The organism is Tepidimonas sediminis, from assembly GCF_007556605.1.
GTDB lineage: Bacteria > Pseudomonadota > Gammaproteobacteria > Burkholderiales > Burkholderiaceae_C > Tepidimonas > Tepidimonas sediminis.
The window spans coordinates 1-54408 of the sequence record NZ_VJND01000008.1 but is presented as its reverse complement, the minus strand read 5'-3'; the positions used below and the strand labels follow the sequence as shown (position 1 = coordinate 54408).

Genomic DNA, 54408 nt, shown 5'->3' with positions numbered 1-54408 from the left:
GGGAGGCTGGCCGACGCGACAAGTTGTCGCGACAGATCGGCGCGGAGGCGAGCGGCCGGTCCCCCTTTCCGCGCGGCCGGGAGCGTGTCCCTCCTCGTGTGCAGCGCATCAAACATTGGCGTGTGCTGATGCAGCGATGGAATGGACTTTGCTTGGATCGCGGCGGCCTCCGACCCCGTCCGCCGCCGGGGGGCGGGTGCGCCCACGGGGTGCGGCGCGGCCCTCTGGTGCCGCGGCGGCGATCGCGCTAACGTAACGGGCACGTGACCCGATCCGCGTTCTGCCGAGGAGACCCCGCATGAAACACGAGCCGACCCCCGTCCAGACCGCCCGCCGGCGCTGGTTCGCTGCGGCGGGTGCCGTGGGCGCGGCCGCCGCGGCGGCCAGCGTCCTGCCCGTGGCGCCCGGCGCGCCGACCGTGCGCGCCGACGCGACGCCCACGCCACCGCGCCGCGGCGGTGGTTACCACGTCAGCGCCCACGTGCAGCGCTACTACGAAACGACGCGCGTCTGACCGTCCATCAGGAGACCGGCCATGCTGCTGACCCGCACTTCCGCTTCCCGCCGCGGCGCCCACGCCCATGGCGAGGGCGCCTTCGTCGACCGCCTGCGCCACGGGCTGGCGCGCGCGTTGCCCACCGTGGACCGCCGCACCTTCCTGCGTCGCTCGGGGCTGGGCCTGGGCGTCGGTCTGGCGGCCTCGCAGCTCACACTGGTGCAGCGCGCCAAGGCGGCAGACAAGGCCGCCGCCGGCGTCGGCACCGGCAAGGTCGAGGTCAAGCGCACCGTCTGCACCCACTGCTCGGTGGGCTGTGCGATCGACGCCGTGGTCGAAAACGGCGTGTGGGTGCGGCAGGAGCCGGTGTTCGACTCGCCGATCAACCTCGGGGCGCACTGCGCCAAGGGTGCCTCGGTGCGCGAGCACGGTCACGGCGAGTACCGGCTGCGCTATCCAATGAAGCTGGTCAACGGCAAGTACCAGCGCATCAGCTGGGACCAGGCGCTCGATGAGATCGCCGCGCGCATGAAGCAGCTGCGCGAGGAAAGCGGCCCCGACGCGCTGTACTTCATCGGCTCGTCCAAGCACAGCAACGAGCAGGCCTATCTGCTGCGCAAGTTCGTCAGCTTCTGGGGCACGAACAACTGCGATCACCAGGCGCGCATCTGCCACTCGACCACGGTCGCCGGCGTGGCCAACACCTGGGGCTACGGCGCGATGACCAACTCCTACAACGACATGCAGAACGCCAAGGTGGCGCTCTACATCGGCTCCAACGCCGCCGAGGCGCACCCGGTGTCGATGCTGCACATGCTGCACGCCAAGGAGCTGGGTTGCAAGATGATCGTGGTCGACCCGCGCTTCACGCGCACGGCGGCCAAGGCCGATGAGTACGTGCGCATCCGCTCCGGCAGCGACATTCCGTTCCTGTTCGGGCTGCTGTACCACATCTTCAAGAACGGCTGGGAGGACAAGGCCTACATCCAGGCGCGCGTCTACGGCATGGACAAGGTGCGCGAGGAGGTGATGGCCAAGTGGACGCCGGACAAGGTCGAGGAAGCCTGCGGCGTCAAGGAGGAGCAGATGCTGCGCGTGGCGCGCATGCTGCACGAGAACCGCCCCGGCACCATCGTCTGGTGCATGGGCCAGACGCAGCACACGATCGGCAACGCGATGGTGCGCGCCAGCTGCATCCTGCAGCTGGCGCTGGGCAACGTCGGCGTCAGCGGCGGCGGCACCAACATCTTCCGCGGCCACGACAACGTGCAGGGCGCCACCGACGTCGGGCCCAACCCCGATTCGCTGCCCGGCTACTACGGGCTGGCGGCCGGCTCGTGGAAGCATTTCGCCGCCGTCTGGGGCGTGGACTACGAGTGGATCAAGTCGCGCTACGCCGAGGGCATGATGGAGAAGCCCGGCATCACGGTGTCACGCTGGATCGACGGCGTGCTGGAGAAGAACGAGCTGATCGACCAGGGGCCCAACCTGCGTGGCGTCTTCTTCTGGGGGCATGCGCCCAACTCCCAGACCCGTGGCCTGGAAATGAAGAAGGCCATGGACAAGCTGGACCTGCTGGTGGTCATCGACCCCTATCCGTCGGCCACGGCGGCGATGGCGGCCATGCCGGGTGACCCGAAGGACCTCAACCCCAACCGCGCCGTCTACCTGCTGCCGGCGGCCACGCAGTTCGAGACCAGCGGTTCGTGCACGGCCTCCAACCGCTCGATCCAGTGGCGCGAGAAAGTCATCGAGCCGCTGTGGGAAAGCCGCAGCGACCACATGATCATGTACCAGCTGGCGCAGCGCCTGGGCTTCGCCAACGAGCTGTGCAAGAACTACAAGCTGCAGAAGGTCAAGGGCATGGACGAGCCGGTGCCCGAGGACATCCTGCGCGAGATCAACCGTGGCGTCTGGACCATCGGCTACACCGGCCAGAGCCCGGAGCGCATCAAGGCGCACATGCGCAACATGCACGCCTTCGATGTCAAGACGCTCAAGTGCAAGGGCAAGGTGGTCGACAAGGAGACCGGCTACGACCTGACCGGCGACTACTTCGGCCTGCCATGGCCGTGCTACGGCACGCCCGAGCTCAAGCACCCGGGTACGCCCAACCTGTACGACACCTCCAAGCACGTGATGGAGGGGGGCGGCAACTTCCGCGCCAACTTCGGCGTCGAGCGCGACGGCGTGAGCCTCCTGGCCGAGGACGGCTCGCACTCCAAGGGCGCCGACATCACCACCGGCTACCCGGAGCTGGATCACATCCTGCTCAAGAAGCTGGGCTGGTGGGACGAGCTGACCGAGGAAGAGAAGAAGGCCGCCGAGGGCAAGAACTGGAAGACCGACCTCTCCGGCGGGATGATCCGGGTATTCATGAAGAACCATGGCTGCCACCCGTTCGGCAACGCCAAGGCGCGGGCGGTGGTGTGGAACTTCCCCGATCCGATCCCGCAGCACCGCGAGCCGATCTACGGCAACCGCCCCGACCTGATCGCCAAGTACCCGACGCACGACGACCAGAAGACGCGTTGGCGCCTGCCGATCCTCTACAAGACGCTGCAGCAGAAGAACGTCGAGGACAGGCTGCACGAGAAATTCCCGCTCGTGATGACCTCGGGCCGGCTGGTCGAGTACGAGGGCGGCGGCGAGGAGACGCGCTCCAACCCGTGGCTGGCGGAGCTGCAGCAGGAGATGTTCGTCGAGATCCACCCGGCCGCCGCCGCGCAGCGCGGCATCCGCAACGGCGACCGCGTCTGGGTGACGACGCCCACCGGCGCGCGCATCAACGTGCAGGCGCTGGTGACGCCGCGCGTCGCGGAGGATCACGTGTTCCTGCCGTTCCACTTCTCGGGCCGCTGGCAGGGCCAGGACCTGCTGGCGCACTACCCGCAGGGCGCCGCCCCGGTGGTGCGCGGCGAGGCGGTCAACACCGCCACGACCTACGGCTATGACATCGTGACGATGATGCAGGAAACCAAGACCACGATCTGCAACGTGGAACGCGCCTGAGGAGCAGACCATGGCCCGCATGAAATTCATCTGTGACGCCGAGCGCTGCATCGAGTGCAACGGCTGCGTGACGGCGTGCAAGAACGAGCACGAGGTTCCCTGGGGCGTCAACCGGCGCCGCGTCGTCACGATCAACGACGGGGTGCCGGGCGAGCGCTCGATCTCCGTGGCCTGCATGCATTGCTCGGACGCGCCGTGCATGGCGGTCTGCCCGGTGCAGTGCTTCTACCGCACCGAGGAGGGCGTGGTCCTGCACGACAAGGACATCTGCATCGGCTGCGGCTACTGCAGCTACGCCTGCCCGTTCGGGGCGCCGCAGTTCCCGGGGCAGGGCACCTTCGGCGTGCGCGGCAAGATGGACAAGTGCACCTTCTGCGCCGGCGGCCCCGAGCCCAACGGCAGCCAGGCCGAATTCGAGAAGTACGGCCGCAACCGCCTGGCGGAAGGCAAGCTGCCGGCCTGTGCCGAGATGTGCTCGACCAAGGCGCTGCTGGCCGGCGACGGCGACGTCATCGCCGACATCTTCCGCACTCGCGTGCTGCAGCGCGGCAAGGGTGCGGAAGTGTGGGGCTGGGGCACGGCCTACGGCACGCAATCCAAGGCGGGGGCCTGATCATGCGCACGCGTCCCATCGCCCTCACCGTCGGTGCCGTGCTCGCCGTGGCCGTGCTGGCCGGCTGCGAGCGGCCGCAGACCGCCACCGGCAGCAAGTCCGACCAGCCGCCGTACCGCGGCTCCACCGCGCCGGCGTTCGCCGACGCCGGCTGGCAGGCCGGCGACCGCAACGCGTGGGCGCAGCACCTGCGTGCCCGCGCGCAGTACGGCCAGAACGAATACAGCCGCCCGCCGGGCGGCGCGGCCCAGTGAAGCCGGAGGTGTGGTCATGAGCACGATCCCGACCCAGGCCGCACGCGCGCTGGCGCGCCTGGCGGCGCTGGCCGCGTCGCTGACGGTGGCCGCTGCGGCGCTGGCGCAGCAGGCCCCGGCCGTTCCCGCCGCCCCGGCGGGGGAGCCGCGCACGCTGGTGGATGCGGCCAGCCAGCCTGGCTACGCCACGCAGGGCAACGCCGAGCGCGGCCAGGTGCAGCCTGGCAACAACGCGCCGATGTGGCGTCAGGTGGGGCAGGGCGTCGAAGGCGTGGTCAACTTCCCGTACCGCGAGTACGGCGTTCTGATCCAGCCCACCGTGCAGTACCCTGGCGTGGCCGCCACCAACGCCGGCGAGGCCTGGCGCCAGGTGCGCAACCGCGTCATCCTGCCCTATGGCGGCGCGCTCCTGCTGATCGCGCTGCTGGCGGTGGCGATCTTCTACTTCACCAAAGGGCCGCTGAAGCTGCACGCGCCCGAGACGGGGCGCAAGATCGAGCGCTTCACCCCGTTCGAGCGCGCGGCGCACTGGGTCAACGCGGCCGCCTTCGTGCTGCTGGCGGTCTCGGGTCTGGTCATGGCGCTCGGACAGTACGTGCTGCGGCCCGTCATCGGTGCCACGCTGTTCGGCTGGCTGACCTACGCGCTGAAGAACGTGCACAACTTCGTCGGGCCGCTGTTTGCGGTGTCGCTGGTCATCGTCATCGCCACCTTCGTGCGCGACAACCTGCCCCGGCGCGAGGACTGGGCGTGGCTGGTGCGCTTCGGTGGCCTGTTCGGCGACCGCGAGGTGCCGTCCCACCGCTTCAACGCCGGCGAGAAGATCGTCTTCTGGGCGGGCGTGTTCGTGCTGGGGCTGACGGTGGTGGCGTCGGGGCTGGTGCTGGACAAGCTGGTGCCGGGGCTGGAGTACCTGCGCGCGCAGATGCAGCTGGCGCACATGATCCACGCCAGCGCCGCGCTGCTGATGGTGGCTCTCTTCATCGGCCACATCTACATGGGCACGCTCGGCACCGAGGGTGCCTACCAGGCGATGAAGACCGGCTACGTCGACGAGACCTGGGCGCGCGAGCACCATCAGCTCTGGTACGAGGACATCCAGGCCGGCCGCATCCCGGCCGAGCGCAGCGCGCCGGCTCAGGCGGTGGCGCCCGCGCGCGCCGCGACCTGAAGATCCGCAAGGAGGAACACGACCATGAGGCACGCGATCCGTTCGTGGCGTCTTGCGCTGCTGGCGGCGGCGCTGGCGGCCGGGGGGGCCTGGGCCAAGCTGCCGGCACCCCAGCTGACCGAAGAGCAAAAGGCCGCCGCCGAGCTGGCCAGGGCCAAGGCGGCGCACCAGGCCAAGGTGGACGCCTTCAAGACCTGCAAGGCCGCCGAGCGCGCCGCCGAACACTACTTCAAGCAGCATCCGCAGGCAGCCAGACCGGCCAATGCTCCGGCCTGCACCGATCCGGGACCGTTTGCGGCGCCGGGTGCGCCGGCGGCCGCGCCGGCTCCTGCCGCCGCGTCGGCCAAGAAGTCCTGAGGCGGCGCGCGCCATGTGGCTGACTGAGCCGGCCTCGTTCGGTTCGCCGCTGCCGGCTGCGGTGTGCCCGCCGCGCCTGTCGGCGGCCGCCGCGCCGCTGACGCGGGCGGTGGAGGTGGTCGACGAATTCGGCCAGCGCCGCACGATCCAGATCCCGGCCGAGCGCGACCTCACCGTCTACGTCGACAAGCGCGAACTCGTCACGCTGATGACGCTGGGTGCGCATCCGGAGTGGCTGGTGCTGGGCTACCTGCGCAACCAGCGGCTGATCGAGTCGGCGGAGCAGGTGGAGTCGATCACCGTCGACTGGGACGTCGGTGCCGCCGCAGTGCGCACGCGCGCCGGGTTGCCCGAGCTCGAGGCGCGCACCGCGCAGCGCATCGTCACCACCGGTTGCGGGCAGGGCAGCGTGTTCGCCAGCGTCATGGAGGCGGTCGACGCCATCCGGCTCGACCCGGGCGCGCGCCTGCGCCAGTCGCAGCTGTACGCCATCCTGCGCACGATGCGCGAGCAGGACTCGGTCTACAAGCGCGCCGGCTCGGTGCACGGCTGCGCGCTGTTCCGGGGTGAGGAGCTGCTGATCTTCGTCGAGGACGTCGGCCGCCACAACGCGGTGGACACCATCGCCGGCTGGGCCTGGCTGCAGGGCGGCGCGCTGTTGCGCGGCGACGACAAGGTCTTCTACACCACCGGGCGCCTGACCAGCGAGATGATCCTGAAGGCCGCGCAGATGGGCGTGCCGATCGTCGTGTCGCGCAGCGGCATCACGCAGATGGGGCTGGAGGTGGCCGAGCGCCTGGGCCTGTGCGCCATCGGCCGCGCCACGCACACGCGCTTCCTGTGCTACACGCACCCGCAGCGGCTCGTGTGGGATACTCCGCCGTCATGAGCGTAGATCCCGGTTTGCGACGCGTCCATCTGATCGACCACCCGCTGGTGCAGCACAAGCTGACGCTGATGCGGCGCAAGGACACCAGCACCAAGACCTTCCGGCAGCTGATCCATGAACTCAGTGCGCTGCTGGCCTACGAGGTCACGCGCGACATGCCGACGCACGAGGTCGAGATCGAGACGCCGCTGGAGAAGACCACCGGCCGCATGATCGACGGCAAGAAGACCGTGCTGGCCTCGATCCTGCGCGCGGGCAACGGTTTTCTGGACGGCATGCTGGAGGTGCTGCCCAGCGCCCGTGTCGGCCACATCGGCCTGTACCGCGACCCGGTCACGCTCAAGCCGGTCGAGTACTACTTCAAGATGCCCTCCGGCATGGAGGAGCGCGACGTCATCGTGCTCGACCCGATGCTGGCCACGGGCAACTCGGCGGTGGCAGCGGTGGATCTGCTCAAGCGCCTGAACCCGCGCTCGATCCGCTTCGTCTGCCTGGTGGCGTGCCCGGAGGGCATCGCCAACTTCCACGCCCACCACCCGGACGTGCCGATCTACACCCCGGCGGTGGACCGCGGCCTCAACGACCACGGCTACATCGTGCCGGGCCTGGGTGACGCCGGCGATCGCATCTTCGGAACCAAATGACGGCACGGCGGATCGGGCAGGCGTGGTGACCTCCGTCCGGGACGCCCTGGAACCCTGCGCCGTGCCCGCCGCGCCGGCGGCTCCGGCCCGCACCGTGCCGTCGGCCTGGGCGCTGGGCTGGCGCGCGCTGGTGCGCGATGCGCGTGCCGGTGAGCTGACGGTGCTGCTGCTGGCCATCGCGCTGGCGGTGGCGGCGCTGTCGGCGGTGGGCTTCTTCGCCGACCGCCTGCAGGGCGGGCTGCAGCGTGACGCGCGCCAGCTGCTGGGCGGCGACCTGGTGCTGCGCAGCGACCATCCGCTGCCACCCGAGTATGCGCAGCAGGCGCGCGCGCTGGGGCTGGCGCTGACGCAGCATCTGACCTTCCCGACGATGGCGCGCGCCGATGCGACGCAGGGCGGCGAGGTGCGGCTGGTGTCGCTGAAGGCGGTGGAGCCGGGCTATCCGTTGCGCGGGCAGCTGCGCACGTCCACCGACCCGGCCGACGGGGAGGGCGCGCCGGCCGATGGCGTGCCGGCCGCGGGCGAGGCGTGGGTGGACGTCGCGCTGCTGGAGGTGCTGGGCCTGCGTCTGGGCGAGCGGCTGTGGCTCGGCGAGCGGGCCTTCACGGTGGCGCGGCTGCTGGTGTTCGAGCCTGACCGCGGCGCCGGTTTCCTGACGTTTGCGCCGCGGGTTTTGATCCGTGCCGACGACCTGCCGGCCACCGGCCTGGTGCAGCCGGCCAGCCGCATCCAGTATCGCCTCGTGGTGGCGGGCGATGACGCCGCGGTGCGCCGCTTCCAGGCCTGGGCGCAGCAGCGGCTGGAGACCACCGACGAGCGCGGCGCCGGCCTCGAGAGCCTGGAGTCGGGCCGACCCGAGCTGCAGCAGACGCTCGAGCGCGCCGAGCAGTTTTTGCGTCTGGTGGCGCTGCTGGCGGCGCTGCTGGCGGCGGTGGCGGTGGCGGTGGCCTCGCGCCAGTACGCGCTGCGGCACCTGGACGACTGCGCACTGCTGCGCGTGCTCGGACTGCCGCAGCGCACCATGGCGCGCGCGTACGCGGTGGCGTTCGGGCTGGCGGGGCTGGCGGCGGCGCTGGCCGGGCTGCTGATCGGTTGGGCGGTGCACTTCGTGTTCGCGTGGTGGCTGGGCGGGCTGCTGCAGGTGGCGCTGCCGGCGCCCGGGCCGCTGCCGCTGCTGCTCGGCCTGGGCGTGGGGCTGACGCTCATGCTCACCGTCGGCCTGCCGCCGGTGCTGCAGCTGGCGCGCGTGCCGCCGCTGCGCGTGATCCGGCGCGACGTCGGTGCGCCGCGGCCGGCGGCGTTGGCGGTGGTGGGGGCCGGGGCGGCCGGGCTGGCGGCGCTGCTGCTGCTGGCCAGCCGTGACGTGGCGCTGGGCGGCATCGCGGTGGCGGGCTTCGCATTGGCGCTGCTGCTGTTCGCCGCGGCGGCGTGGGTGGCGCTGGCGCTGCTGCGCTGGCTGCTGCGGCGCGACGCCGGCCCCGCATGGTGGCGGCTGGCCACGCGCCAGCTGGTGGCCCGCCCGGGTCACGTGATGGTGCAGGTGGCCAGTCTGGCCGTGGGCCTGATGGCGCTGGCGCTGCTGGTGCTGCTGCGTACCGACCTGATCGACAGCTGGCGCGCGGCCACGCCGCCGGATGCGCCGAACCGCTTCGTCATCAACATCCAGCCGGATCAGGCCGAGGCGTTTCGCGCGCATCTGGCGCAGGCGGGCGTGCAGCGCTACGACTGGTACCCGATGGTGCGCGGCCGGCTGGTCGAGGTCAACGGCCGGCCCGTGCGGCCCGAGGACTACGCGGCCGCGCGCGCGCAGCGGCTGGTGGAGCGGGAGTTCAACCTGTCCTACAGCGCCGAGCGGCCGCCGCACAACCCGGTGGCGGCCGGCCGTTGGGTGGAGGATGAGGCGGGCGCGGCCAGCGTGGAGACGGGGCTGGCGCAGGAGCTCGGGTTGCGGCTGGGCGACGAGCTGGCGTTCGACATCGCCGGCACCGTGCACCGCGCCCGCATCACCAGCCTGCGCCGCGTGGACTGGGCCTCCATGCACGTGAACTTCTTCGTGCTGTTTCCGGTGGCGGCGCTGCCGTCGGACGTTCCGTACACCCACATCGCCGCCTTCCGGGCGCCGACGCGGCCCGGCTTCGACCGCGCGCTGCTGGCGCGCTTTCCCAACGTCACCAGCGTCGACACCAGCGCCGCGATCGCGCAGGTGCAGCGGGTGCTGGGGCAGGTGATCGCGGCGGTGGAGTTCCTGTTCCTGTTCAGCCTGGCGGCTGGGCTGGTGGTGCTGCTGGCCACCGTGGGAGCCACGCGCGCACAGCGCCAGCGTGACGTGGCGGTGCTGCGGGCGCTGGGGGCGCATGCGGCGCTGCTGCGCCGCATGCAGACCGCGGAGCTGGCCGGGCTGGGGGCGCTGGCGGGCCTGGTGGCCGCCGGCGCGGCGCTGGCGTTGGCCGCGGCGCTGGCGTACGGGGTGTTCCGCTTCGACTGGCGGCCGGCGTGGTGGCTGCCTGCGGCCGGGACGCTGGCTGGCGCGGGGTTGGCGCTGCTGGCCGGCTGGTGGACGTTGCGCGGTGTGCTGCACACGCCGGTGGTGCGCACGCTGCGCGAGGCCCCGCCCTGAGCTCGGCGCGGCTTCGTTCAGGCGCGGCCGTGGCTGGTGGCGCGCAGCAGCACGATCAGGGCGCCGGCGCCACCGTCGGCGGGGCGCGCCTGCACGAAGGCCAGCACCTCGCTCTTCTGCACCAGCCAGCCGTGCACGCGGCCCTTGAGCACCGGCGTCTTGCCGGGTGAGCCCAGGCCCTTGCCGTGCACCACGCGCACGCAGCGCAGGCCCTGCCGGTGCGCGTCGCGGATGAAGCCGCCCAGCCGCTCGCGCGCCTCGTCGGTGCGCAGGCCGTGCAGATCCAGCTCGGCCTGGATGGCCCAGTCGCCGCGGCGCAGCCGGCGCACCACGTCCGGCCCCAGGCCGGGGCGGCGAAAGCTCAAGTGCTCGTCGGTGTGCAGCAGCGTCTCGACGTCGAAGGCGTCGCTGAGCGCCTCGCGCATCACCGCGCGCTCGTCCAGCTGGCGCTGGCGCGGCCAGGGCGGCGGCGGGGGTGGCGCGTGTTCGACCCGCCCGTGCGGGCGCAGCCGTTGCACCGGGCCGACGGCGCGCTCGAACAGCCGCCGCTCGTGCTCGGCGCGCTCCAGCGCGGCGCGGCGCGCCGCCTCCGCCGCCGCGCGCGCGGCAGCCTCCTGTTCGGCGCGGCGCTGCATCTCGCGGCGCAGCTGCTTCAGGTCGGCCAGCGTGTGCACTTTCATCGCGGCGCGCATCGTACGGCATCGCGCTGGCGGGCGCAGGCCGGCGGGCTTACAGCAGGCCGCGCGCCGCCAGCGAGGTGCAGCCGCCGCGCGTGACGACGAAGTGGTCGAGCACGCGCACGTCCAGCAGCGCCAGCGCCGAGCGCAGGCGCTGCGTCAGCGCGGCGTCGGCGGCCGAAGGTTCGGCCACGCCGCTCGGGTGGTTGTGCGCCAGGATGACGCTGGCCGCCCCGTGGTGCAGCGCGCGCAGGGCCACTTCGCGCGGATAGACGCTGGTCTCATTCAGCGTGCCGCGGAACAGCTCCTCCAGCGCGATCAGGCGATGCTGGGTGTCGAGAAAGAGCACCGCGAACACCTCGTGACCGCGGTCGGCGAGCTGCAGTCGCAGCAGCTCGGCCACCGCCTGCGGCGACTCCAGCACCGGGCGCTCGCGCAGCCGCTCGGACAAGGCGCGCCGTGCCAGCTCGAACACCGCCAGCAGCTCGGCGCGCTTGGCCGGCCCCAGGCCCTTGACGGTGGCCAGCTGGGTCGGCGTGGCCTGCAGCAGGCCGGCCAGGCCGCCGAAGCGCTGCAGCAGCGCCTGCGCGAACGCGAGCACCGGCTGACCGCGCAGCCCGGTGCGCAGCAGCAGGGCCAGCAGCTCCTCGTCAGCCAGCGTCTGCGCACCGCGGGTGAGCAGCTTCTCGCGCGGGCGTGCCGGCGGCGGCAGTTCGCGCACCATGGGGTCTCCTCCCTCGTCCTACAATCGAAGCCGATGTCGCACGAGTCTACCGCGGCCGCCCCGGCCGCCGAGTCCTCCTCCCCGGCCGTCGTCGGCCCCGGGGCGTTCGTCACGCTGCACTACCGGCTCGCCGGAGCCGACGGGACCGTGCTGATCGACACCTTCGGTGCCCAGCCGGCCACGCTCTCGCTGGGCGACGGGCAGCTGGCGCCGGCGCTGGAGCAGCGGCTGCTCGGCCTGCCGGAGGGGGCCGAGGCGACCTTCGAGCTCGCCGCCGGCGAGGCGTTCGGCCCGCGCGACGAGGCCCGTGTGCAGTGGGTGGCGCGCCGGCTGCTCGACGAGCTGGGCGCGGCGGGGCAGACGTTCGCGGTCGGCGATGTGCTGCAGTTTCCGACGCCGGACGGGCAGGGCAGTTACGCCGGCACCGTGCGCGCGCTGCGTGACGATGGTGCGGTGTGCGTCGACTTCAACCATCCGCTGGCCGGGCAGGCGGTGCGTCTGACGGTGCGCATCATCGGAGTGCTGTGACGATGGCGCTGCAGGAGGTGGTGCTGGCCGAGCCGCGTGGCTTTTGCGCCGGGGTCGACCGCGCGATCGAGATCGTGGAGCGGGCGCTGGCGCGCTTCGGGGCGCCGGTCTACGTGCGGCACGAGATCGTGCACAACCGCCACGTGGTGGAGGATCTGCGCCAGCGCGGGGCGGTGTTCGTGGAGGAGCTGGACGCGGTGCCGCCGGGCGCGGTGCTGATCTTCAGCGCGCATGGCGTCAGCCGCGCGGTGCAGACCGAGGCGCAGCGCCGCGGGCTGCGCATCTTCGATGCGACGTGTCCGCTCGTGACCAAGGTGCACGTCGAGGTGGCCAAGCTGCGCCGTGAGGGCTACGAGTTCTTCCTGATCGGCCACGCCGGGCACCCCGAGGTCGAGGGCACGATGGGGCAGGTCGACGGCGGCATCCATCTCATCGAGACGCCGCAGGACGCCGAGCGCGTGCAGCCGGCGCAGACCGAGCGGCTGGCGGTGGTGACGCAGACCACGCTCAGCGTCGACGACACCGCCGCGATCGTGGCGGTGCTCAGGCGGCGCTTTCCGAACCTGCGCGAGCCCAAGCAGCAGGACATCTGCTACGCGACGCAGAACCGGCAGGATGCCGTCAAGCTGCTGGCGCGCGAGGTCGACGTGGTGATCGTCGTCGGCAGCCCGAGCAGCTCCAACACCAACCGCCTGCGCGAGCTGGCCGAGCGGCTGGGCGTGTGCACCCACATGGTGGAGGATGCCGACGGCCTGCGGGACGCCTGGTTCGACGGCGCCTGCCGGGTCGGCGTCACCGCCGGCGCGTCGGCGCCCGAGGCGCTGGTGCAGGGGGTGGTGCAGCGGCTCAAGGCGCTGGGCGCCACGGCGGTGCGGCGGCTGGAGGGGCCGGTGGAGACGATGCGCTTTCCGCTGCCGAAGGGGCTGAAGGCCGCGCCGACCGCTCCGGCCGGCTGAACGGCGACCTTGCCCGTGCGCCCGCGCGGGCTCCGACCACGGGGGTGGCGGCAAGGCGCCGGCGCGCCGAGCCGAAGCGGGTCGCGACGGCGGCAGACGTCGGCTCAGGCGCTGGCCGCCTCACGCACCACCACCTCGCCGCGCAGCGAGTGCGGCAGCGCCTGCGTGATGCGCACGTCGATCATCTGGCCGATCAGGCGCTGGCCGTGGGGGCCGCCGTCGAAGTTGACGATGCGGTTGCAGGCGGTGCGGCCCATCAGCTCCTGCGCGTTCTTCTTCGACGGGCCTTCGACCAGGATGCGCTGCACGGTGCCGACGCGGCTGGCGCTGATGCGCTCGGCGCTGGCCTGCAGCGCGGCCTGCAGCGTCTGCAGGCGTTTCAGCTTCACGTCGTGCGGCGTGTCGTCCGGCAGGTTGGCCGCCGGCGTGCCGGGCCGCGGGCTGAAGATGAAGCTGAAGCTCGCGTCAAAGCCCACGTCCTCCACCAGCCGCATCAGCTTGGCGAAGTCCTCCTCCGTCTCGCCGGGGAAGCCGACGATGAAGTCGCTGGAGAGGCTCAGGTCCGGCCGCACCGCGCGCAGCTTGCGCACCGTGCTCTTGTATTCCATCGCGGTGTAGCCGCGCTTCATCGCCATCAGGATGCGGTCGCTGCCGTGCTGCACCGGCAGGTGCAGGTGGCTGACGAGCTGCGGGATGCGGGCGTAGGCCTCGATCAGGCGCGGCGTGAACTCGTTCGGGTGGCTGGTGGTGTAGCGGATGCGCTCGATGCCGGGGATCTCGGCCACGCACTCCAGCAGCAGCGCGAAGTCCTCGCCATCCTCGCCGCGCCAGGCGTTGACGTTCTGGCCCAGCAGCGTCACCTCCTTGACGCCCTGATCGGCCAGGCCCGCCACCTCCACCAGCACATCCTGCAGCGGGCGCGAGACCTCCTCGCCGCGCGTGTACGGCACCACGCAGTAGCTGCAGTACTTGCTGCAGCCCTCCATGATGCTGACGAAGGCCGAGGCACCCTCCACGCGCGCCGGCGGCAGGTGGTCGAACTTCTCGATCTCGGGAAAGCTCACGTCCACCTGCGGGCGCGCCTGCCGCTGGCGCTGGCGCAGCAGCTCCGGCAGCCGGTGCAGCGTCTGCGGGCCGAACACCACATCGACGTAGGGCGCGCGCTGGATGATCGCCTCGCCCTCCTGGCTGGCGACGCAGCCGCCGACGCCGATCAGCACGCCTTTCTTCTTCAGATGCTTGACGCGCCCGAGATCGGAGAAGACCTTTTCCTGCGCCTTCTCGCGCACGGAGCAGGTGTTAAAGAGGATCAGGTCGGCCTGCTCGGGGTCGTCGGTGAGCTCGTAGCCGTCGGCGGCGGCCAGCACGTCGGCCATCTTGGCCGAGTCGTACTCGTTCATCTGGCAGCCGAAGGTGCGGATGAAGACCTTCTTCGTCGTCATGGCGGTGCTCGCAGCGGTTCGTGGTGTGGATCCAGAGGCTGGGCAAAAGCGCCGCATTGTAAGCGGCTGGGGCTGTCGTTATCATCCCTGCAGCCGCAACCCCGAGGAAAGTGTCCGATGACCGCCCTGGCCCGCCCCGAAACCTGGCTGTCGCCCGAGGACTATCTGCAGGGCGAGCTCGTCAGCGACGTGCGCCACGAATACGTGGCCGGAAGGGTGTATGCCATGGTGGGCGCGAGCCGCACCCACAACCGCATCGCGATGGCCACGGCGCACGCCCTGCTGCCGCGGGCGCGCCGCCACGGGTGTCAGGTATTCGTGGCCGACATGAAGGTACGGATCGACTACGGCGGGCAGGAGGTCTACTACTACCCCGACGTGATGGTGGCGTGCGACCCTCGTGACCGTGCCGACTACCACGTCGACCGTCCCTGCCTGATCGTCGAGGTGCTGTCGGAGCATACCGAACGCATCGACCGGCGCGAAAAGCTGCTCGCCTACCAGCGGGTCCCGAGCATGGAACTTTACCTCGTGGTGGCGCAGGACCGCCGCTGGGTCGAGGCGTACCGGCGCAGCCGCGACTGGGTGCTGGAAGGCTACGCCGACGGCGCCATCGAGCTGCCGTGCGTCGACGGCACGCTGTCGCTGGACGAGATCTACGCCGACGTGGAGCTCTGAAACGCGCCGAGCCTGCCGGCAGGCGTCTCGAGGCGCCCGCGCACGGTTCCTGCGTCGGCGCGCCGGCCGGACTGGCCGCTCAGCGCCGATGGCGCCGCAGCACGGCCTTTTCCAGCTCCAGCACCAGCAGCACCGCCAGGCCGATGCCGGCGCTCACCGCCAGCCACGGCAGCGGCAGCGGCGCGCTGCCGAACCACGTGTGCATGAACGGCGCGTAGGTGAAGGCCAGTTGCAGCGCGCAGGCGGTGCCGACGGCGGCCAGCACGCGCGGCGTGCCGCGCACGCCGATCCAGCTGAAGGAGGGTGCCTTCAGGTAGCGCACGCTGAACAGATAGAACACTTCCATCGCCACCAGCGTGTTGACCGCCAGCGTCTGCGCCAGCGCCGGCTCGTGCCCGGCCAGGAGCGCGCCCTTGTAGACGCCAAAGATCCCGGCGGCGAACAGCGCCGACACCAGCCCGATGCGCCACAGCACGAAGCCGGTCAGTATCGGCTCGCGCGGCGGCCGCGGCGGACGGCGCATCACGTCGGCTTCGGTCGGCTCGAACGCCAGCACCATCGCCAGCGCGATCGAGCTGACCATGTTGACCCACAGGATCTGCACCGGCGCGATCGGCAGCGCCAGCCCGAACAGCACCGCGATCAGCAGCGAGATCGACTCGCCGCCGTTGATCGGCAGCAGGAAGGTCACCACCTTGCGCAGGTTGTCGTAGACGGTGCGGCCTTCCTCCACCGCGTGCGCGATGGTGGCGAAGTTGTCGTCGGTCAGCACCATCGCGGCGGCCTGCTTGGCCGCCTCGGTGCCCTTGTGGCCCATGGCCACGCCGACGTCGGCAGCTTTGAGCGCCGGGGCGTCGTTGACGCCGTCGCCGGTCATCGCCACCACGTGCCCCTCGGCCTGCAGGGCGCGCACCAGGCGCAGCTTGTGTTCGGGGGCGGCGCGGGCGAACACGTCCACCTCGCGCACCGCGCGGCGCAGCGCCGTCTCGTCCATCGCCTGGATCTCGTGTCCGGCCAAGGCGCGCGGCTGCGCGCCCAGGCCCAGCTGCGCGGCGATCGCCCGCGCGGTCACGACGTGATCGCCCGTGATCATGATGACGCGGATGCCGGCCTGGCGGCACTGCTCGATGGCCGTCACCGCCTCCGGCCGCGGCGGATCGATGATGCCGACCAGCCCCACGAGCACCAGGCCGCCGTCGATCGCCTCATGCGTCAGCGCACGCGCGGCCGGCCACGTCGCGGTGGCCACCGCCAGCACGCGCCGCCCCTGCGCCGCCTGCGCCTCGGCCTGGGCCTGCCACCAGGCCGCATCCAGCGCCACCGGCTCTCCCTGCGGCCCCATCACGTGCGTGCAGCGCGCCAGCACCGCCTCCGGCGCGCCCTTGACCCAGACGCGCACCGCACCGTCCCCCTCGGCGTGCGCGGTGGCCATCAGGCGGCGCTCGGATTCGAACGGCAGCACCGCCACGCGCGCTCGCTCCTCGCGCAACTGGCGCGGCTGCAGCCCGGCCTTCATCGCCAGCGTCAGCAGCGCGCCCTCGGTGGGGTCGCCGCTCAGGTGCCAGTCACCCTGCTCGGTGGGCACCAGCTCGGCGTCGTTGCACAGCGCCGCCCCCTCCGCCAGCGCCAGCAGCGCCGGTGCCTCGCGCCAGAGTTCGGCCGGCTGCAGCGGCGCCCCGTCGCGCAGCAGGGCTCCCTGCGGGGCGTAGCCGCTGCCTTCCACGTGCACCGTGCCACCGGCCAGCACCACGGCCTGCACGGTCATCTCGTTGCGTGTCAGCGTGCCCGTCTTGTCCGAGCCGATCACCGTGACGCAGCCCAGCGTCTCCACCGCCGGCAGCTGGCGCACGATGGCGCGGCGCCGCGCCATGCGCTGCACGCCGATGGCCAGCGTCACCGACAGGATGGCCGGCAACCCCTCCGGGATCGCCGCCACCGCCAGCCCCACCGCCGCCATGAAGGTGTCGACGGCCGGCAGCCCGCGCACGCCCCAGCCAAAGCCGAACAGCAAGGCCGCTGCCGCCAGCACCGCCAGCGTGATCCAGCGCCCCAGCTGCGCCATCTGCCGCACCAGCGGTGTGGTGGTCTCGCCGACGCTCTGCAGCAGGCGGCCGATGCGGCCCATCTCGGTGCGCATGCCGGTGGCGACGACGACGCCGACGCCCTGGCCACGCGTCACCAGCGTGCCGGCGTAGCCCATGCCGTGGCGGTCACCCAGCTCGGCCGTGGGCGCCACCGCCTCCACGCTCTTGGTCACCGGCACCGATTCACCGGTCAGCGCGGCTTCGTCGATCTGCAGATCGTGCGCGCGCAACCAGCGCACATCGGCCGCCACGCGATCGCCGGCCGCCACCTGCACGACGTCACCCGGCACGAGGTGCGCCGCGTCGGTCTCGACCAGCTGGCCGTCGCGCCAGACCTGTGCATGCGGGTCGAGCAGCGCCCGGATCGCCGCCAGCGCCCGCTCGGCCTTGCCCTCCTGCACCAGGCCGATCGTGACGTTGAGCACGACCACCGCGAGGATGACCGCCGCGTCCACGCCGTGACCAAGGGCGACGGTGATGGCGGCGGCCACCAGCAGCACGATGATCAGCAGGTTGTTGAACTGGCGCACGAGACGGCGCCAAAGCGGCACCGCAGGCGCCTCGGCCAGGCGGTTGGGGCCATGGCGCTGCAGCCGCGCCTGCGCCTCGGCCGTGGTCAGCCCGCGCGGCTGGCTGGCCAGCGCGGCCAGCACCTCCTCGGCCGCCTGCGCGTGCCAGGGTGGGGTGGGAGCGGCATGGGGGCCGGTGGGGGGAGTGACCATGATGCGGAAAGGGGTTTGACGGGTTGGAGCCCGCCGTCGCGGGCGCGGTTCCTGCGCCGGCGGCGCCGTCAGTCCATCGACCGCAGCGGATGCGTGGCCGCCGCCACGCCGCGCAGGAAGCCCACCAGCGCCGCATCGGCCCGCAGCTGCTGCAGCAGCTCGGCGGCGCGCAGGGTGTCGCGCCAGCGCCCGAGCCGTTCCTGCCAGCCGCGCGCGCGCCGCTGCCAGCGCTGTGCGCGCTCGATCGCCCGCGCGGGCAGGGCGCCGCTGGCCGCCTCGGTGGCGTAGCGCAGCCGCTTGGCCAGCAGCCGCGCCGCGTGCAGCGCCTGCATCGCCTCGGCCGGCGCGGCCGCGTGCTGGCTGAGCTGGCGCTTCAGGCGCGCATGCCAGCGCTGCAGTCGCTCGAAGGCCCATGCAGCTTCCACCGCGTCGCCCTGAGGCGGCAGGGTGACGAGCCACGCCCCCAGCGCGTGCAGCGCGCCGGCGATGGCTGGCTCGGCCAACTGCTGCCGCAGGGTGGCGCGCGCGTGCCGCGCGGCCGCCTCCAGCCGGCGGGAGGCGGTGCGGACGGCGCGCTGGCGCTGCGGGTGGACGGCGGCGTCCTCCACGAACGCGGCGCACCAGGCCGGCAGCGTTTCGGTGCGCGCGACGTCCAGATCGCGCAGCGCGCCCAGCGTCTCCAGCAGCGGGTGCAGCGCGGCGGTGTCCGGCGGCGTGGCGGGCAGCCACGGTCGCACCAGCCGCAGCACGCTGCGCCAGCGCCGCCAGCCCACGCGCGCCTGGTGGATCAGCTCGGGGTCGTCGGCGCGCGCCGCGGCGGCCAGGTTGTCGCACAGCTGACCCAGCGCGTCGGCCAGCGCCGCATGCGCCACCTGCAGCGGCGTCGCACCGGCCGGCAGGCGCGGCACGGCGGCGCGCACCGGCGCCAGCAGCGTGCCGTCAGCCAGGCGCTGCGCCTGCTCGGCCTTGCTGGCGCGCGCGGGCAGCAGCGGCAGCGTCTGCGCCAGCTGATCCGCCACGGCCAGCAGGGCCTCGGGTTGTCCACGCAGCAGCTCCAGCTCCAGCTCCAGCAGCGGGGCGCGGCGCCGGCCGGCACGCAGCTCGCCCTCGTCCAGCGCCACCTCCACCACCGCGCCGCCGCGCAGGTGCAGCACCCACGTCGTGCGCAGGCAGCGCGTCTCCGAGACGGCCACGAGTTCGCGCAGGCGCGCCGGCGCCTGCTCCAGCGCCCCCAGCGGCGTGGCCTGCAAGGCCTGCCACTGCAGGCGCGGGCGCGTCAGCGGCGTGGTCCACTCGCCGCGCACGCTCAGCGCGCCGCCGCCCTCGCCGGCGGTCTTCAGCGTCTGCTCCCAGCGCGCACCGCCCGGCAGCGACCGGCCATCGGCGTCCACATCCAGCGTGGCGCGCAGCCGCAGCGCACAGCGCTGCTGCCGCAGCCAGCCGTCCGGGGTGTCGAAGTAGCGGTTGATGAGGCGCAGCCGCTGCATCGTGCGCCGCCGCAGCAAAGGATGTCGCCGCAGCCGCTGCAGCGCCGTGGCGCCGTCCAGTCCGGGCAGCGCGTACTTGAGCTCGATCTCTTGCGGCACAATGACCTCCGCCGAATGCCCGACCGCGATCCTAACCGCGAACCAACATCATGAGCCCAACTTCCCGCGACCTTTCCCACCTGGCGCCGCGCGACCGCGCCGAAGTGCTGGCGCAGGCGCTGCCCTACATCCGCCGCTACCACGGCAAGACGATGGTCATCAAGTACGGCGGCAACGCGATGACCGACCCCGAGCTGCAGGCGGCGTTCGCCGAGGACGTGGTGCTGCTCAAGCTCGTCGGCATCAACCCCGTGGTGGTGCACGGCGGCGGCCCGCAGATCGAGACGCTGCTCAAGCGCCTGGGCAAGGAAGGCCGCTTCGTGCAGGGCATGCGTGTGACCGATGCCGAGACGATGGAGGTGGTCGAGTGGGTGCTCGCGGGCGAGGTGCAGCAGGACATCGTCGGTCTGATCAACCGCGCCGGCGGCAAGGCCGTGGGACTGACCGGACGTGACGGCGCGATGATCCGCGCGCGCAAGCTGCGCATGGTCGATCTCAACGACCCCAGCGTCGAGCACGACGTCGGCCAGGTCGGTGATATCGTCTCGATCGATCCCGGCGTCGTGCGCGCGCTGCAGGAGGATCAGTTCATCCCGGTGGTCAGCCCGATCGGCTTTGGCGAGCACAACGAGAGCTACAACATCAACGCCGACGTCGTGGCGGCCAAGCTCGCCACCGTGCTGCAGGCGGAAAAGCTGCTGATGCTGACCAACATCCGCGGCGTGCTGGACAAGGAGGGGCAGCTGCTGGCGGAGCTCACCCCGCGGCGCATCGACGAGCTGGTGGCCGACGGCACCATCAGCGGCGGCATGATCCCCAAGATCGCCGGCGCGCTGGATGCGGCCAAGAGCGGCGTCAAGGCCGTGCACATCATCGACGGGCGCGTGCCGCACGCGATCCTGCTGGAGGTGCTGGGTGACCAGCCCTTCGGTACGATGATCCGCTCGCACTGACGCGCCAGCCGGTGCGGCCGCGAGGTGTCGGGCCGTCGCCGCGATGGCTCCCTGTCCGGCCCGACGTCGAGGTACGGGTAATCCCTGAGTGCCAGGGATTGACAGCGCCCGCTTCGCCTCTAGAATAGAACGAACGTTCGTTTTTTCTGGAGGCTTGCATGGCCGAAACCGACTCTGCCCCCACGGTGGTCCGCGCCCGCGGCCGCAGCGCCGGCCGCACCCCGCACAAGGGACAGCAGACCAAGGCCGCCATCATCGACGCGGCGCTCGGGCTGGCCTCGCATGTCGGGCTGGAGGGCCTGAGCATCGGCGCCATCGCCGAGCTGATGGGCATGAGCAAGTCCGGCGTCTTCGCGCACTTCGGCTCGCGCGAGGAGCTGCAGATCGCCGTCGTGCGCGAATACCACGCGCGCTTCGAGCGCGACGTGTTCCGTCCGGCGTTGAGCGCGCCGCGCGGGCTGCCGCGGCTGCGCGCGCTGTTCGACCATTGGATGCGCCAGACGTCGCTGGAGATCGACTCGGGCTGCATCTACATCAGCGGTGCGGTGGAGTTCGACGACCGCCCGGGCGCCGTGCGCGACGCGCTGGTGGACACCGTCAACACCTGGCAGGCCGCGGTGCGCAAGGCGGTGCAGCTGGCCATCGACGAGGGCCACCTGCGCGCCGACGCCGACCCGGCGCAGGTGGCCTTCGAGATCCACGGCCTGATCCTGGCGCTGCATTACGAAGCGCGTTTTTTGCGACATCCCGACAGCTTGCAGCGAGCCCGCACCGGTTTCGACAACCTGATCGCGCGCTACCAGGCCCGGCCCTGAAGCGCCGTGCCCGTCTTTCGTCCCGACCCCGTTTCGCCACAAGGAGATCCGCGATGCCCCAGTACCAGCCCCCCCTGCGCGACCTGCAGTTCGTGATGCACGAGGTGCTCAACGTCGTCGACGAGCTCAAGGTCTGCCCGCCGCACGCCGACCTCGACGCCGACACCCTCAACGCCGTGCTGGAAGAGGGCGGCAAGTTCGCCGCCGAGGTGGCGTTTCCGCTCAACCAGGTCGGGGACGCGCAGGGCTGCCAGCTCGACCCGGTCACCCATGCCGTGACGACGCCGGCCGGCTTCAAGGCCGCCTATGAACAGTACGTCGCCGGTGGCTGGCCGGCGCTGAGCTGCGATCCCGCCTACGGCGGCCAGGGTCTGCCGTTCGTCGTCAACTCGGCGTTCTACGAGATGCTCAACAGCGCCAACCAGGCGTGGACGATGTACCCGGGCCTGAGCCACGGCGCCTACGAGTGCCTGCACGCGCACGGTACCGAGGAGCAGAAGCGCCTGTACCTGCCCAAGCTGACCAGCGGCGAGTGGACCGGCACGATGTGCCTGACCGAGCCGCACTGCGGCACGGATCTCGGCCTGCTGCGCACCAAGGCCGAGCCGCAGCCCGACGGCACCTACAAGCTCACCGGGCAGAAGATCTTCATCTCCGCCGGCGAGCACGACCTGGCCGCCAACATCGTGCACCTGGTGCTGGCGCGCCTGCCCGATGCGCCGGCCGGCACCAAGGGCATCAGCCTGTTCGTGGTGCCGAAGTTCAAGGTCAACCCGGACGGCAGCCTGGGCGAGCGCAACGCCATCCATTGCGGCGGCCTGGAGCACAAGATGGGCATCCACGGCAACGCCACCTGCCAGATGATCCTGGATGGCGCCGTGGGCACGCTGGTCGGCCAGCCGAACAAGGGCCTGCAGGCGATGTTCGTGATGATGAACGCGGCGCGCCTGGGTGTGGGCAACCAGTCAGTCGGCCTGACCGAGGTGGCGTTCCAGAACGCGCTGGCCTACGCCAGGGAGCGGTTGCAGATGCGCAGCCTCTCCGGCCCGAAGGCCAAGGACAAGCCGGCCGACCCGATCATCGTCCACCCGGACGTGCGCCGCATGCTGCTGACGGCCAAGGCCTACGCCGAGGGTGGGCGGGCGCTGCTGAGCTACTGCGCGCTGCTGCTGGACAAGGAACTGCACCATCCCGACGAGAAAGAGCGCCAGGACAGCGCCGAGCTGCTGGCGCTGCTGACGCCGATCGCCAAGGCGTTCCTGACCGACAACGGCTTCATCGCCGTCAACGAGTGCCTGCAGGTGTTCGGCGGCCACGGCTACATCCGCGAGTGGGGCATGGAGCAGTTCGTGCGCGACGCCCGCATCAACATGATCTACGAGGGCACCAACACCATCCAGGCGCTGGACCTGCTGGGGCGCAAGGTGCTGGCCAACCAGGGCGCGACGCTGAAGAAGTTCGGCAAGCTGGTGCAGCAGCTGATCGAGGAGGAGGGCGTCAACGAGCGGATGAGCGAGTTCATCAACCCGCTGGCGCAACTGGCCGAGCAGATGACCAAGTTCACCACCGAGATCGGCTTCAAGGCGCTGCAGAACCCGGACGAGGCAGGTGCGGCGGCGGTGCCCTACCTGCGCGTGGCCGGGCATCTGGTGTTCGGCTACTTCTTCGCGCGCATGGCCGCGGTGGCGCTCAAGGCCATCGCCGCCGGCAGCACCGATCCGTTCTACCGCGGCAAGCTGCAGACGGCGCGCTTCTACTTCGCCCGGCTGTTCCCGGAGACCGCCACGCTGATGCGCCAGGCGCGCAGCGGCGTGGCCGCGCTGCTGGACACCGATGAGGCGCTGGGCGTGGACGCCCGCTGAGGCGATCCGCGCCTGTCACGATGAGGAGACGACCGATGTCCATCCGCACCGCCGTGGCCAGCGCGCTGCTGGCCGCCGTCCTGCCCGCCTGGGCCCAGATGACCCCCGTGGGCCGCTGGCACACCATCGACGACGAGACCAAGGAGGTCAAGAGCGAGGTCGTCATCACCGAGCAGGACGGCGTGCTGACGGGCCGCGTGGAGAAGCTGCTGCGCAAGGGCGCCGACCCCAACCGCCGCTGCACCGCCTGCACCGACGACCGCAAGGATCTGCCGATCGTCGGGCTGGAGATCATCCGCGGCGTGCGGCAGGTGCCGGGCAAGGCGGTCTGGGAGGGTGGCACCATCCTCGACCCCGAAAGCGGCAAGACCTACCACGTGCGCCTGACCCCGGTGGAGGGCGGCGCCAAGCTGGAGGTGCGCGGCTCCATCCTGTTCATCGGTCGCACGCAGACCTGGGTGCGCGTGCCCTGAGCGCGCCTCACCCCGTTTCCGAATTCCGCGAGGGAAAACCCACCATGTCCCGATTCCTGATCCGACGCGTGGCCGTGCTCGGCGCCGGCGTCATGGGTGCGCAGATCGCCGCCCATCTCGTCAACGTGCGCGTGCCGGTGGTGCTGTTCGACCTGCCCAAGGACGGCGCCGACAAGAGCGCGATCGCCCGCCAGGCGATTGCCAACCTGAAGAAAATGAAGCCCAGCCCGCTGGGCGTGGCCGACGAGGCCGACCTGATCCGGCCGGCCAACTACGACGAGCACCTGGGGCTGCTCGCGGAGTGCGACCTCGTCATCGAGGCGATCGCCGAGCGCATGGACTGGAAGCACCAGCTCTACGCGCGCATCGCGCCGCACCTGGCCGCGCACGCCATCCTGGCCACCAACACCTCCGGCCTGCCGATCCGGCAGCTCGCCGAGCCGCTGCCGGCGGCGCTGCGGGCGCGCTTCTGCGGCATCCACTTCTTCAACCCGCCGCGCTACATGCCGCTGGTGGAGCTGATCGCCGCGCCCGAGACGCGCGCCGACGTGCTCGACGCGCTGGAGGCGTTCGTCACGACGACGCTGGGCAAGAACGTCGTGCGCGCCAAGGACACGCCCAACTTCGTCGCCAACCGCATCGGGATTGCGGGGATGCTGTCGACGATGATCGAGGCCGAGCGGCATGGCCTGACCTTCGACATCGTCGATGACCTGACCGGCAAGCGGCTCGGGCGCGCCTCCAGCGGCACCTTCCGCACCGCCGACGTGGTGGGGCTGGACACGCTGGCGCACGTCATCCGCACGATGCAGACCCAGCTCAGCCCCGAGACGGATCCGTTCTATCCGACGTTCGAGACGCCCAGGGTGCTGCAGGCGCTGCTCGACAAGGGTCACCTGGGGCAGAAGACCAAGGCGGGCTTCTACAAGAAGGTCGGGCGCGACGTGCTGCGCTTCGATCTGGCCAGCGGCGACTACGTGCCCGCCGGGGCCAAGGCCGACGAAGTCTACGGCCGCATGCTCAAGAAACCCGCGCCCGAGCGGCTGAAGCTGCTGCGCCACGCCGAGGGGCCGCAGGGGCGCTTCCTGTGGGCGATCCTGCGCAACGGCTTCCACTACGCGGCGCTGCACCTGCAGTCGATCGCCGAGACGGCGCGCGACGTCGATCAGGCGATGCGCTGGGGCTTTGGCATGCAGCAGGGCCCGTTCGAGCTGTGGCAGCAGGCCGGCTGGCTGGAGGTGGCGCGCATGGTGCAGGAGGACATCGACGCCGGGCGCGCGCTGTGCTCGGCGCCGCTGCCGGCTTGGGTGTTCGAAGGCCCGGTGGCCGAACGCGGCGGCGTGCACCAGCCGGAGGGCTCGTGGAACCCGGCCACCGGCCGCTTCGAGCCGCCGCGCACGCTGCCGGTGCACGCGCGCCAGCTCTACCGCGAGCGCGTCTTCGGTGAAGGCGGGCCGGACTGGCGCACCGACGGCGCGACGATCTACGAGGACGACGCGATCCGCCTGTGGACGCTGCCGCGCCCCGGGCTGGACGACGTGCTGATCGCCAGCCTCAAGACCAAGATGCACGCCATCAGCCCGGCGGTGGTGGAGGGGCTGGACCGTGCGGTCGAGGAAGCGGAGGCGCGCTTTGCGGGCCTGGTGGTGTGGTCGGGCGACGAGCCGTTTTCGGTCGGCGCCGACCTGCAGGCCACGCTGCCGGCGTTTGCCGCGATGGGCGTGCAGGCGATCGAATCCGTGGAGGCGGAGATGCAGCGCGTCATGCTGCGGCTGCGCTACGCCCAGGTGCCCACCGTGGCCGCGGTGCGCGGCATGGCGCTGGGCGGCGGCTGCGAGCTGGCGGTGCACTGCGCGCGCCGGGTGGCGCACATGGAAAGCTACATGGGCCTGGTGGAGGTCGGCGTGGGCCTGATCCCCGGGGCTGGGGGGCTCACCTACATCGCCCGCCGCGCGGCGGAAAACGCCCGCGCCAGCACCGGCACCGACCTGCTGCCGTTCCTGACCGAGGGCTTCAAGGCCGCGGCGATGGCCACGGTGGGTACCAGCGCGCTGGAAAGCCGCAAGCTCGGCTACCTGCTGGACAGCGACCTCATCGTGCCGCACCGCGACGAGCTGCTGTTCGTGGCGCTGCGCACCGCGCAGGCGATGCACGAGGCCGGCTACCGGGCGCCGCTGAAGCAGCCGTTCGCGGTGGCGGGGCGCAGCGGCAAGGCCACCATCCTCGGCCAGCTCGTCAACCTGCGCGACGGCGGCTTCATCACCGCCTACGACTTCGAGATCGCGCAGCGCATCGCTCACGTGGTCACCGGCGGCGAGGTCGAGGCCGGCACGCGCGTGACCGAGGATTACCTGATGAAACTGGAGCGCGAGGCGTTCTGCGCGCTCATCGTGCAGCCCAAGACGCAGTCGCGCATCCTGGCGCTGCTCAACGACGGCAAGCCCCTGCGCAACTGACCGCGGAGACGATCGGACATGAAGACCCTTCGAGACGCCTACATCGTGGCGGCCACGCGCACGCCGATCGGCAAATCGCACAAAGGCTGCTTTCGCCAGACGCGGCCCGACGACCTGCTGGCGCACGCGCTGCGCGCCGCACTCGTCCAGGTGCCCTCGCTCGACCCCGCCGCCATCGAGGACGTGATCTGCGGCTGCGCCATCCCCGAGGCGCAGCAGGGCTTGAACGTCGCGCGCGTCGGCGCGGTGCTGGCCGGCCTGCCCAAGAGCGTGGGCGGCATCACCGTCAACCGCTTCTGTGCCTCGGGCCTGTCGGCGGTGCAGATGGCGGCCGACCGCATCCGCGTCGGCGAGGCCGACGTGATGATCGCCGCCGGCGTGGAGAGCATGAGCATGGTGCCGATGATGGGCAACACGCCCAGCCTCAACCCGCGCATCTTCGCCAACCTCGGCAACGTCGAGGACTACGGCATCGCCTACGGCATGGGCCTGACCGCGGAGAAGGTGGCGCAGCAGTGGAAGGTGTCGCGCCAGGCGCAGGACGAATTCGCGCTGCAGTCGCACCAGCGCGCCATCCGCGCGCAGCAGGCCGGCGAGTTCCGCGACGAGATCACCCCGGTGGAGGTGGAGGAGCGCAGCTTCGACCCCGAGACCGGCGAGGTGCGCCTCAGCCGCCGCACCGTCGAGCTCGACGAGGGGCCGCGCGCCGACACGAGCCTGGAGGCGCTGGCCAAGCTCAAGCCGGTGTTTGCCACGCCGTGGCGCGCCGACCGAACCGCCACGGGCCTGGGCAGCGTCACCGCCGGCAACAGCTCGCAGACCTCCGACGGCGCCGGCGCGCTGATCCTGGCCAGCGAGGCGGCCATCCAGCGCTTCGGCCTCAAGCCGCTGGCGCGCTTCGTCGCCTACGCCAGCCGCGGGGTGCCGCCGCACATCATGGGCATCGGCCCGATCGAGGCCATCCCGGCGGCGCTCAAGGCCGCGGGCCTCAAGCAGGACGACCTCGACTGGATCGAACTCAACGAGGCGTTTGCCGCGCAGTCGCTGGCGGTGATGAACCAGCTCGGGCTCGATCCGGCCAAGGTCAACCCGATGGGCGGCGCCATCGCGCTGGGCCACCCGCTGGGCGCCACCGGCGCGATCCGCTCCGCCACCGTCGTGCACGCGCTGCGCCGCCACGACCTGCGCTACGGCATGGTGACGATGTGCGTCGGCATGGGGCAGGGCGCGGCCGGCATCTTCGAGCGCGTATGATGGCGCGCCGAGGAGAGCGCCAATGAACGCCAACGCCGAGATCCTGCAGCACACCGAGGACGGGGTGCTGACGCTGACGCTCAACCGCCCGCAGCGCAAGAACGCGCTGACCAGCGCGATGTACGCGACGCTGGCCGACGCGCTGGAGCGCGCGGTGGATGCCGCTGCCGTGCGGGTGGCGGTGATCCAGGGCCAGGAGGGGATGTTTTCCGCCGGCAACGACATCGAGGAGTTCCTGCAGGCCCCGCCGGCGGGCACCGACAGCCCCGTGTTTCGCTTCCTGCGCGCGATCGCCACGTTCCCGAAGCCGCTCGTGGCGGCGGTCTGCGGCCCGGCGGTCGGCATCGGCACCACGCTGCTGTTCCACTGCGACCTGGTCTACGCCGGCGACAACGCGGCGTTTTCGATGCCGTTCGTCAACCTTGGCCTGTGCGCCGAAGGGGCCTCCAGCCTGCTGGCGCCGCAGATGTTCGGCTACCACCGAGCCGCCGAGGCGCTGCTGCTGGGCGAACCGATCTACGCCGAGACGGCGCTGGAGCTGGGGCTGGTCAACCGCGTGCTGCCGCCGCGCGAGGTCAATGCCCACGCGCAGCAGGTGGCGCGCAAGCTCGCGGCCAAGCCGCTCACCTCGCTGGTGGAGACCAAGCGCCTGATGAAGGGGGCGCAGCAGCCGGCGGTGCTGCAGCGCATGGCCGAGGAGGGAGCGGTCTTCGCGCGCATGCTGCGCGAGCCGGCGGCCAGGGAGGCGTTCGCGGCGTTCCTCGAAAAGCGCACCCCCGACTTCAGCCGCTGCTGACCCGGGCGCCCCCGTGACCGTCGCGCCCGGTGCCGCTGCCGCGGGGCGGCGGCACGGACCGCAAGTGCCGGGGACGCCCCCGACTTGGAGCCGATCCCATGACGCGCATCATCCATCCTCCGGGCACGCCGGTGACGTTCGAGCCGGACTTCATCGCCGGCGTGCGCGAGATCTTCGAGGAGCGCATCGTCTTCAACCGCGTGCTGGGCCTGCAGGTCACCGGCATCGCGGCCGATCGCGTCACCGCCCGCATCGCGATGCGGCCGGAGCTGGTCGGCCATTTCGCCTACAACCGCCTGCACGGCGGTGTCATCAGCGCGGCGCTGGACGCGATGGGGGGCCTGGCGGTGATGGCGGCGATCGGCGCACGCCACCTCGACGAGCCGGTGCCGCAGCGCCTGCAGCGCTTCGCCAAGCTCGGCACCATCGACCTGCGCATCGACTACCTGCGCCCGGCCATCGGCGAGGGCTTTCTGCTGGAGGCCGAGGTGCTGCGCCTCGGCTCACGCGTGGCCTCCACCCGCATGGCGTTCCAGGGGCTGGACGGCCGGCTGCTGGCGACGGGGGCGGCGGCTTACATCGTGTCGTGACGCGGCGCAGCGGCAGCGCGTGGCTGACCGTCGGCGAGGCTGGGGCTCGCGGCTGAACGCCCGAGGTTGGGTTGCACCTGCAGCATCGCCAGCAGCAGCCATAGCAGGCATATTCCGCTGGTGTAGTAGTTGTGGGCCGTGTTCACATTGGTCAGGCCGCTGACGCCGACCACCACGGCCCAGCCGACAAGCGTCCAGCGCGTGGCTGGATCCATAGATCGGCTCCTGAACGCCAACGCCAGCGGCACCGCCACCATGGCCAACGCCGCCCCGAGTCCGGCCAGGCCGTGGTCGAGCCAGGCGTGCAGGTATTCATGATGCACATGCCCCAGCGCGCGCAGCGTGGCGGAGTCATGTAGATCGGCCCACTGGCGAATCAAGGCCCGCCGACCTTCGATGCCGACCCCCCTCCAAGGCTCGCTTTGGACGGCCGTCCAGGCGTGTTGCCATAGAAGCACCCGCGCGCCCACCGAGGTTTCCGAGGCGGTCGGAGCTTGCTGGTGAACGGCGCGCCATTCTTCGACGCTTTGCAGCCAGCGGTGCTGGACGGCTTCTTGCATCCATGGGGCTGAGCTCATCGCAAAAACCAAAGCAGCAATCCCCAGCAGCGCCCCCCAACGCGCCTGATGCAAGACCCGTTGCCACAGCAGCCAGCTCCAGGCCAGCAGTGTCAGCACCACTGCTGTGTAAGCCCCTCGCGTGTGCGAAGCCATGATTGCGACGCTGGCGCAAGTGGCTCCCCATCCGGCGCACCAGCGCAGGCGTGAAGTGGGGCTGTGCAGCGCTTGGGCCAGCAACGCCAAGGTCACCAGACCCATCACATTTGCCCAAGGAATGGCGTTGGTGACCAAATCTTTTCGCTCCACCACCAGCGCCACAGCCATGCCCAACGTCGCCATGGCGGTCAGCGTGCCGACCCAAAGCGTCGCGGCGTGCCGCAAGAGCCACTCGGGCCCGCCAGGTCGGCGCAGCACGACCGCAAGGGCCAGCGACGTGATCAGCCACTTCAGCTCCCAGTGCCGCTCAGCCAAGCCATCGCCGTGCCAGGCCGCCGCCAGCAACCGCAGTCCGATCAATAGGGCGGCTACGGCCAAAGCCTGTCGCCAGGCTGAAGGCAGTGAGGAACTCGCAGGCTGGCGCCTGGCTTGCACCCAAGCCAGCAACCAGGCCAGCAACAAGGCCAAGCCCATCATCTTGGGCACCGCAGGCGCCAGCGCGGTGGCGGTCAACAGCGGCAGCCACAGCAGCGCCTCAGCGCTTGGCCAACGTTTCCAGGTGATCACGGTCGTAAGCCAGGGCAGCGTAGCGGAACAGGCACTCCAGCGCGATCAGCAGGCAGAACAAGAAGCCAGCCCCCCCTCCGGTAAAGCCACGCCGAAACACATACAAGCGAATGAACATCGCGCTGGCCGAAGCGAGACCCCGCAGCACCCCGCCGCGTTGGCCGCGCTGGGCCCGCTTGGCGGCACCCAGTTGCGTGTACTGCGCCAGCTTGCGCAGGCTGTCGTAGACTGTCTCGCGCGAGTGGTGGTGCAGCGGGGCGCGCAGCTCCACCACCGGCAGCCGGCGCTTCAACAGCGGGCCCTCGTGCACCACCCCTTCGAATCCGACCAGTTCGGCGACGGGAAACAGCCGCGGCAGTCCGCGGCGCTGAAAATGCGTCAGGGGCCGCCCAAACGCATGTTCAAGCCAAGCGATGCGTCCGACAAAAGGTTCTGGACGGGTTTGCAGCAACGCCAGGATCTCATCCCGCAGCGAGTCAGGAATCACTTCATCGGCGTCAAGCCACAGCACGTAATCGGTGCGGATGAAGGGAAGCAGCCGGTTGCGCTGCTGGGCAAAGCCTTGCCAGTCGGCAAACACATGCACATCTGCGCCCAGCGCGGCGGCACGCTGGCAGGTGTCGTCGGTGCTGCCACTGTCGGCCACCAGCCATTGATCGGCGAAAGTGGCGCTGCGCAGACAGCGCTCGATGCGCGCGGCCTCATTGAGGGTCAGCACGGCCACGCACAAGGTAGGCCGACCGGTTGGGGTGGAGGAGGTCGTCATGAGGTTGCCACTGCCAAAGCCCACGCAGCCGCCCCCACGCTCGCGCCATCCCCTTAGGATGCAGCAACAGCAAACGCAGCGGCAGGCTTAGCACTGTCGCCAACAGCAGCCTGCGGCGTCCCCGTCGGGCCGCAGCCAATCCGCGATGTTTGGCGGTGAAGGTCAGTTTGGACTGAACATGATGGTAGCCGCGGCGCATTTCCGCCCGCCACGGCCAGCGCGTGCGCACCGAGCCGCGCGAGCGGTGCTGGGCGCGGCAGTCAGGGACGACGATGATCGGCAAGCGCCGTTGAAACAGCCGCAGGCACAGATCGTCGTCTTCGTAGTAGAGAAAAAAGCGTTCGTCAAACAGCGGCTGCGGCACCGCCGAGCGGCGCAGCAGCAGCGCTGCGCCGCACGCAAACCCGACGCAGACGGGGCCTTCAGCCGGCCCGCCGCGGCCAGGCCAGCTCAGCGGCGCCCAGCGGTAGTTCACCTGAGGCCGCCCGCGGGCGTCCACCAGTTGGGGCGCCAGCACAGCGACTTCGGGCCAGACCTGCGACCATTGCAGCAGCCGTTCAAGGCAGGCTGGTTCCAGCGTGCAATCGGGGTTCAACAACAGCGCCCATTCGGTTTGGACGCGCTCCATCGCCCGGTTGTTGGCGGCGCCGAAACCAAGGTTGCGCGGCAGCGCCAGCACCTGAGCGTGCGGCCATAAGCCCCGTGCCCGTTCCACGGTGTCGTCCTCGCTGGCGTTGTCAACCACGATCACGTGAGGACAGGCGTCCAACAGTGGCTTTTGCGCCGACAGGCAATGACGGCTGTTGTGCGTGACGACAACGACCGTAACCTGCGAGAGCTTGGGGCTGGCGTCGGCAAGCATCAGGCGCTTGGCGGGCGGCGCGACCGCGCGCCGCGGCGGCTCAATGGCTCCATCCCGAAGCGCCCGCGGTCTCACGCAGCCGATACACCGTCCCGCAATAAGGACACTGCGCCTCCCCGGTCTTGGCGACGTCGAGGAAGACGCGCGGGTGGCTGTTCCACAGCTCCATGCCGGCCTTGGGGTGAGGGCAGTGGATGCCGCCATGGGCATTGAGGTCGCTGGCGGTAAGCTCGACGATCGCGGGGGCGTGTGTGGCGGTGGCGCTCATGGTGACCAGGCTGAAAAAGAACTTCACACCGGCGTAAGCCAGTGCGCGTACTTCGGGTTGCGGCCGTTGACGATGTCGAAGAAGGCGCTCTGGATGCGCTCGGTGATCGGGCCGCGCTGGCCGGCGCCGATCTGGATGCGGTCGAGTTCGCGGATCGGCGTGACCTCGGCGGCGGTGCCGGTGAAGAAGGCCTCATCGGCGATGTAGACCTCGTCGCGCGTGATGCGCTTCTGCACCACCTCCAGGCCCAGGTCCTTGGCGATGTGCAGCACGGTGTTGCGCGTGATGCCGTTGAGCGCGCCGGCCGACAGGTCCGGCGTGTAGATGACGCCGCCCTTGACGATGAAGAGGTTTTCGCCGGCGCCTTCGGAGACGAAGCCGGCCGGGTCGAGCAGCAGCGCCTCGTCGTAGCCGTCGTCGGTGGCCTCCATGTTGGCCAGGATGGAGTTGGTGTAGTTGGACACCGTCTTGGCCTGCGTCATCGTGATGTTGACGTGGTGGCGCGTGTAGCTGGAGGTCTTGACGCGGATGCCGCGCTTCATGCCCTCTTCGCCGAGGTAGGCGCCCCAGGCCCAGGCCGCCACCATCAGGTGCACGCGGTTGCCCTTGGGGCTGACGCCGAGCTTTTCCGACCCGATCCAGGTCAGCGGACGGATGTAGCCGCTTTCCAGCCCGTTGGCGCGGATGACGGCGCGCTGCGCCTCGTTGACCTCCTCCATGCTGAACGGGATCTGCATGCGCAGGATCTTGGCGCTGTTGAACAGGCGCTCGGTGTGCTCCTGCAGGCGGAAGATCGCCGTGCCGCGCTCGGTCCTGTAGGCGCGCACGCCCTCGAAGGCGCCGCAGCCGTAGTGCAACGTGTGCGTCAGCACGTGCACCTTGGCGTCGCGCCAGTCGACGAGTTCGCCGTCCATCCAGATCTTGCCGTCGCGGTCGTGCAGCGGGAGCGGGGTTGCCATGCGGAATCCTTGCGATGGGGAAGGGGCGCGGCCGAAGATCTCGGCGCCCGCGCCGGAAGCATGGCGACGATTGTACGGCCAGCGTGAGGTTGAAAAACGTGCCACAAGGCCCTAAAGTCCGGCTCAAGCCGGCCGATAACAGGGAGGACCGCGGGGCGTGGGTCCTGCGGATGGGCTCGTCAAGCCGAGGAATGCGCCATGTTGACCATCTCATCGATCGCCGTAGCACCGTCGCCGCAGGCGACGCCGGTCGTGCGTGCGCAGCCGGTCACGCCGGTACGGCCCGGCAACGCGGTGGCCCGCGACGCCGCCGCACCGGCGCAGGTCACCCCGCAGGGCGAGGCGGGGCGGGTGCAGGCGGCCGCGACGCCGCCGCTGGCGCCCGTGGCCCCTGCGCAGGAGACCCAGCGACCCGATCCGCAGGTCAACGCCGCCGCGCCGGAGCGCGCCGGCCTGCCGCCGGCGCAGGGGCGGCCGGAGCCGGGGCCGCGCGAGCAGGCCCAGGCCGCTGCGCAGCAGGCTCAGCAGGACCGCGCGGAGCGCGCGCGCGCCGAGGACGCCGGCCGCCGCGCCGAGGAGCGCCGTGCCCAGGCTCGCGGGGAGGCGCAGCGCAGCGAGCCGGCGCAGCGGTCCGACGCCCAGGACGAAGGCTACCCGCCCGTGAAGAACCCGGCGCTGGAGGCGCTGGATACGCAGATCAAGGAGTTGCTGCCCAACCTCTGGAAGGCCAGCCGCACGGCGGTCGACATGGTGATCGGCGAGGAGGCGCGCAAGGCGGCGGCCGAGCGCGCGCAGAAGCTGGAGGAGCTGCACCAGCGCCTCAACGCCCGTCCGCTGGCCAGCCTGCCGCCGGGTGAGCCGCAGCAGTCCTATGGCGTGGCGGCGGACGGTGCCGGTCGCGATGCCAAGCCGGGCCCGCGCATCGACCGGCTGGTCTGAAGCGCCCTCGCCTGTGGTGGAGCGGCGGGCTCAGATGCGGTGGCGCACGCCGGCGGCCGCCACTCGCTCCATGATGGCGCGCGCGATCTGCTTGAGCGGCAGCACGGCGTGCACCGCGCCGGCTTGGATGGCCATCTTCGGCATGCCGAAGACGACGCAGCTGGCTTCGTCCTGCGCGATGTTGTAGGCGCCGGCGTCGCGCATCTCCTTCATCGCCTGCGCGCCGTCGCCACCCATGCCGGTCAGCATCACGCCGATGGCGTTGGGGCCGAGCACGCGCGCGCACGAGCGGAACAGCACCTCCACCGACGGCTTGTGGCGGTTGACCGGCGGCGAGTCGTCGACCACGGCGACGTAGTTGGCGCCGCTGCGCGCGATCGAGAACTGCTTGCCGCCGGGGGCGATGTAGGCGTGGCCGGGCAGGATGCGCTCGCCATCGCGCGCCTCGGCGACGCGGATGCGGCACAGGCTGTCGAGCCGCGCGGCGAAGCTGGCGGTGAAGCCGGGCGGCATGTGCTGGGTGATGACCACCGCCGGTGCGTCGGCCGGCAGCTCCATCAGGATCTCCTTGATCGCCTCGGTGCCGCCGGTGGAAGCGCCGATGCAGATCACCTTCTCGGTGGACAGGCGGATCGGCGCCGGGCTGGCGGCGGGGGGCAGCGGGGCGGTCAGGGCGGTGCCCGCATGGGCGGCTGCCACGGTGGGCGCCGCCGGCGGTGGACTGACCAGCCGGCGCACGTGCGCCTTGGCGGCGATGCGGATCTTCTCGACGATGTCGTCCGCGAGTTCCTGCAGCCCGGCGGTGACGCCGATGCGGGGCTTGGCGACGAAGTCCACCGCGCCCAGCTCCAGGGCCTTGAGCGTCGTCTCCGCGCCCTGCTCGGTCAGCGTCGAGACCATGACCACCGGGGTGGGGCGCAGCCGCATCAGGCGCGCCAGGAACTCCAGCCCGTCCATCTTCGGCATCTCGACGTCGAGCGTGATGACGTCCGGGTTGCGCTCGCGGATGATCTCGCGCGCCTGCAGCGGGTCGGCGGCGGTGCCGACGCACTCCATGTCCGGCTGCCTGTTGATGATCTCGGCCAGCAGGCTGCGCACCAGCGCCGAGTCGTCGACCACGACCACCTTGATCTTCGGCATGGCGGGGAGGATAGCGCAGTTTCAGAACAGATCCACCGTGCCGCCGGCGCGCGCCTGCGCCAGCCGCGTGGCGGTGCCCTGACGCTCCTGCTGCTCCAGCACGTCGGGGTGGGCGTGCGCCAGGCGCTTGACCATGGCCTTGCCGGTGACGGGGAAGAACACCACCTTGCGCGGGTAGATGTCCATGACGTCCTTGGACACCACCGGGATGCGCTCGGTGGCCAGGTAGTCCAGCACGAACAGCGTGTTGCGCTCGCCGACGTTCATCGACGTCATGCCGGCGATCACGGCGCCGCCGCCGAACACCTTGGCCTGCATGTACTCGCGCGTGGAGCCGCGCTTGATCAGCTCGTTGATCAGCAGCTCCATGGCGTAGGAACCGTAGCGCCCGGAGGTGTCGGCGCCGCCCTCGGGCAGCATGAAGTGGTTCATGCCGCCGATGCGCAGCCGCGAATCCCAGATGCAGGCCGCGATGCACGAGCCCAGCACCGTCATGATGAGAATGTCCTCGTCCGTGACGTAGTACTCGCCCGGCAGCACCTTGGCGGCGGCGTAGCGGAAGTGCTGGTCGTAGAAGAAGAACGAGGCCTCGCCCGGCTTGCGCGGACGGGACTTGAGCACCTGCACGTGCGCGGGGGAGTGCACCGACGACGTCATAGTCTTTCGTAGATGGTCTTGCCGCGCAGGCGGAACAGGTCGCGCGCGTCGGAGAAGTTCTCGGCATGGCCGACGAACAGCGTGCCGTGGGGCTTGAGCACGCGGTGGATGCGCGCCAGCACGCGCCGCTGCGTGGCGTGATCGAAATAGATCATCACGTTGCGGCAGAAGACGGCGTCGAATGTCTCCTGCAGCGGCCAGTGCTCGTCGACCAGGTTGAGCGTGAAGAACTGCAGATGTCGCTGCAGCTCGGGCTTGACGCGCGCCAGCCCCTCGTTGGCGCCCTTGCCGCGCAGGAAATAGCGGCGCAGCTGCTCGGGCGTCAGGGGCTTGAGCTGCTCGAGCTTGTAGACGCCGCGCTGCGCGGTCTGCAGCACGCGCGTGTCGATGTCGCTGGCCCAGATGCGGAAGCGCCCGCCCACGCCGAGGACATCGGCCATCGTGATGGCGATCGAATACGGCTCCTCGCCGGTGGAGGCGGCGGCGCACCAGATCTTCCAGTCCAGGCCCGGCTGCTCGCGCGCCAGCCGCGCCAGCTCGACGAAGTGGTGGTTCTCGCGGAAGAACGAGGTCAGGTTGGTGGTCAGCGCGTTGACGAACTCCTGCCACTCCTGCGCGTCGCCGCTGCTTTCCAGCCAGTCGAGGTAGGCGCGGAAGCTGTCGTGGCCGGTCTCGCGCAGGCGGCGCGAGACGCGGCTGTAGACCATGGCCTGCTTGCCCTCGTGCAGGCTGATGCCGGCGTGACGGTAGATCAGCTGGCGGATGCGCTCGAAGTCCGCCGGCGTCCACGCGAATTCGCGCGCCTGCAGCTGGGCGGCGGCCTCCGGCTTCATGTGCGCACGCGCCGCACCAGGGCCGAGGTGTCCAGGATCAGCGAGACGCTGCCGTCGCCCAGGATGGTGGCGCCGGAGACGTTGGGCACCTTGCGGTAATTGGCCTCCAGGTTCTTGATGACCACCTGCTGCTGGCCGAGCAGCTCGTCGACCATCAGCGCCACGCGCGCCCCGTCGGACTCGATCACGACCATGATGCCGTTGGCCCCGTCGCTGGTCTTGCGCGGCACCTGGAACAGCTCGTCCAGCGCGATGACCGGCATGTACTCGTCGCGCACCTTGACCAGCTGGGCGCTTTGCGCCACGGTGTTGATGCTGGTGGATTCGACCTGGAACGACTCGACCACCGACGACAGCGGCAGGATGTAGACCTCGTCGGCCACGCGCACGGTCATGCCGTCCATGATGGCCAGCGTCAGCGGCAGGCGCACCTTGACGCTCATGCCGTAGCCCTCGGCCGAGTCGATCTCCACCGTGCCGCCCAGCGCGGCGATGTTCTTCTTGACGACGTCCATGCCGACGCCGCGACCCGACACGTCGGTGACCACCTCGGCGGTGGAAAAGCCCGGCGCGAAGATCAGCTGCCAGACCTCCTGGTCGCTCATGTCGTCGGAGCAGGGGATGCCCTTCTCGCGCGCCTTGCGCAGCAGCTTCTCGCGCGACAGGCCGCGGCCGTCGTCGCGCACCTCGATCAGGATCGAGCCGCCCTGGTGCGCCGCCGACAGCGTGATCGTGCCCACCTCCGGCTTGCCCTTGGCGATGCGTTCGGCGGGCGGCTCGATGCCGTGGTCGCAGCTGTTGCGCACCAGGTGCGTCAGCGGATCGGTGATCTTCTCGATCAGGCCCTTGTCGAGTTCGGTGGCTTCGCCGTGCGTGACCAGCTCGACCTTCTTGCCGAGCTTGGTGGCCAGATCGCGCAGCATGCGCGGGAAACGGCTGAAGACGACCGACATCGGGATCATGCGGATCGACATCACCGATTCCTGCAGATCCCGGGTGTTGCGCTCCAGATCCGCCAGGCCCGCCAGCAGCTGCTGGTGCAGCGTGGCGTCGAGGTCGCGGCTGTACTGCGCCAGCATCGCCTGCGTGATGACGAGCTCGCCGACCTGGTTGATCAGCTGGTCGATCTTGCTGACCGAGACGCGCAGCGTGGTGGTCTCCAGCTGCGCGTTGGCGGCCTGGCGCGCCTGCTTGGCCGCCTCGCGCGCGCGGGCGTCGGCACTGGCGGCGGCGGAGGCTGGCTGACCCTGCTGCTGCGCGGTGGCCAGCGCCTGCGCCTCGGCCTGCAGCGCGGCGGCGTGCTCCGACGGCGTCACCGGGTTGCCCGGTGCGCCCGGGAACAGGCCATAACCGTGCACCTCGTCGGGGGCCGGGGCAGGGGCACCGCTGGCGTCCGGCCGCGTGGCCGCCACCGGGCTGCCGGGCGCGCCGGCGAACAGGCCGTAACCCTCCTCGATGACGTCGCGGCTGTGCTCCGGCGTCTCGTTCGGCGTCGCCATCGCGGGGGCGGCTGCCGCCGGAGCCGCCGCGCCATCGAGCGGCTCCAGCCGGATCTGCTCGCGCGCGACGTGGAACGAGAACAGGTCGAGCAGCTCGTCGTCGCTGCTGGTGGTGTCGATTTCGTAGATGCGCAGCTGGCCCTCGGTGCGCTCGCCGGTGATGCTGCCTAGGCCGGCGATGTCGCGGAACAGGTCCTTGATCGGGTCGGCCAGTTCCAGCCGGTCCAGCGGGCCGATGACCGCACGCAGGCGCCGCGGTGCGCCCGGCGGGCTTGCAGCGGGCATGCCGCCTGCGCCCAGCGGTGCCGGTGTCGGTGCCGGAGCCGGAGCCGGAGCGGGGGGCGGCGCCGGGGAGGGTTCCGCCTGGCCGCTGGCCAGCGCCCGGATGCGCGCCACCAGGCCCGCGGTCTCGGGCGGCTCGCCGCCCAGCCCCTGGTGGCGCGCCAGCAGGCCCTTGAGCGCATCGCTCGATTCCAGCAGCACGTCCACCATCGGCACGGTGGCCTTGAGCTCGTGGCGGCGCAGCTTGTCCAGCAGCGATTCCATCTGGTGGGTCAGCTCGGCCACGTCCTCGAAGCCGAACGTGGCCGCGCCGCCCTTGATCGAGTGCGCGCAGCGGAAGATCGCGTTGAGCGTCTCGTCGTCGACCGTCTCCACGTCGAGGTTGAGCAGCAGCTGCTCCATCTGCTCGAGGTTCTCGCCGGCCTCCTCGAAGAAGATCTGATAGAACTGGGTCAGGTCGAAGCCGTCGGTGGCGGTGTCAGCCATGGTCTTGCTGCCGGGCGTGAGGGTGGGACGATCAGCGGATCACCTTGCGGATGACCTCGATGAGCCGGTTGGGGTCGAACGGCTTGACCAGCCAGCCGGTGGCACCGGCGGCACGTCCTGCCTGCTTCATCTGGTCGCTGGACTCGGTGGTCAGGATCAGGATCGGCGTGTGGGCGTAGGCGGGCTGCTCGCGCAGCTTGCGCACCAGCCCGATGCCGTCCAGCCGCGGCATGTTCTGGTCGGTGAGGACGAGGTCGAAGCGCTGTTTCTGCGCCTTCTCGAAGGCGTCGACGCCGTCGACCGCCTCCACCACCTGGAACCCCGCGCCGACCAAAGTGAAGGAAACCATCTTGCGCATGGACGCGGAGTCGTCGACGGCCAGGATCGTGTGCATGGGCAGACCTTGTAGGGCGGACTTCAGAACAGTTCGATGGATCCGGCGTCCATCTCGCCTTGCGTGACCGGGTTGGGATTTTGAGGCAGGTGCGTGACCACCATGCCGACCTCGTCCTCCTCGGGCTCCATGACCTGCTCGGCCAGCATGTAGGCGCAGCCGCGCAGCACCTTGCCCACGTGCACCAGCAGCTGAGTGGACATGTCGTGGAACTGCAGCTCCAGCAGCGCCATGCGCACCGACTCGCGCAGCTCGGCCACGGTGGCCGGCGCCACGTCGGCCGGCAGCTCGTCAGCGGCGGCGACGGCACGGTTGAGCCGGTCCAGCAGGTTGCTGGTGGCGTGGTCCAGCAGGCCCTCCAGCCGCTTGAGGTCGTTCATCGCCACCAGCAGCGAATCCTGCAGATCGGCCACCGCGGCCAGCCGCACCGGCACGGTCGGCTCGTCCTCCGGCGGCGCCGGCGGACGCGGCTCGATCACGGTGACCTCCTCGCGCGGCCAGCGGCGGCGCTGCGGGGACGGTGGGGTCGGTTGCGAAGCGGCCATGGTGATGAGGGGCCGGCGGGCCCGCTTCGAGTGTCCGGTTCCTAAATATACTGGCTCCCTGAGCCGGCCTGCATGGCCGACAACCCTGATTGCGCACCGACGTCACCGTGGATGCCCCTTCCGACCCCGCGCTGCGCCTCGTGCATCTGGAGGACAACCCCGTGGACCACGGCCTGGTGGTGCGCGCGCTGCGCCGCGCCGAGCTGGAGGCCGAGGTGCAGCTGGTGGACACGCTGGAGGGGTTCCGGGAGGCCCTGACCGGGCCGGCGCGGGTCGACGCGGTGCTGGCCGACTACCACCTGGCGGGTTTTTCCGGGCTGGAGGCCTGGACGTGGATGCGCGCGCAGGGTCTGGATCTGCCGTTCATCCTCGTCTCCGGCGCCATCGGCGAGGCGACGGTGGCCGACGCCATGGTGCGCGGCGTGAGCGACTACGTCGACAAGCAGCACCTCGGGCGGCTGCCGCACGTGCTGCAGCGCGCGCTGGAGCTGCACGCCACGCGCCGCCGCGAGGCCGAGGCCGCGCGGGCGCTGGCGCAGTCACGCCAGAGCCTGCTGGAGCTGACCGAGCACCTGCAGACCAGCATCGACCGGGAGCGTGCCGACATCGCGCGCGAGATCCACGACGACATCGGCGGCGCGCTGGCGGCGGTCAAGCTCGACCTGGCGTGGCTGCAGCGCCGCCTCGCCGACGCCGAGGCGCTGGCGCACGTGGCCTCGGCGCTGACGATGACCGAGCAGGCGCTGGGCGCCAGCCAGCGCATCATGCGCAACCTGCGCCCGGCGGTGCTGGACCAGGGGCTGATGGCGGCGCTGCAGTGGCTGACGCGTACCTTTGCCGAGCGCACCGGGCTGGAGGTGACGCTGCACGGCGCGCTGCGCACCGCCACGGCGCTGCCGGCGCGCGTGGAGATGGCGGCCTACCGCACCGTGCAGGAGGCACTGACCAATGTGCTCAAGCACGCGCAGGCGCGGCGCGTGCGGGTGGAGGTCAGCGACCTGGAGGACCATCTGACGATCGAGGTGGCCGACGACGGCCGCGGCGCCGCGCCCGAGGAGCTGCGCAAGGAGCGCTCGTTCGGGCTGCTCGGCCTGCGCGAGCGCGCGCAGTCGGTCGGCGGCTGGCTCGACGTGGTCACCGCGCCGGGGCAGGGCATGACCCTGATCCTGTCCATTCCGCTGAGCGAGGCGGCGCGCCAGCAGACCGCCGTCGAGGAGGACTGAGCCGATGATCCGTGTGGTGCTGTGCGACGACCATGCCGTGGTGCGCCGCGGCATTCGCGACACGCTGCAGGAGGCCACCGACATCCGCGTCGTGGCCGAAGCCGGCAGCTACCCGGAGCTGCGCGAGGCGCTGCGACGCGAGCAGCCCGACGTGCTGCTGCTGGACGTCGATCTGCCGGGCCGCAGCGGGCTGGAGATCCTGTCGGTGCTGCACGACGAGGGCAGCCCGGTGCGCACCATCATCGTCAGCATGTACCCCGAGGACCAGTACGCGATCCGCTGCCTGCGCGCCGGTGCGATGGGCTATCTCAACAAGGGCGGCGACCCGCAGGCCCTCATCGCCGCGGTGCGCTCGGTGGCGCAGGGGCGCAAGTACATCACGCCCGAGATCGCCGAGCTGCTGGCCAACCACCTGCAGGCGCCCGAGGGCGGCGAGCCGCACGACGCGCTGTCGGAGCGCGAGCTGCAGACACTCAGGCTCATCGCCTCCGGCAAGAAGCTGTCGCAGATCGCCGAGGCGCTGATGATCAGCCCGAAGACCGTCAGCGTCTACCGCGCGCGCGTGCTGGAAAAGCTGGGGCTGTCGAACAACGCGGAGCTGACCGTCTACGCGATCCGCAACAAGCTGGTCTAGGCCGCGCGCCGCAGCGGCCGCTTCAGCCCACGCCGTAAAGGGCGGCCAGCCGCTGCATCAGCAGCCGCACCGGCTCGGTCAGCAGCGGCAGGGTGGCCGCGATCCCCAGCAGCCCCACCGACAGCGTCAGGGGAAAGCCGATCGCGAACACGTTCATCTGCGGCGCGATGCGCGAGATGATGCCCAGCACCACGTTGACGAACAGCAGCAGCACCACCAGCGGCAGCGCGATCCACAGGCCGTAGCCGAACACCAGGCCCCCGAGCTCGTGCAGCGGCATGCGGCGCAGCGCCGCCCAGGTGGCATCGCCCACCGGCAGTGTCGTGAAGCTGGCCGCCAGCGCCTCGATCAGCAGCAGGTGACCGTTGAGCACGATGAACAGCAGCATCACCGCGTTGCCGTAGAAGCGCCCGACGGTGCTGGCCTGCCCTCCCGTGGCGGGGTCGAAGAAGCCGGCGAAGTTCAGCCCCATCTGCAGCCCGATGATCTCGCCGGCCATCTCCACCGCGGCGAAGACGATGCGCGCGGCCAGGCCGATCGACAGCCCGATGGCCAGCTGCTGCACCACCGCGCCCAAGGCTCCAGGGTCGTCGAGCGGCAGCGCCGGCGGCTCGGGCAGCGCCGGATGCAGGCACACCGCAAGGACCAGCGCCAGCCCGATGCGCGTGCGCATCGGCACCGAGCGCGCCGAAAACACCGGCGCGGCGGCCAGCACGCCCAGGATGCGCAGGAACGGCCAGAACAGCGGCGTCAGCCACCCCATCAGCTGCGCCTCGGTGAAGGTGATCATGGTGCGCGCGCCACGGACGGGCCGGGGTCAGACCGCGTAGCTCGGCAGCGCCAGCAGCACGCGGCGGATGAACTCCACCAGCGTCGTCAGCATCCACGGCCCCACCAGCACCAGCACCGCCACCGCCGCGATCAGCTTGGGCACGAAGGACAGCGTGGCCTCGTTGATCTGCGTCAGCGCCTGGAACAGGCTGACCAGCAGGCCCACCAGCAGCACCGCGCCGAGCACCGGTGCAGCCACTGCCAGCAGCGTGAACATCGCCTGCTGCGCCAGCGTGAGGACGGCCTGAGGATCCATGGGGTGGGCACCGCGCCGCTATGCCGGCAGGAAGCTCGCGGCCAGCGAGCCGATCAGAAGGTTCCAGCCGTCGGCCAGCACGAACAGCATCAGCTTGAACGGCAGCGCCACCAGCACCGGCGAGAGCATCATCATGCCCAGCGACATCAGCACGCTGGCCACGATCATGTCGATGACCAGGAACGGGATGAAGACCATGAAGCCGATCTGGAACGCCGTCTTGAGCTCGCTGATGACGAAGGCCGGCACCAGCACCCGCAGCGGCGCCTCGTCCACCGTGGTGCCCGGCGGCAGCTTGGCCAGGTTGGCGAACAGCTGGAAGTCGGCCTGCCGCGTCTGCGCCTTCATGAAGGTGCGCATCGGTGCCTCGGCGGCGGCCAGCGCCTGCTCGAAGCTGGCGCGCCCCTCGCTGTAGGGCTTGTACGCATCCTCATAGACGCGATCCAGTGTCGGGCCCATGATGAACAGCGTCAGGAACAGCGACAGGCCGATGAGCACCTGGTTGGGCGGCGAGGCCTGCGTGCCCAGCGCCTGGCGCAGCAGCGACAGCACGATGATGACGCGGGTGAAGGCCGTCATCATCAGCAGCACCGCCGGCAGGAACGACAGCGCGGTGAAGAAGAGCAGCGTCTGAACCGGCACCGAGTAGCTGGTGCCCTGCGGCCCCTGGGCGATGACGAGCGGCAGCTGCCCGGGCGGGGTGCCCTGGGCCGCCGCCAGCGGCGCCGCCAGCATCAGGGCCAGCGGCAGCAGCATACGGCTTAGGCGCGCGGCCACCGTGCTCATGCCCTGGGCTCCCTTCGCGTCCCGGCATCGGCCAGCGCGCGCGCCACCTCCGCGTAGCGTGGGGTGGCTGGCGTCGGCGCGGCGGCCGTGCGTCCCAGCGGCGCCACGTGCAGGGTGCGTACGTGCTGGGGCGTCACCCCGAGCGTCAGCTGCACCGCACCGCCCGGCCCGTCCAGCTCCACCACCACCACCCGCTGCTGGGGCCCCACCATCAGCTGCGCCGTCACGCGCAGCGCCGCGCCGGCACCGCCGCCCGTGGCCAGCTGGCGCCGGCGCAGCCACTGCACGCCCCAGGCCAGCAGTGCCAGCGCGGCCAGCAGCCCCAGCGCCGGCAGCCAGGCGGTCCACTGCGTCGCCATCGTGCGCGTCCGCCCCGGTCCTCAGTGCTTGCTCAGGCGGCGCAACCGCTCCGAGGGCGTGACGATGTCGGTGAGGCGGATGCCGAACTTCTCGTTGACCACCACCACCTCGCCCTGTGCGATCAGGTAGCCGTTGACCAGCACGTCCATCGGCTCACCGGCCAGCGCGTCGAGCTCGACGATGGAGCCCTGCGCCAGCTGCAGGATGTACTTGATCGGCACCTTGGTGCGGCCCAGCTCCACCGACAGCGTTACCGGGATGTCCAGCACCATGCTGATGTCGTTGTTGGCCGCCGGGGCCGGCGGCGCGCCGTCGAAGCTGGGCGCCCCGGCAAACGGGTCGTCGGTCCGGCCTGCCGTGGCGCCGGCCTGCTCCTGCAGCGCCTGCGCCCACTCGTCGGCCAGGGCCTGCTCGTCCACCGGCGCGGCGGCCGGCTCGTTGGCGTCACTTGTCATAGTTCATCCCTCCGTGGGCGTGCCAGGTCGCGTCGGAGCTGCGCAGCGTGCGCACCACCTTCAGCGCGTACTTGCCGTTGTGGGTGCCGTACTCGCACTCCAGCACCGGCACGCCGTCCACCTTGGCCTGGATGATGCGCTGGCGTTCCAGTTCGATGAAGTCGCCCGGCTTCATCGCCAGCAGCTGCTCCACCGTGGCGTCGGCGGTGGCGAGTTCGGCCACCAGCTCGACCTCGGCGGCCTGGATTTCCTGGCTCAGCAGCTTGACCCAGCGCCGGTCGACCTCCATCGAGTCGCCCTGCGTGTTGGAGTACAGCAGGTCGCGGATCGGCTCCAGCGTCGAGTACGGGATGCAGATGTGCAGCGCGCCGGTGATGTCGCCGATCTCCAGCGTGAAGCTGGTGGAAACGACGATCTCGCTCGGGGTGGCGATGTTGGCGAACTGCGGCTGCATCTCGGAGCGCTGGTACACCAGCTCCAGCGGGTAGATGCCCTTCCACGCCTTCTTGTATTCCTCCGCGACCACGTCGACCATGCGGTTGATGACGCGCTGCTCGGTGGGGGAGAAATCCCGCCCCTCGATGCGGGTGTGGAACTTGCCGGTGCCGCCGAACAGGCTGTCGATGACGCCGAACAGCAGCGTGGGCTCGCACACCACCAGTCCGCTGCCGCGCAGCGGCCGCACCGCCATGATGTTGAAGTTGGTCGGCACCACCAGGTCGCGCAGGAACATGCTGTACTTTTGCACCTGCACCGGGCCCACCGAGATCTCGGGGCTGCGGCGGATGAAGTTGAACAGGCCCACGCGCAGGTTGCGGGCGAAGCGCTCGTTGATCACCTCCATCGTGGGCATGCGCCCACGCACGATGCGCTCCTGCCGCGACAGGTCGTACTGGCGGATGCCGCCGGTCTGGACTTCCTCCTTGGCCAGCTTCTGGCTTTCGCCGGTGACGCCCTCGAGCAGGGCGTCGATCTCGTCCTGGGAGAGAAACGCGTCGCTCATGGTGTCGTCCCGTCGGTTGGCGCCGGCCCGCCGCGCGGCTTCACTGCACGATGATGCTGGAGAACAGCACCGCTTCCACCGGGCTGTAGCCCTTGTAGGGCTCCATGCCGGCGGTCTTCTGCACCAGATCCAGGATCTCGGCGGCGAGCTTTTCCTTGCCCTCCGCGCTGAGCAGCTCCTCGGCGGTGCGGCGCGAGATGGCCATCAGGATGCCGTTGCGGATCGCCGGCATGAACTTCTTGACCTCGTCGGCGGTCTTGGCGTCCTCCACCTGCAGCGTGATGCCGACCTGCGCGTAGCGCGTCGAGCCGGGGTCGGCCAGGTTGACCACCACGGCCTCCAGCGGCATGAAGGTCGGGGGCGTGGCAGCCTCCTTCTTCTTCGGCTTGGCCTTCTCGGCCTTGGCGGGCGCTGCCTCGCCGTCCTCGTCCTCGTGCGACTTGCCCATCAACAGGAAGAAGGCGGCCGCGCCGCCGGCGGCCAGCAGCACGACCAGCGCAAGGATGATGATGAGCAGCTTCTTGCTCTTCGGCGGTGCCGGCTCGGCGCCGGCGGCGGGGGCTTCGGCTTTGGCCATGGTCTGCAGTCACCTCGTGGTTGCCCATGCACGCCGCGCCGGCTCCGGATGGCGGTCGCGGCCGGCCTATTGTGGCACGGCGCGCAGGCTGGGCGAACCTGCGGCGCCATTCTGCACGGCCCGGGCTGCCCCCATGAGCCGGAAATGCCGTGCGCCGGCGGCCCATTTCGCGGTGTCGACGGCCTCAGGCGTACAGATCCAGCACCCCGCGGGCGGCGGGCTGCCCGGCCCTGGACGCGGCGGCCCCGCCGACGCCGGCCCCCACGCCTGCGGCCAGTCGCAGCGCGCGCCGCGGCGGCTCGGCGGGGGCATCGCCCTGTTGGCCGCGCGCGCCGACGTCGACCTGCCCGAGCGCGAGCCCGGCGCGCGCCAGCGCCTCGGCCAGCGCCTGCGGCGCCTGCGTCTGGATCAGCTGGCGCGCCGTGGCATCGTCGGTGCGGAAGCTCAGGTGTGCCACCCCCTGCTCGACGTTGAGGTCGACCGCCAGCGGCTCGTCCCAGCCGTCCTCGAAGGTGAGGCTGGCGCGCTGCTGGCGTCCGGCCTGCCACAGCGCCACTTGGGCGCCCAAGCCGTCCAGCGTCTGCTGAAGGGCCTCCTGCAGCTGCTGGCCGAAGGCCGCCTCCAAGGCCGCTTCCGCCGCCGCGGCCGCGGGCTCGGAGCTGGCGTTGGCGGGCAGGGCAGCCTGACCCGCCTGCCCGCCGGAGGAGGGCTGGCCGCTGCCGGCGTCCGTTGCCACCGTCGGCGTGGCACCGCCCTGGGCGGCCGGCGCCGGGTTCACGGCGGAGGTGTCGGCCGGCGCGGCGCTGGCCAGCGCGCGCAGCCCATGCGCTTGGCCGGCATGGCCGGCCGCTTCCTGCAGCGCGGCCCAGGCCGCCTCGCTGCGCGGCGCCTGCAGGGCCGCGGCGGCCGATCCGGTGCCGCCGGGGCGGGCGGCGCTCTTGTCGCGGGCCTTGGCGCGCGGGCTGGGCGCCGTCGCCTCGCCCCGGCCCACACCGCCGTCATTGGCCTGAACGGCATCGGCCGCAGGGGAGAGCGCCCGGCCGGCGCCGTCCTCGTTCGCAGTGGCCGCCGTGCTAAGGGGTGCTCCAGATCCTTCTCCCGGGCCCGCCGGATCGGCGGATGCCCCGTTGCCGTCGGGGGCCGCCGGTGCAGGCGAGCCGGCGACGACCCCGAGCAGCGCCAGCAGAGGAGGTGGCTCGGCGGCGGGATCCCCGCGCGGAGGGAGATCCTCCGGGGTGGCCGCGTCGTCGGTGGCCGGCTCCTGCGTCGTCACGGCCGCGGTCGGCTCGCCGTCGGCCTGCAGCCCGGCGAGCAGCTGGGCGAACAGGTCGTCCGGCGCCGCGGCGGCCGCCGTGGCCGGCGAGCGCGCGGGGTGGCCCTGGGCGGCGGCGTGCGCCGGGGCGGCGGATGCGTGGACGGTGCTCATCGGGCGTCCTCCTTCACGTGGTGGGGTGATGCACGCGGCGGTGCTGCTGCAGCGCCATCTCGTCGTTGGCCTTCTGTTCCTGGCGCGCCAGGTGCTGCTGCCACTGCTGCTGGCGACGCTCCTGCAGCCGGCGCAGCGTGGCCAGCGCCCGCTCGGCCTCGAGCAGCTGTGCCTCGCAGCGGGCGATGCGCTGCGCCTGCTGCGCCAGCGTCTGCTGCTGCAGCTGGGTGGCGTGCTCCAGCCGCGCCATGAAGTGGCGGTGCGTGGCCAGCAGGGTGGGGCTGACGCCGGCGCGCGCGCGCTCGGTCCAGCGCGCCTCGGCTTCGCGCGCGTAGGTGTCGAGCTGCTGCAGCTGCTGCTCGGCCAGCTGGCGCTCGCGTCGGGCCTGGGCCAGCGCCTTGAGCGCATCATCGCGCTGGCGCTGACGCAGCTCCAGCAGCGCGCCGAGGTCGGCGGGGCGTTTCATGCGCGGCCTCCTGCGCTGCCGGCGCCGCCCAGCAGCTCGGCCAGCCGCTGCACGCTGGCCTCGAACGGCGCGCCCTCGCGCATGTCCTGCTGCAGCAGCGCCACCATGCCGGGGTGCAGCTGGATCGCCAGATCGGTGTCGGGGTCGCTGCCGGGCACGTAGGCGCCGAGCTGGATCAGGTCGCGGCTCTTCTGGTAGCGTGACCACAGCTGGCGGAAGCGCCGCGCCAGCGCCCAGTGCTCGGCGCTGACGACGTTGTGCATGACGCGCGAGGCCGAAGCCTCGATGTCGATGGCCGGGTACAGGCCGCCGTCGGCCAGCGCGCGCGACAGCACGATGTGGCCGTCCAGGATCGCGCGCGCCGCGTCGGCGATCGGGTCCTGCTGGTCGTCGCCTTCGGACAACACGGTGTAGAACGCGGTGATCGAGCCGCCGCCGTCCGGCCCGTTGCCGGAGCGCTCCACCAGCTGCGGCAGGCGCGCGAACGCGCTGGGCGGGTAGCCCTTGGTGGCGGGCGGCTCGCCGATGGCCAGCGCGATCTCGCGCTGCGCCATCGCGTAGCGCGTCAGCGAGTCCATCAGCAGCAGCACGTGGCGGCCCTGGTCGCGGAAGTGCTCGGCGATCGCGGTGGCGTAGTGCGCGCCCTGCAGGCGCATCAGCGGCGGCGCATCCGCCGGGGCGGCCACCACGACCGCACGGCTGCGGTCGCGCTCGGCCAGGATGTCCTCGATGAACTCCTTGACCTCGCGGCCGCGCTCGCCGATGAGGCCGACGACGATGACCTCGGCGGCGGTGAAGCGCGCCATCATGCCCAGCAGCACGCTTTTTCCCACGCCGGAGCCGGCGAACAGCCCCAGGCGCTGGCCGCGCCCGACGGTCAGCAACGCGTTGATCGCGCGCACGCCGGTGTCCAGCGGCTGGCGGATCGGGGCGCGGTGCATCGCGTTGATCGGCCGCGGCTGCATCGGTTCGGCCTGCACGGCGTGCAGCGGCCCCAGGCCATCCAGCGGCGCGCCGTAGGCGTCCACCACGCGGCCGAGCAACCCCTCGCCCAGCGGCAGGCGCAGCACACCGCGGTCGTCGGGTGGGGCGGCCAGCGCCGCGTCCTCGGCCCCCCAGCGCAGCGCCGGCCGGTAGGGCGGCAGCGGCCGCACGATCGCCCCCGGCGCCAACCCGCCGGTGTGGCTGGCCGGCATCAGGAAGGCGCGTTCGCCGGCAAAGCCCACCACCTCCGCCAGCACCGGTTCGCCGCCGTCGTGCGCCAGCGCGTCCGGATGCGGGGTGATCAGGCACTGACTGCCGACCGGCACGTCCAGGCCGCGCGCCTCCAGCACCAGGCCGGCCATGCGCGTCAGACGCCCGCCGCGATCAAGCGGCAGCGGCCGCTGCGTCAGCGCACGCGCCGCCTGCAGGAAGTGCAGCCAGCGGTCGGTGCCGGCTCGGGCCTCAGCCATCGCCAGTCTCCTGCCCCGCGGCGGCCGGCTGCCAGGGCTCGCTGCGGCCCAGCGTCGCCAGCGCGCGTGCCCAGCGCCGCTCGATCGTCGCATCCACCACCCCGAGCGGCGACTCCAGCACGCAGCCGCCGCGGCTCAGGCGTTCGTCCGCCACCGGCTGCACGCGCCGCCCGGCCAGCAGCTCATCCAGCACCGGCTGCAACAGCGCCAGGTCGTCCGGGTGCAGGCGCAGCGTCGCCGGCTGGGCCTCTTCGCCCAGTTCGCCCAGCGCCTCGGTCACCGCCGCGCGCAGCGGCTCCAGCGGCTGCGCCAGCTCGCGGCGCACCACCTGACGCGCCAGGTCGCAGGCCAGCGCCAGCAGCTCGTCGGCCACCCGCGCGCGCAGGCTTTCCAGTTCGGCCTCGGCGCTGGCCAGCACGGCGGCCAGCCGGCGCGCCTGCTCGGCGGCCTGTTCGCGCAGCGGCGCCTCCAGCGCCTCGCGCATCTCCTGCGCGCCGGTCTGGCGCCCCTGCTCGAAGCCCTCGGTGTAGCCGCGCGCCTGCGCCTCCTGCAGCTGCTGCTCGGTGGCGGCCCGCGCCGCGCGCTCGCGCGCCTCGGCCTCGGCGCGCTGCGCGGCCAGGGTGGCCTCGTCCACCGGGGCGAAGGTCCAGGCCTGCACGGCCTGCACCTCCTCGCGCGGGATGAAGCGCTGGTAGGGGTGGGCGCGGTTAGACGAACGCATCCTCGCCGCCTCCGCCCAGCACGATCTGACCCTCGTCGGCCAGCCGGCGCACGATCTTCAGGATCTCCTTCTGCTGCGCCTCCACCTCCGACAGGCGCACCGGCCCGCGCGACTCCAGATCCTCCTTCAGCGCCTCGGCGGCGCGGCTGGACATGTTGGACAGGATCTTCTCGCGCAGCTCCTGCGAGGCGCCCTTGAGCGCCACCACCAGCTGGTCCGACGACACCTCCTTCAGCACCATCTGCAGCGCCTTGTTGTCCAGCTTGAGCAGGTCCTCGAAGGTGAACATCTTGTCCATGATCTTCTGCGCCAGGTCCGGATCCTGCTCGCGGATGGCGTCGATGACGCTGGCCTCCAGGCTCGTGCCCAGCAGGTTGATGATCTCGGCGGCGGTCTTGACGCCGCCCAGCGAGCTCTTGCGGATCTTGTCGCCGCCGGCCAGCACCTGATAGAGCGCCTCGTTGAGGTCCTTCAGCGCCGTGGGCTGGATGCCCTCCAGCGTGGCGATGCGCAGCATCACCTCGTTGCGCGTGCGCTCGGTGAAGTGCTTCAGGATGTTGGCCGCATGATCCTGGTCCAGATGCACCAGGATGGCGGCCAGGATCTGCGGGTGCTCGTTGCGCAGCAGCTCGGCCACCGACAGCGGGTCCATCCACTTCAGGCTCTCGATGCCGGAGACGTCGCCGCCCTGCAGGATGCGGTCGATCAGCAGCGCCGCCTTGTCCTCGCCGAGGGCGCGCTTGAGCACCGAGCGCACGTAGTTGTCGGTGTCCGACACCAGCAGGCTCTGCGACTGCGCCTCACGGATGAAGCGGTCGATGACCGCGTTGACCTTTTCCTTCGGCACCGCGCGCATGCGCGCGATCGTCTCGCCCAGGCGCTGCACCTCCTTGGGCGAGAAGTGCTTGAAGACCTCGGCCGCCTCTTCCTCGCCGAGCGACATGAGGAAGATGGCCGCGTCCTGCAGTCCGTCGTCGCTGTCCGCCATCGCCGTTCACCCGTGCTCGCCGCGGGCCGGTCAGGCCGGCACCCCCTCGCCGCTGATCCAGCCCTTGATGATGTTGGCCACCGCCACCGGGTTTTCACGCGCCAGCCGGCGCGCGTCCTCCAGTTGGCGCTCTTCGGGGGTGGGCTCATTGTGCACCGGCTGCGGCAGGCCGGGGCGCTCCACCTCCTCGGCCACCAGCGCTTCCAGCTGGCTGCCCGGGGCGGGCAGGGCGCCGGCCGCCGCACCTTCGCCGCCGGCGGCCGCGGCCGGTGCCGGCTGCATCATCTTCAGCGCCGGGCGCACCATCAGCAGCCACACCAGCAGCGCCACCACCAGCAGCCCCACCGGTGCGGCCAGGCTGCGCGCGGTGTCCAGCACCGCCGCGTCGCGGTACCACGGCACCTGCACCGGTTCGGTCTTGGGTTGGTTGAACGGCGCGTTGACGACGTTGACCGAGTCGCCGCGCTCGCCGTTGAAGCCGATGGCCTCGCGCACCAGCGCCTGGATCTGCTGCAGCTGCTCCGGCGGCAGCGGCGCGGTGCTGGTGCCACCCTTCTTGTCGGTGACCGTGGTGTGGTTGATGACCACCGCCGCGCTCAGGCGCCGCACCGTCCCGGTGGCGTTGCGCGTCACCGACACCGTCTTGTCGACCTCGTAGTTGACCACCTGCTCGCGGCGGCTGCGCGCATCGCCCACGGCCGTGGCGCCCTGGCCGACGACGCCCACCGGCGCGCCCGGGCCGTTGATCGGCGCGGTGGTGGCGCCGGGCGCGACATTGGTGGCCGCGCCTGGCACGCCGGCCGGCCCCGCCGCCCCGGGGGCGTTTTCCTCGATGGTCTGGGAGCTGCGCACCGCCGCCGGCTCGCCGCCCTGGTTCGGACGGTGCTGCTCGGTGGTCGATTCGGTCTGCGAGAAGTCGATGTCGGCCGTCACGGTGGCGCGCACGTTGTCGCGGCCGACCACCGGCTCCAGCAGATCCAGGATGCGCTGCTGATACGTGCGCTCCAGCGTACGCACGTACTCCAGCTGACGCGAGTCGATGCCGCCGTCGCCTTCCGGCCGCTGCGACAGCAGCGTGCCGTTCTGGTCGATGACGCTGACCGCCTTGGGGTCGAGTTCCGGCACGGAACTGGCCACCAGGTGCACGATGCCGGCCACCTGCGTGCGGTCCAGGCTGCGCCCGGGGTGCAGCGTCACCACCACGCTAGCCGAGGGCTTCTGCTGCTCGCGGAAGAAGCCGTTCTGGTTCGGCAGCGCCAGGTGCACGCGCGCATCGGCCACCGAGCTCAGCGACAGGATGGTGCGCGTCAACTCCCCCTCCAGGCTGCGCTGGAAAGTGACGCGCTCCTGGAACTGCGTCATGCCGAGCTTGGTCTGGTCCATCAGCTCGAAGCCGGCGACCGTGCCCTTCGGCAGGCCCTGGCTTGCCAGCTTCATGCGCACGTCGTTGACGCGGTCGGCCGGCACCAGGATCGCGCGCCCGCCTTCGGCGTGCTTGTAGGGCACGTTCATCTGCGACAGCTGCGCCAGGATGGCGCCGCCGTCCTTGTCCGACAGATTGGCGTAGAGGACGCGATAGTCGGGCTTGTTGAGCGTGTAGAACGCCGCGGCCAGCAGCGCCAGCACCGCCAGCGCGCCGGCGGCCAGCATCGCCTTGCGCACCGTGGGCAGCCGCTGCCAGCCCGCCACCAGCGGCGAGGCGGGGGCGGGCGCGGCCCCGGTCTCGGCGGGCAGCAGGTCCGGATCGTTGAGGGCAGGGGTGGTGGTCGCCATGGGCGCGATTATTCGCCTCGGCGCCGCCGGTGCTAAAGCGCGAACAGACCGGCGGCGGCGGCGCTGTTTGCGCTTATGCCGGCTGCGGCCGTGCCGCTACAGTTGCCGCCAGGCCCCGCGCCGACCCTGCTGCGAATCAGGGGCCGGCTGCGGATCTTCCTCCAACTCCGCCCCCAGGAGGCCGCCATGGACCTGCGACTGCTGCCCACCGCCGGCGCCGCGCTCAGCCCTGCGCAGGCCGCCGCGCTGCGCGCCGCGCAGAAGGCTCTGGCCGCCAAGGCCGCCGCCGGCGCCGCCGTCAACCCGGCTGGTCCCGCCGCCGCTGCACCGCGGGCGGTGCCGCAGGCCGGCTTCGGCGAGGCGCTGCGCAACGCCCTGCGCGAGGTGAGCGCGGCGCAAAACCGCGCCAGCGAGCTGCAGAACCGCGTGCAGATGGGCGACCGCAGCGTCAGCCTCGAAGAGACGATGGTGGCGATGCAGAAGGCCCAGATCGGCTTTCAGGCCGCACTGCACGTGCGCAACCGCATGATGCAGGCCTACACCGACGTCATGAACATGCAGGTGTAGGCCGGAGCCGCGCGCCGCGTCAGTGCAGCAGCGTCGAGCGGCTGCCCGGCGGCGTGGCCTCCCAGGCGTCCAGCCACGGCTCGGCCAGCTCGCGGATGCGCGCGTCGTGGCGCAGGATGGCCAGCATGATGCGGTGCTTCTCGGCGCGCTGTGCCGGGCTCAGCGGCGCGCGCTCGCCCACCTCGCGCAGCCGCTCGATCAGCACCGCGCAGGCGCCCTCCAGCTCGGCCACGCGCTCCCAGTCGTCGGCCTCGGCGGCCTGCAGCATGCGCTCGCTGGTCTGCTCCAAGGCGCGGTAGTAATCCAGCACGTCGATGGCGGCGGCGTTGCTCATGATGCGCTTCCTCTTCCTCGTGCCGGGGTCACTGGGGGCGGATCTGGTTCCAGGCGTCGGCCACGCTGCGCAGGTGCTGGCGCACCTCCTCGAACATGGCGCGATCGCGCTTGGCGTGCGCCTCGGCCAGACGCGCACTGCAGTATTCGTACAGCGCATCCAGCCGTTCGGCAAGCTCGCCCCCCTTCTCGAGGTCGAGCCCTTCGCGCAGCCCTTCGTTGAGCAGTCGGATTGCCTTGTTCACCGCCCGTCCGCGCTGCTCGGTCTGGCGCGCCTCCATCGCGGCCAAGGCCAGCCCGATCTGCTCGTCGATGGCGTCGAACAGCATCGCGATCAGCTCGTGCGGGCTGGCGGCGGCCACGCGGCTGGCGGCAGCTTGGCGCAGATAGGCGTTGGCGGTGCGGGCGGCAGGGGCCGTGTACATGGCGTCACTCCGTGTCGTCGGTTGATCTCTGCCCTTGTTATCGGTCATCGCGCACTCCGCTTGAGCCTGTCCCGCCTGGCCGATCGCGCAAACAGCCGCCCGCCGGTGGTATTGTTGGAACTGTAGCGCAGTCCGTTGCTTCACCGTGCACCGGCGCAGCGCTGGTCTTGTCCTCTCGTCGCCTGCCATGATCCTGCCGCTGCCCTTCCTCTGTTCCGAGGTGTCGAGCCACCGCCCTGGAGGGCGCCGGACATGACAGGGCCTGAAAAGCAGTTCAACACCGCCGGCCCGAGCAGGCCGGAGCTGCACTACGTGCTCGATCCGCTCGAGCGCATCGACCTGGAGGAGATCCTGGGGCTGATCGAGGCGCAGCGCTACTTCGTGCTGCACGCCCCGCGGCAGACCGGCAAGACCACGGCGCTGCTGGCGCTGATGGAGCATCTGAACCGGCAGGGGCGCTACCGGGCGCTGTATGCCAACATCGAGACCGCGCAGGCCGCGCGCGGCAACGTCGCCGAAGGCATGGCCGCCATCGTGCGCGCGCTGGCCAGTGCGGCGCGCCACTGTT

Annotated in this window: 56 protein-coding genes; 25 read left to right on the top strand and 31 right to left on the bottom strand. The window is 71.3% G+C overall.

The genetic code is table 11. The features are described 5' to 3' along the window. Positions 1 to 298: 298 nt before the first annotated feature. The 9 genes from Tsedi_RS07495 to Tsedi_RS07455 all read left to right on the top strand — a co-directional run bounded on the left by Tsedi_RS07495 (position 299) and on the right by Tsedi_RS07455 (position 10053). Entirely contained in the window at positions 299 to 514 is a 216-nt protein-coding gene (locus Tsedi_RS07495) for a formate dehydrogenase (protein ID WP_143895235.1), read from the top strand. A 21-nt stretch (positions 515 to 535) separates the two neighbouring features. Next, positions 536 to 3508, top strand: coding sequence for a molybdopterin-dependent oxidoreductase (locus tag Tsedi_RS07490; protein ID WP_143895233.1), 2973 nt, complete (start codon positions 536 to 538; stop codon positions 3506 to 3508). Between the two features lie 10 nt (positions 3509 to 3518). After that, positions 3519 to 4121: a formate dehydrogenase FDH3 subunit beta gene (gene fdh3B / locus Tsedi_RS07485; protein ID WP_143895231.1), complete on the top strand. Its 603-nt coding sequence runs from the start codon at positions 3519 to 3521 to the stop codon at positions 4119 to 4121. A 2-nt stretch (positions 4122 to 4123) separates the two neighbouring features. Further along, positions 4124 to 4375 (top strand): hypothetical protein, encoded by a 252-nt coding sequence (locus Tsedi_RS07480; protein ID WP_143895229.1) that lies wholly within the window; start codon positions 4124 to 4126, stop codon positions 4373 to 4375. A 16-nt stretch (positions 4376 to 4391) separates the two neighbouring features. Continuing rightward, entirely contained in the window at positions 4392 to 5546 is a 1155-nt protein-coding gene (locus Tsedi_RS07475; protein ID WP_143895227.1) for a formate dehydrogenase subunit gamma, read from the top strand. A 24-nt stretch (positions 5547 to 5570) separates the two neighbouring features. Beyond that, entirely contained in the window at positions 5571 to 5903 is a 333-nt protein-coding gene (locus Tsedi_RS07470) for a hypothetical protein (protein ID WP_143895225.1), read from the top strand. Between the two features lie 13 nt (positions 5904 to 5916). Then, complete coding sequence (gene fdhD, locus Tsedi_RS07465; protein ID WP_143895223.1) at positions 5917 to 6792, top strand: formate dehydrogenase accessory sulfurtransferase FdhD; 876 nt, start codon at positions 5917 to 5919, stop codon at positions 6790 to 6792. Beyond that, positions 6789 to 7436, top strand: coding sequence for a uracil phosphoribosyltransferase (gene upp / locus Tsedi_RS07460; RefSeq protein WP_246099216.1), 648 nt, complete (start codon positions 6789 to 6791; stop codon positions 7434 to 7436). The genes fdhD and upp overlap by 4 nt, the downstream gene beginning before the upstream one ends. Before the next feature lie 61 nt (positions 7437 to 7497). Then, positions 7498 to 10053, top strand: a complete 2556-nt coding sequence (locus Tsedi_RS07455) for an ABC transporter permease (protein ID WP_143895363.1) — start codon at positions 7498 to 7500, stop codon at positions 10051 to 10053. Positions 10054 to 10070: 17 nt separating this feature from the next. Here the strand turns inward: Tsedi_RS07455 and Tsedi_RS07450 are convergent, their stop codons facing one another. Continuing rightward, entirely contained in the window at positions 10071 to 10733 is a 663-nt protein-coding gene (locus Tsedi_RS07450; RefSeq protein ID WP_246099215.1) for a Smr/MutS family protein, read from the bottom strand. A 49-nt stretch (positions 10734 to 10782) separates the two neighbouring features. Then, the gene (gene radC / locus Tsedi_RS07445; protein WP_143895219.1) at positions 10783 to 11454 is read right to left on the bottom strand and encodes a RadC family protein; all 672 of its coding nucleotides are present in this window, start codon (positions 11452 to 11454) and stop codon (positions 10783 to 10785) included. 33 nt (positions 11455 to 11487) lie between these two features. On the opposite strand from radC, the gene Tsedi_RS07440 reads away from it, so the two are divergent. After that, a complete protein-coding gene (locus Tsedi_RS07440; RefSeq protein ID WP_143895217.1) occupies positions 11488 to 11982 on the top strand; it encodes an FKBP-type peptidyl-prolyl cis-trans isomerase in 495 nt (164 codons plus the stop codon). A gap of 2 nt (positions 11983 to 11984) precedes the next feature. Then, positions 11985 to 12938 (top strand): 4-hydroxy-3-methylbut-2-enyl diphosphate reductase, encoded by a 954-nt coding sequence (gene ispH, locus Tsedi_RS07435; protein WP_143895216.1) that lies wholly within the window; start codon positions 11985 to 11987, stop codon positions 12936 to 12938. Positions 12939 to 13042: 104 nt separating this feature from the next. Here the strand turns inward: ispH and miaB are convergent, their stop codons facing one another. Further along, on the bottom strand, positions 13043 to 14380 hold the full coding sequence (gene miaB / locus Tsedi_RS07430) for a tRNA (N6-isopentenyl adenosine(37)-C2)-methylthiotransferase MiaB (protein WP_143895214.1): 1338 nt from the start codon (positions 14378 to 14380) through the stop codon (positions 13043 to 13045). 117 nt (positions 14381 to 14497) lie between these two features. Between miaB and Tsedi_RS07425 the strand changes: the two genes are divergently transcribed. Beyond that, a complete protein-coding gene (locus tag Tsedi_RS07425; protein ID WP_143895212.1) occupies positions 14498 to 15058 on the top strand; it encodes a Uma2 family endonuclease in 561 nt (186 codons plus the stop codon). 79 nt (positions 15059 to 15137) lie between these two features. Here the strand turns inward: Tsedi_RS07425 and Tsedi_RS07420 are convergent, their stop codons facing one another. After that, on the bottom strand, positions 15138 to 17864 hold the full coding sequence (locus Tsedi_RS07420; protein ID WP_143895210.1) for a cation-translocating P-type ATPase: 2727 nt from the start codon (positions 17862 to 17864) through the stop codon (positions 15138 to 15140). A 68-nt stretch (positions 17865 to 17932) separates the two neighbouring features. After that, positions 17933 to 19450: a CYTH and CHAD domain-containing protein gene (locus Tsedi_RS07415; RefSeq protein WP_143895208.1), complete on the bottom strand. Its 1518-nt coding sequence runs from the start codon at positions 19448 to 19450 to the stop codon at positions 17933 to 17935. A 50-nt stretch (positions 19451 to 19500) separates the two neighbouring features. Between Tsedi_RS07415 and argB the strand changes: the two genes are divergently transcribed. The 8 genes from argB (at position 19501) to Tsedi_RS07375 (ending at position 28649) form a co-directional block, all read left to right on the top strand. Then, on the top strand, positions 19501 to 20403 hold the full coding sequence (gene argB / locus Tsedi_RS07410) for an acetylglutamate kinase (protein WP_143895206.1): 903 nt from the start codon (positions 19501 to 19503) through the stop codon (positions 20401 to 20403). 158 nt (positions 20404 to 20561) lie between these two features. Continuing rightward, a complete protein-coding gene (locus Tsedi_RS07405) occupies positions 20562 to 21218 on the top strand; it encodes a TetR/AcrR family transcriptional regulator (protein ID WP_143895204.1) in 657 nt (218 codons plus the stop codon). A 53-nt stretch (positions 21219 to 21271) separates the two neighbouring features. Continuing rightward, positions 21272 to 23080, top strand: coding sequence for an acyl-CoA dehydrogenase C-terminal domain-containing protein (locus Tsedi_RS07400; RefSeq protein ID WP_143895202.1), 1809 nt, complete (start codon positions 21272 to 21274; stop codon positions 23078 to 23080). Between the two features lie 35 nt (positions 23081 to 23115). Next, entirely contained in the window at positions 23116 to 23553 is a 438-nt protein-coding gene (locus Tsedi_RS07395) for a DUF2147 domain-containing protein (RefSeq protein WP_246099214.1), read from the top strand. Between the two features lie 44 nt (positions 23554 to 23597). Then, positions 23598 to 26009, top strand: a complete 2412-nt coding sequence (locus tag Tsedi_RS07390; protein ID WP_143895198.1) for a 3-hydroxyacyl-CoA dehydrogenase/enoyl-CoA hydratase family protein — start codon at positions 23598 to 23600, stop codon at positions 26007 to 26009. 18 nt (positions 26010 to 26027) lie between these two features. Further along, a complete protein-coding gene (locus Tsedi_RS07385) occupies positions 26028 to 27263 on the top strand; it encodes an acetyl-CoA C-acyltransferase (RefSeq protein WP_143895196.1) in 1236 nt (411 codons plus the stop codon). A gap of 22 nt (positions 27264 to 27285) precedes the next feature. Continuing rightward, the gene (locus Tsedi_RS07380; protein ID WP_143895194.1) at positions 27286 to 28059 is read left to right on the top strand and encodes an enoyl-CoA hydratase; all 774 of its coding nucleotides are present in this window, start codon (positions 27286 to 27288) and stop codon (positions 28057 to 28059) included. Between the two features lie 98 nt (positions 28060 to 28157). Further along, positions 28158 to 28649: a thioesterase family protein gene (locus Tsedi_RS07375; protein WP_143895192.1), complete on the top strand. Its 492-nt coding sequence runs from the start codon at positions 28158 to 28160 to the stop codon at positions 28647 to 28649. Here the strand turns inward: Tsedi_RS07375 and Tsedi_RS07370 are convergent. The 5 genes from Tsedi_RS07370 to Tsedi_RS07350 are packed head-to-tail and all read right to left on the bottom strand — an operon-like array spanning position 28634 to position 32787. Beyond that, positions 28634 to 29932, bottom strand: coding sequence for an O-antigen ligase family protein (locus tag Tsedi_RS07370; RefSeq protein ID WP_143895190.1), 1299 nt, complete (start codon positions 29930 to 29932; stop codon positions 28634 to 28636). The genes Tsedi_RS07375 and Tsedi_RS07370 overlap by 16 nt on opposite strands. Continuing rightward, positions 29901 to 30656 carry a glycosyltransferase family 2 protein gene (locus tag Tsedi_RS07365; protein WP_342781097.1) on the bottom strand — a complete coding sequence of 252 codons (756 nt, stop codon included), beginning with the start codon at positions 30654 to 30656 and terminating at the stop codon, positions 29901 to 29903. The genes Tsedi_RS07370 and Tsedi_RS07365 overlap by 32 nt, the downstream gene beginning before the upstream one ends. Next, positions 30634 to 31560 carry a glycosyltransferase family 2 protein gene (locus Tsedi_RS07360; protein ID WP_143895186.1) on the bottom strand — a complete coding sequence of 309 codons (927 nt, stop codon included), beginning with the start codon at positions 31558 to 31560 and terminating at the stop codon, positions 30634 to 30636. Before Tsedi_RS07360 ends, Tsedi_RS07365 begins: the two co-directional genes overlap by 23 nt. A gap of 40 nt (positions 31561 to 31600) precedes the next feature. Beyond that, the gene (locus tag Tsedi_RS07355) at positions 31601 to 31828 is read right to left on the bottom strand and encodes a zinc-finger domain-containing protein (RefSeq protein WP_143895184.1); all 228 of its coding nucleotides are present in this window, start codon (positions 31826 to 31828) and stop codon (positions 31601 to 31603) included. A gap of 23 nt (positions 31829 to 31851) precedes the next feature. Continuing rightward, positions 31852 to 32787 (bottom strand): branched-chain amino acid transaminase, encoded by a 936-nt coding sequence (locus Tsedi_RS07350; protein WP_143895182.1) that lies wholly within the window; start codon positions 32785 to 32787, stop codon positions 31852 to 31854. A 198-nt stretch (positions 32788 to 32985) separates the two neighbouring features. On the opposite strand from Tsedi_RS07350, the gene Tsedi_RS07345 reads away from it, so the two are divergent. After that, positions 32986 to 33726 (top strand): hypothetical protein, encoded by a 741-nt coding sequence (locus tag Tsedi_RS07345; RefSeq protein WP_143895180.1) that lies wholly within the window; start codon positions 32986 to 32988, stop codon positions 33724 to 33726. Positions 33727 to 33756: 30 nt separating this feature from the next. On the opposite strand, the gene Tsedi_RS07340 is transcribed toward Tsedi_RS07345, so the two are convergent. The 6 genes from Tsedi_RS07340 to Tsedi_RS07315 are packed head-to-tail and all read right to left on the bottom strand — an operon-like array spanning position 33757 to position 39562. Beyond that, positions 33757 to 34866: a protein-glutamate methylesterase/protein-glutamine glutaminase gene (locus tag Tsedi_RS07340; protein WP_143895178.1), complete on the bottom strand. Its 1110-nt coding sequence runs from the start codon at positions 34864 to 34866 to the stop codon at positions 33757 to 33759. Positions 34867 to 34887: 21 nt separating this feature from the next. Continuing rightward, the gene (gene cheD, locus Tsedi_RS07335; RefSeq protein ID WP_143895176.1) at positions 34888 to 35523 is read right to left on the bottom strand and encodes a chemoreceptor glutamine deamidase CheD; all 636 of its coding nucleotides are present in this window, start codon (positions 35521 to 35523) and stop codon (positions 34888 to 34890) included. After that, entirely contained in the window at positions 35520 to 36356 is an 837-nt protein-coding gene (locus tag Tsedi_RS07330) for a CheR family methyltransferase (RefSeq protein WP_143895174.1), read from the bottom strand. Before Tsedi_RS07330 ends, cheD begins: the two co-directional genes overlap by 4 nt. Further along, the gene (locus Tsedi_RS07325) at positions 36353 to 38623 is read right to left on the bottom strand and encodes a chemotaxis protein CheW (RefSeq protein ID WP_143895172.1); all 2271 of its coding nucleotides are present in this window, start codon (positions 38621 to 38623) and stop codon (positions 36353 to 36355) included. The genes Tsedi_RS07330 and Tsedi_RS07325 overlap by 4 nt, the downstream gene beginning before the upstream one ends. A gap of 31 nt (positions 38624 to 38654) precedes the next feature. Continuing rightward, complete coding sequence (locus Tsedi_RS07320; RefSeq protein ID WP_143895170.1) at positions 38655 to 39017, bottom strand: response regulator; 363 nt, start codon at positions 39015 to 39017, stop codon at positions 38655 to 38657. Between the two features lie 23 nt (positions 39018 to 39040). Then, positions 39041 to 39562, bottom strand: coding sequence for a hypothetical protein (locus tag Tsedi_RS07315; RefSeq protein WP_342781096.1), 522 nt, complete (start codon positions 39560 to 39562; stop codon positions 39041 to 39043). Between the two features lie 107 nt (positions 39563 to 39669). Between Tsedi_RS07315 and Tsedi_RS07310 the strand changes: the two genes are divergently transcribed. After that, positions 39670 to 40785 (top strand): hybrid sensor histidine kinase/response regulator, encoded by a 1116-nt coding sequence (locus Tsedi_RS07310; RefSeq protein ID WP_185970605.1) that lies wholly within the window; start codon positions 39670 to 39672, stop codon positions 40783 to 40785. A 4-nt stretch (positions 40786 to 40789) separates the two neighbouring features. Beyond that, a complete protein-coding gene (locus tag Tsedi_RS07305; protein WP_143895166.1) occupies positions 40790 to 41419 on the top strand; it encodes a response regulator in 630 nt (209 codons plus the stop codon). 22 nt (positions 41420 to 41441) lie between these two features. Here Tsedi_RS07305 and fliR read toward each other — a convergent pair whose 3' ends face one another. The 13 genes from fliR to fliF all read right to left on the bottom strand — a co-directional run bounded on the left by fliR (position 41442) and on the right by fliF (position 52515). Then, on the bottom strand, positions 41442 to 42209 hold the full coding sequence (gene fliR / locus Tsedi_RS07300; RefSeq protein ID WP_143895164.1) for a flagellar biosynthetic protein FliR: 768 nt from the start codon (positions 42207 to 42209) through the stop codon (positions 41442 to 41444). A gap of 27 nt (positions 42210 to 42236) precedes the next feature. Beyond that, complete coding sequence (gene fliQ / locus Tsedi_RS07295; protein WP_143895162.1) at positions 42237 to 42506, bottom strand: flagellar biosynthesis protein FliQ; 270 nt, start codon at positions 42504 to 42506, stop codon at positions 42237 to 42239. Between the two features lie 18 nt (positions 42507 to 42524). Beyond that, positions 42525 to 43292: a flagellar type III secretion system pore protein FliP gene (gene fliP / locus Tsedi_RS07290; RefSeq protein WP_185970604.1), complete on the bottom strand. Its 768-nt coding sequence runs from the start codon at positions 43290 to 43292 to the stop codon at positions 42525 to 42527. Then, complete coding sequence (locus Tsedi_RS07285; protein ID WP_143895159.1) at positions 43289 to 43651, bottom strand: flagellar biosynthetic protein FliO; 363 nt, start codon at positions 43649 to 43651, stop codon at positions 43289 to 43291. The genes fliP and Tsedi_RS07285 overlap by 4 nt, the downstream gene beginning before the upstream one ends. 21 nt (positions 43652 to 43672) lie before the next feature. Beyond that, positions 43673 to 44107, bottom strand: coding sequence for a flagellar motor switch protein FliN (gene fliN / locus Tsedi_RS07280; protein ID WP_143895157.1), 435 nt, complete (start codon positions 44105 to 44107; stop codon positions 43673 to 43675). Continuing rightward, on the bottom strand, positions 44097 to 45110 hold the full coding sequence (gene fliM, locus Tsedi_RS07275) for a flagellar motor switch protein FliM (protein WP_143895155.1): 1014 nt from the start codon (positions 45108 to 45110) through the stop codon (positions 44097 to 44099). The genes fliN and fliM overlap by 11 nt, the downstream gene beginning before the upstream one ends. A gap of 40 nt (positions 45111 to 45150) precedes the next feature. After that, positions 45151 to 45687, bottom strand: coding sequence for a flagellar basal body-associated FliL family protein (locus Tsedi_RS07270; RefSeq protein ID WP_143895153.1), 537 nt, complete (start codon positions 45685 to 45687; stop codon positions 45151 to 45153). Between the two features lie 184 nt (positions 45688 to 45871). Continuing rightward, positions 45872 to 47113 (bottom strand): flagellar hook-length control protein FliK, encoded by a 1242-nt coding sequence (locus Tsedi_RS07265; protein ID WP_143895151.1) that lies wholly within the window; start codon positions 47111 to 47113, stop codon positions 45872 to 45874. Positions 47114 to 47126: 13 nt separating this feature from the next. Beyond that, positions 47127 to 47579 (bottom strand): flagellar export protein FliJ, encoded by a 453-nt coding sequence (gene fliJ, locus Tsedi_RS07260; RefSeq protein WP_143895149.1) that lies wholly within the window; start codon positions 47577 to 47579, stop codon positions 47127 to 47129. Then, a complete protein-coding gene (fliI, locus tag Tsedi_RS07255; protein ID WP_143895147.1) occupies positions 47576 to 49033 on the bottom strand; it encodes a flagellar protein export ATPase FliI in 1458 nt (485 codons plus the stop codon). The genes fliJ and fliI overlap by 4 nt, the downstream gene beginning before the upstream one ends. Further along, positions 49026 to 49754: a FliH/SctL family protein gene (locus Tsedi_RS07250; protein ID WP_143895145.1), complete on the bottom strand. Its 729-nt coding sequence runs from the start codon at positions 49752 to 49754 to the stop codon at positions 49026 to 49028. The genes fliI and Tsedi_RS07250 overlap by 8 nt, the downstream gene beginning before the upstream one ends. Next, positions 49741 to 50742 (bottom strand): flagellar motor switch protein FliG, encoded by a 1002-nt coding sequence (gene fliG, locus Tsedi_RS07245; RefSeq protein WP_143895143.1) that lies wholly within the window; start codon positions 50740 to 50742, stop codon positions 49741 to 49743. Before fliG ends, Tsedi_RS07250 begins: the two co-directional genes overlap by 14 nt. A 30-nt stretch (positions 50743 to 50772) precedes the next feature. Next, entirely contained in the window at positions 50773 to 52515 is a 1743-nt protein-coding gene (gene fliF, locus Tsedi_RS07240) for a flagellar basal-body MS-ring/collar protein FliF (protein ID WP_143895141.1), read from the bottom strand. A 186-nt stretch (positions 52516 to 52701) separates the two neighbouring features. Between fliF and fliE the strand changes: the two genes are divergently transcribed. Then, on the top strand, positions 52702 to 53082 hold the full coding sequence (gene fliE / locus Tsedi_RS07235; RefSeq protein WP_143895139.1) for a flagellar hook-basal body complex protein FliE: 381 nt from the start codon (positions 52702 to 52704) through the stop codon (positions 53080 to 53082). Positions 53083 to 53101: 19 nt separating this feature from the next. Here fliE and Tsedi_RS07230 read toward each other — a convergent pair whose 3' ends face one another. After that, complete coding sequence (locus Tsedi_RS07230; protein WP_143895137.1) at positions 53102 to 53416, bottom strand: flagellar protein FliT; 315 nt, start codon at positions 53414 to 53416, stop codon at positions 53102 to 53104. Between the two features lie 28 nt (positions 53417 to 53444). Continuing rightward, positions 53445 to 53840, bottom strand: a complete 396-nt coding sequence (gene fliS, locus Tsedi_RS07225) for a flagellar export chaperone FliS (protein WP_185970603.1) — start codon at positions 53838 to 53840, stop codon at positions 53445 to 53447. Positions 53841 to 54092: 252 nt separating this feature from the next. On the opposite strand from fliS, the gene Tsedi_RS07220 reads away from it, so the two are divergent. Beyond that, positions 54093 to 54408: AAA-like domain-containing protein (locus Tsedi_RS07220; RefSeq protein WP_221934206.1), on the top strand; the 316-nt coding region annotated here is incomplete at its 3' end.

Excerpts from the sequence above, each read along its gene's own strand:
- Tsedi_RS07305 (WP_143895166.1), top strand. The coding sequence starts at position 40,790 with ATGATCCGTGTGGTGCTGTGCGACGACCATGCCGTGGTGCGCCGCGGC.
- Tsedi_RS07450 (WP_246099215.1), bottom strand. The coding sequence starts at position 10,733 with ATGAAAGTGCACACGCTGGCCGACCTGAAGCAGCTGCGCCGCGAGATG.
- fliR (WP_143895164.1), bottom strand. The coding sequence starts at position 42,209 with ATGATCACCTTCACCGAGGCGCAGCTGATGGGGTGGCTGACGCCGCTG.
- Tsedi_RS07395 (WP_246099214.1), top strand. The coding sequence starts at position 23,116 with ATGTCCATCCGCACCGCCGTGGCCAGCGCGCTGCTGGCCGCCGTCCTG.
- Tsedi_RS07475 (WP_143895227.1), top strand. The coding sequence starts at position 4,392 with ATGAGCACGATCCCGACCCAGGCCGCACGCGCGCTGGCGCGCCTGGCG.
- Tsedi_RS07405 (WP_143895204.1), top strand. The coding sequence starts at position 20,562 with ATGGCCGAAACCGACTCTGCCCCCACGGTGGTCCGCGCCCGCGGCCGC.
- Tsedi_RS07230 (WP_143895137.1), bottom strand. The coding sequence starts at position 53,416 with ATGAGCAACGCCGCCGCCATCGACGTGCTGGATTACTACCGCGCCTTG.
- Tsedi_RS07390 (WP_143895198.1), top strand. The coding sequence starts at position 23,598 with ATGTCCCGATTCCTGATCCGACGCGTGGCCGTGCTCGGCGCCGGCGTC.
- Tsedi_RS07375 (WP_143895192.1), top strand. The coding sequence starts at position 28,158 with ATGACGCGCATCATCCATCCTCCGGGCACGCCGGTGACGTTCGAGCCG.
- fliP (WP_185970604.1), bottom strand. The coding sequence starts at position 43,292 with ATGAGCACGGTGGCCGCGCGCCTAAGCCGTATGCTGCTGCCGCTGGCC.
- fliS (WP_185970603.1), bottom strand. The coding sequence starts at position 53,840 with ATGTACACGGCCCCTGCCGCCCGCACCGCCAACGCCTATCTGCGCCAA.
- fliQ (WP_143895162.1), bottom strand. The coding sequence starts at position 42,506 with ATGGATCCTCAGGCCGTCCTCACGCTGGCGCAGCAGGCGATGTTCACG.
- Tsedi_RS07385 (WP_143895196.1), top strand. The coding sequence starts at position 26,028 with ATGAAGACCCTTCGAGACGCCTACATCGTGGCGGCCACGCGCACGCCG.
- Tsedi_RS07470 (WP_143895225.1), top strand. The coding sequence starts at position 5,571 with ATGAGGCACGCGATCCGTTCGTGGCGTCTTGCGCTGCTGGCGGCGGCG.
- argB (WP_143895206.1), top strand. The coding sequence starts at position 19,501 with ATGAGCCCAACTTCCCGCGACCTTTCCCACCTGGCGCCGCGCGACCGC.
- Tsedi_RS07350 (WP_143895182.1), bottom strand. The coding sequence starts at position 32,787 with ATGGCAACCCCGCTCCCGCTGCACGACCGCGACGGCAAGATCTGGATG.
- Tsedi_RS07425 (WP_143895212.1), top strand. The coding sequence starts at position 14,498 with ATGACCGCCCTGGCCCGCCCCGAAACCTGGCTGTCGCCCGAGGACTAT.
- fliF (WP_143895141.1), bottom strand. The coding sequence starts at position 52,515 with ATGGCGACCACCACCCCTGCCCTCAACGATCCGGACCTGCTGCCCGCC.
- Tsedi_RS07315 (WP_342781096.1), bottom strand. The coding sequence starts at position 39,562 with ATGGCCGCTTCGCAACCGACCCCACCGTCCCCGCAGCGCCGCCGCTGG.
- Tsedi_RS07325 (WP_143895172.1), bottom strand. The coding sequence starts at position 38,623 with ATGGCTGACACCGCCACCGACGGCTTCGACCTGACCCAGTTCTATCAG.
- fliI (WP_143895147.1), bottom strand. The coding sequence starts at position 49,033 with ATGGCTGAGGCCCGAGCCGGCACCGACCGCTGGCTGCACTTCCTGCAG.
- fliG (WP_143895143.1), bottom strand. The coding sequence starts at position 50,742 with ATGGCGGACAGCGACGACGGACTGCAGGACGCGGCCATCTTCCTCATG.
- fliM (WP_143895155.1), bottom strand. The coding sequence starts at position 45,110 with ATGAGCGACGCGTTTCTCTCCCAGGACGAGATCGACGCCCTGCTCGAG.
- Tsedi_RS07265 (WP_143895151.1), bottom strand. The coding sequence starts at position 47,113 with ATGAGCACCGTCCACGCATCCGCCGCCCCGGCGCACGCCGCCGCCCAG.
- Tsedi_RS07330 (WP_143895174.1), bottom strand. The coding sequence starts at position 36,356 with ATGAAGCCGGAGGCCGCCGCCCAGCTGCAGGCGCGCGAATTCGCGTGG.
- miaB (WP_143895214.1), bottom strand. The coding sequence starts at position 14,380 with ATGACGACGAAGAAGGTCTTCATCCGCACCTTCGGCTGCCAGATGAAC.
- fliJ (WP_143895149.1), bottom strand. The coding sequence starts at position 47,579 with ATGAAACGCCCCGCCGACCTCGGCGCGCTGCTGGAGCTGCGTCAGCGC.
- Tsedi_RS07440 (WP_143895217.1), top strand. The coding sequence starts at position 11,488 with ATGTCGCACGAGTCTACCGCGGCCGCCCCGGCCGCCGAGTCCTCCTCC.
- Tsedi_RS07345 (WP_143895180.1), top strand. The coding sequence starts at position 32,986 with ATGTTGACCATCTCATCGATCGCCGTAGCACCGTCGCCGCAGGCGACG.
- Tsedi_RS07285 (WP_143895159.1), bottom strand. The coding sequence starts at position 43,651 with ATGGCGACGCAGTGGACCGCCTGGCTGCCGGCGCTGGGGCTGCTGGCC.
- fliE (WP_143895139.1), top strand. The coding sequence starts at position 52,702 with ATGGACCTGCGACTGCTGCCCACCGCCGGCGCCGCGCTCAGCCCTGCG.
- Tsedi_RS07490 (WP_143895233.1), top strand. The coding sequence starts at position 536 with ATGCTGCTGACCCGCACTTCCGCTTCCCGCCGCGGCGCCCACGCCCAT.
- Tsedi_RS07340 (WP_143895178.1), bottom strand. The coding sequence starts at position 34,866 with ATGCCGAAGATCAAGGTGGTCGTGGTCGACGACTCGGCGCTGGTGCGC.
- Tsedi_RS07320 (WP_143895170.1), bottom strand. The coding sequence starts at position 39,017 with ATGCACACGATCCTGGCCGTCGACGACTCCGCGTCCATGCGCAAGATG.
- Tsedi_RS07480 (WP_143895229.1), top strand. The coding sequence starts at position 4,124 with ATGCGCACGCGTCCCATCGCCCTCACCGTCGGTGCCGTGCTCGCCGTG.
- radC (WP_143895219.1), bottom strand. The coding sequence starts at position 11,454 with ATGGTGCGCGAACTGCCGCCGCCGGCACGCCCGCGCGAGAAGCTGCTC.
- upp (WP_246099216.1), top strand. The coding sequence starts at position 6,789 with ATGAGCGTAGATCCCGGTTTGCGACGCGTCCATCTGATCGACCACCCG.
- ispH (WP_143895216.1), top strand. The coding sequence starts at position 11,985 with ATGGCGCTGCAGGAGGTGGTGCTGGCCGAGCCGCGTGGCTTTTGCGCC.
- Tsedi_RS07400 (WP_143895202.1), top strand. The coding sequence starts at position 21,272 with ATGCCCCAGTACCAGCCCCCCCTGCGCGACCTGCAGTTCGTGATGCAC.
- fdh3B (WP_143895231.1), top strand. The coding sequence starts at position 3,519 with ATGGCCCGCATGAAATTCATCTGTGACGCCGAGCGCTGCATCGAGTGC.
- Tsedi_RS07250 (WP_143895145.1), bottom strand. The coding sequence starts at position 49,754 with ATGCGTTCGTCTAACCGCGCCCACCCCTACCAGCGCTTCATCCCGCGC.
- fliN (WP_143895157.1), bottom strand. The coding sequence starts at position 44,107 with ATGACAAGTGACGCCAACGAGCCGGCCGCCGCGCCGGTGGACGAGCAG.
- Tsedi_RS07355 (WP_143895184.1), bottom strand. The coding sequence starts at position 31,828 with ATGAGCGCCACCGCCACACACGCCCCCGCGATCGTCGAGCTTACCGCC.
- Tsedi_RS07360 (WP_143895186.1), bottom strand. The coding sequence starts at position 31,560 with ATGCTTGCCGACGCCAGCCCCAAGCTCTCGCAGGTTACGGTCGTTGTC.
- Tsedi_RS07380 (WP_143895194.1), top strand. The coding sequence starts at position 27,286 with ATGAACGCCAACGCCGAGATCCTGCAGCACACCGAGGACGGGGTGCTG.
- Tsedi_RS07420 (WP_143895210.1), bottom strand. The coding sequence starts at position 17,864 with ATGGTCACTCCCCCCACCGGCCCCCATGCCGCTCCCACCCCACCCTGG.
- Tsedi_RS07495 (WP_143895235.1), top strand. The coding sequence starts at position 299 with ATGAAACACGAGCCGACCCCCGTCCAGACCGCCCGCCGGCGCTGGTTC.
- cheD (WP_143895176.1), bottom strand. The coding sequence starts at position 35,523 with ATGACGTCGTCGGTGCACTCCCCCGCGCACGTGCAGGTGCTCAAGTCC.
- fdhD (WP_143895223.1), top strand. The coding sequence starts at position 5,917 with ATGTGGCTGACTGAGCCGGCCTCGTTCGGTTCGCCGCTGCCGGCTGCG.
- Tsedi_RS07270 (WP_143895153.1), bottom strand. The coding sequence starts at position 45,687 with ATGGCCAAAGCCGAAGCCCCCGCCGCCGGCGCCGAGCCGGCACCGCCG.